Origin of the sequence: Halococcus sediminicola, assembly GCF_000755245.1 — an archaeon.
GTDB lineage: Archaea > Halobacteriota > Halobacteria > Halobacteriales > Halococcaceae > Halococcus > Halococcus sediminicola.
In genome coordinates this window covers 1-54,257 of sequence record NZ_BBMP01000027.1, presented here as the reverse complement: position 1 = coordinate 54,257, position 54,257 = coordinate 1, and the positions used below count along the sequence as shown (strand labels likewise).

General features: G+C 54.6%; 62 protein-coding genes, 2 other RNA genes and 5 pseudogenes (1 of these 69 running past the window's edge). 32 read left to right on the top strand and 37 right to left on the bottom strand.

What is annotated here, in order from left to right:
• From ACP97_RS18485 to ACP97_RS18470, 4 genes are all read left to right on the top strand, one after another.
• Positions 1–109, top strand: the 3' portion of a protein-coding gene (locus tag ACP97_RS18485) for an ABC transporter permease subunit (protein WP_049999317.1). The gene continues 695 nt to the left of window position 1, outside the view; only the last 109 of its 804 coding nucleotides appear in the window; the start codon falls outside the window, past its left edge; its stop codon occupies positions 107–109.
• Positions 110–525: 416 nt separating this feature from the next.
• Positions 526–1,440 (top strand): glycosyltransferase family 2 protein, encoded by a 915-nt coding sequence (locus ACP97_RS18480; protein ID WP_049999316.1) that lies wholly within the window; start codon positions 526–528, stop codon positions 1,438–1,440.
• 147 nt (positions 1,441–1,587) lie between these two features.
• Positions 1,588–2,046, top strand: coding sequence for a LysE family translocator (locus ACP97_RS18475; RefSeq protein WP_237561244.1), 459 nt, complete (start codon positions 1,588–1,590; stop codon positions 2,044–2,046).
• A 443-nt stretch (positions 2,047–2,489) separates the two neighbouring features.
• The gene (locus ACP97_RS18470) at positions 2,490–3,215 is read left to right on the top strand and encodes a methyltransferase domain-containing protein (protein WP_049999315.1); all 726 of its coding nucleotides are present in this window, start codon (positions 2,490–2,492) and stop codon (positions 3,213–3,215) included.
• A 302-nt stretch (positions 3,216–3,517) separates the two neighbouring features.
• On the opposite strand, the gene ACP97_RS18465 is transcribed toward ACP97_RS18470, so the two are convergent.
• The gene (locus tag ACP97_RS18465) at positions 3,518–4,057 is read right to left on the bottom strand and encodes an alpha/beta fold hydrolase (RefSeq protein ID WP_049999314.1); all 540 of its coding nucleotides are present in this window, start codon (positions 4,055–4,057) and stop codon (positions 3,518–3,520) included.
• A gap of 251 nt (positions 4,058–4,308) precedes the next feature.
• Here ACP97_RS18465 and ACP97_RS18460 point away from each other — a divergent pair, with 251 nt between their 5' ends.
• Positions 4,309–4,866 carry a dihydrofolate reductase family protein gene (locus ACP97_RS18460; protein WP_049999313.1) on the top strand — a complete coding sequence of 186 codons (558 nt, stop codon included), beginning with the start codon at positions 4,309–4,311 and terminating at the stop codon, positions 4,864–4,866.
• 352 nt (positions 4,867–5,218) lie between these two features.
• Positions 5,219–5,686: a MaoC family dehydratase gene (locus tag ACP97_RS18455; protein WP_049999312.1), complete on the top strand. Its 468-nt coding sequence runs from the start codon at positions 5,219–5,221 to the stop codon at positions 5,684–5,686.
• 204 nt (positions 5,687–5,890) lie between these two features.
• On the opposite strand, the gene ACP97_RS18450 is transcribed toward ACP97_RS18455, so the two are convergent.
• The 4 genes from ACP97_RS18450 to ACP97_RS18435 form a co-directional block, all read right to left on the bottom strand.
• Positions 5,891–6,271, bottom strand: a complete 381-nt coding sequence (locus ACP97_RS18450) for an iron chaperone (RefSeq protein WP_079977726.1) — start codon at positions 6,269–6,271, stop codon at positions 5,891–5,893.
• Between the two features lie 2 nt (positions 6,272–6,273).
• Positions 6,274–6,762 carry an SRPBCC domain-containing protein gene (locus ACP97_RS18445; RefSeq protein WP_079977722.1) on the bottom strand — a complete coding sequence of 163 codons (489 nt, stop codon included), beginning with the start codon at positions 6,760–6,762 and terminating at the stop codon, positions 6,274–6,276.
• Positions 6,759–7,097: an ArsR/SmtB family transcription factor gene (locus ACP97_RS18440; protein ID WP_049999309.1), complete on the bottom strand. Its 339-nt coding sequence runs from the start codon at positions 7,095–7,097 to the stop codon at positions 6,759–6,761. Before ACP97_RS18440 ends, ACP97_RS18445 begins: the two co-directional genes overlap by 4 nt.
• Positions 7,098–7,531: 434 nt before the next feature.
• Positions 7,532–8,167 carry a helix-turn-helix domain-containing protein gene (locus tag ACP97_RS18435; RefSeq protein ID WP_049999308.1) on the bottom strand — a complete coding sequence of 212 codons (636 nt, stop codon included), beginning with the start codon at positions 8,165–8,167 and terminating at the stop codon, positions 7,532–7,534.
• 93 nt (positions 8,168–8,260) lie between these two features.
• Here ACP97_RS18435 and ACP97_RS18430 point away from each other — a divergent pair, with 93 nt between their 5' ends.
• Positions 8,261–9,082, top strand: coding sequence for an SDR family NAD(P)-dependent oxidoreductase (locus tag ACP97_RS18430; RefSeq protein WP_049999307.1), 822 nt, complete (start codon positions 8,261–8,263; stop codon positions 9,080–9,082).
• 745 nt (positions 9,083–9,827) lie between these two features.
• Here the strand turns inward: ACP97_RS18430 and ACP97_RS18425 are convergent.
• Positions 9,828–10,103, bottom strand: a pseudogene (locus tag ACP97_RS18425) (ISH3 family transposase); the annotation flags it as partial.
• Between the two features lie 171 nt (positions 10,104–10,274).
• Positions 10,275–10,778, bottom strand: a complete 504-nt coding sequence (locus ACP97_RS18420; RefSeq protein WP_049999306.1) for a DUF2938 domain-containing protein — start codon at positions 10,776–10,778, stop codon at positions 10,275–10,277.
• Positions 10,779–11,244: 466 nt separating this feature from the next.
• Between ACP97_RS18420 and ACP97_RS21160 the strand changes: the two genes are divergently transcribed.
• Complete coding sequence (locus ACP97_RS21160; RefSeq protein WP_336884760.1) at positions 11,245–11,463, top strand: hypothetical protein; 219 nt, start codon at positions 11,245–11,247, stop codon at positions 11,461–11,463.
• Positions 11,464–11,690: 227 nt separating this feature from the next.
• Here the strand turns inward: ACP97_RS21160 and ACP97_RS18410 are convergent, their stop codons facing one another.
• The 3 genes from ACP97_RS18410 to ACP97_RS18400 all read right to left on the bottom strand — a co-directional run bounded on the left by ACP97_RS18410 (position 11,691) and on the right by ACP97_RS18400 (position 12,575).
• On the bottom strand, positions 11,691–11,945 hold the full coding sequence (locus ACP97_RS18410) for a type II toxin-antitoxin system HicA family toxin (RefSeq protein WP_049999304.1): 255 nt from the start codon (positions 11,943–11,945) through the stop codon (positions 11,691–11,693).
• 67 nt (positions 11,946–12,012) lie between these two features.
• Positions 12,013–12,297: a type II toxin-antitoxin system HicB family antitoxin gene (locus ACP97_RS18405; RefSeq protein ID WP_049999303.1), complete on the bottom strand. Its 285-nt coding sequence runs from the start codon at positions 12,295–12,297 to the stop codon at positions 12,013–12,015.
• Complete coding sequence (locus ACP97_RS18400; protein WP_049999302.1) at positions 12,294–12,575, bottom strand: helix-turn-helix domain-containing protein; 282 nt, start codon at positions 12,573–12,575, stop codon at positions 12,294–12,296. Before ACP97_RS18400 ends, ACP97_RS18405 begins: the two co-directional genes overlap by 4 nt.
• A 162-nt stretch (positions 12,576–12,737) precedes the next feature.
• Here ACP97_RS18400 and ACP97_RS21155 point away from each other — a divergent pair.
• The 3 genes and pseudogenes from ACP97_RS21155 to ACP97_RS18390 form a co-directional block, all read left to right on the top strand.
• Positions 12,738–12,986, top strand: a pseudogene (locus ACP97_RS21155) (hypothetical protein); the annotation flags it as partial.
• Positions 12,987–13,040: 54 nt separating this feature from the next.
• Entirely contained in the window at positions 13,041–13,421 is a 381-nt protein-coding gene (locus tag ACP97_RS20955; RefSeq protein ID WP_336884762.1) for a transposase, read from the top strand.
• 10 nt (positions 13,422–13,431) lie between these two features.
• Positions 13,432–13,932: a transposase gene (locus tag ACP97_RS18390; RefSeq protein ID WP_079977721.1), complete on the top strand. Its 501-nt coding sequence runs from the start codon at positions 13,432–13,434 to the stop codon at positions 13,930–13,932.
• A gap of 148 nt (positions 13,933–14,080) precedes the next feature.
• On the opposite strand, the gene ACP97_RS19460 is transcribed toward ACP97_RS18390, so the two are convergent.
• On the bottom strand, positions 14,081–15,169 hold the full coding sequence (locus tag ACP97_RS19460) for an iron transporter (RefSeq protein ID WP_079977720.1): 1,089 nt from the start codon (positions 15,167–15,169) through the stop codon (positions 14,081–14,083).
• A gap of 108 nt (positions 15,170–15,277) precedes the next feature.
• Between ACP97_RS19460 and ACP97_RS18385 the strand changes: the two genes are divergently transcribed.
• Positions 15,278–15,817, top strand: coding sequence for a DUF2243 domain-containing protein (locus tag ACP97_RS18385; RefSeq protein ID WP_049999299.1), 540 nt, complete (start codon positions 15,278–15,280; stop codon positions 15,815–15,817).
• A gap of 510 nt (positions 15,818–16,327) precedes the next feature.
• On the opposite strand, the gene ACP97_RS18380 is transcribed toward ACP97_RS18385, so the two are convergent.
• The 3 genes from ACP97_RS18380 to ACP97_RS18370 all read right to left on the bottom strand — a co-directional run bounded on the left by ACP97_RS18380 (position 16,328) and on the right by ACP97_RS18370 (position 17,465).
• A complete protein-coding gene (locus ACP97_RS18380; RefSeq protein ID WP_237561243.1) occupies positions 16,328–16,642 on the bottom strand; it encodes a hypothetical protein in 315 nt (104 codons plus the stop codon).
• Positions 16,643–16,903: an AbrB/MazE/SpoVT family DNA-binding domain-containing protein gene (locus ACP97_RS18375; protein ID WP_049999298.1), complete on the bottom strand. Its 261-nt coding sequence runs from the start codon at positions 16,901–16,903 to the stop codon at positions 16,643–16,645.
• A gap of 334 nt (positions 16,904–17,237) precedes the next feature.
• A complete protein-coding gene (locus tag ACP97_RS18370; RefSeq protein ID WP_202593664.1) occupies positions 17,238–17,465 on the bottom strand; it encodes a hypothetical protein in 228 nt (75 codons plus the stop codon).
• 550 nt (positions 17,466–18,015) lie between these two features.
• On the opposite strand from ACP97_RS18370, the gene ACP97_RS18365 reads away from it, so the two are divergent.
• Both ACP97_RS18365 and ACP97_RS21335 read left to right on the top strand, forming a co-directional pair.
• Positions 18,016–18,780 (top strand): SDR family NAD(P)-dependent oxidoreductase, encoded by a 765-nt coding sequence (locus ACP97_RS18365; RefSeq protein ID WP_079977719.1) that lies wholly within the window; start codon positions 18,016–18,018, stop codon positions 18,778–18,780.
• Between the two features lie 123 nt (positions 18,781–18,903).
• Positions 18,904–19,822 (top strand): annotated as a pseudogene (locus ACP97_RS21335) (glycosyltransferase).
• 211 nt (positions 19,823–20,033) lie between these two features.
• On the opposite strand, the gene ACP97_RS18355 reads toward ACP97_RS21335, so the two are convergent.
• The 3 genes from ACP97_RS18355 to ACP97_RS18345 all read right to left on the bottom strand — a co-directional run bounded on the left by ACP97_RS18355 (position 20,034) and on the right by ACP97_RS18345 (position 21,708).
• Entirely contained in the window at positions 20,034–20,396 is a 363-nt protein-coding gene (locus ACP97_RS18355; protein ID WP_202593663.1) for a DoxX family protein, read from the bottom strand.
• A gap of 3 nt (positions 20,397–20,399) precedes the next feature.
• On the bottom strand, positions 20,400–20,999 hold the full coding sequence (locus ACP97_RS18350; RefSeq protein WP_049999297.1) for a carboxymuconolactone decarboxylase family protein: 600 nt from the start codon (positions 20,997–20,999) through the stop codon (positions 20,400–20,402).
• A gap of 184 nt (positions 21,000–21,183) precedes the next feature.
• On the bottom strand, positions 21,184–21,708 hold the full coding sequence (locus ACP97_RS18345) for a helix-turn-helix domain-containing protein (RefSeq protein ID WP_154020075.1): 525 nt from the start codon (positions 21,706–21,708) through the stop codon (positions 21,184–21,186).
• A 414-nt stretch (positions 21,709–22,122) separates the two neighbouring features.
• Between ACP97_RS18345 and ACP97_RS18340 the strand changes: the two genes are divergently transcribed.
• Entirely contained in the window at positions 22,123–22,911 is a 789-nt protein-coding gene (locus ACP97_RS18340; protein ID WP_049999295.1) for a sulfite exporter TauE/SafE family protein, read from the top strand.
• A 186-nt stretch (positions 22,912–23,097) separates the two neighbouring features.
• Here the strand turns inward: ACP97_RS18340 and ACP97_RS20140 are convergent, their stop codons facing one another.
• The 3 genes from ACP97_RS20140 to ACP97_RS20130 form a co-directional block, all read right to left on the bottom strand.
• The gene (locus ACP97_RS20140) at positions 23,098–23,256 is read right to left on the bottom strand and encodes a hypothetical protein (RefSeq protein ID WP_154020074.1); all 159 of its coding nucleotides are present in this window, start codon (positions 23,254–23,256) and stop codon (positions 23,098–23,100) included.
• Positions 23,257–23,702: 446 nt separating this feature from the next.
• A complete protein-coding gene (locus ACP97_RS20135) occupies positions 23,703–23,867 on the bottom strand; it encodes a hypothetical protein (protein ID WP_154020073.1) in 165 nt (54 codons plus the stop codon).
• Between the two features lie 189 nt (positions 23,868–24,056).
• Complete coding sequence (locus ACP97_RS20130) at positions 24,057–24,233, bottom strand: hypothetical protein (protein WP_154020072.1); 177 nt, start codon at positions 24,231–24,233, stop codon at positions 24,057–24,059.
• A 1,265-nt stretch (positions 24,234–25,498) separates the two neighbouring features.
• Between ACP97_RS20130 and ACP97_RS18330 the strand changes: the two genes are divergently transcribed.
• The gene (locus ACP97_RS18330) at positions 25,499–25,687 is read left to right on the top strand and encodes a hypothetical protein (RefSeq protein ID WP_154020071.1); all 189 of its coding nucleotides are present in this window, start codon (positions 25,499–25,501) and stop codon (positions 25,685–25,687) included.
• Between the two features lie 36 nt (positions 25,688–25,723).
• Here ACP97_RS18330 and ACP97_RS21465 read toward each other — a convergent pair whose 3' ends face one another.
• The 4 genes from ACP97_RS21465 to ACP97_RS18320 all read right to left on the bottom strand — a co-directional run bounded on the left by ACP97_RS21465 (position 25,724) and on the right by ACP97_RS18320 (position 27,903).
• Entirely contained in the window at positions 25,724–25,873 is a 150-nt protein-coding gene (locus ACP97_RS21465) for a DUF7129 domain-containing putative zinc-binding protein (RefSeq protein WP_449404927.1), read from the bottom strand.
• A gap of 256 nt (positions 25,874–26,129) precedes the next feature.
• Positions 26,130–26,846 (bottom strand): helix-turn-helix domain-containing protein, encoded by a 717-nt coding sequence (locus ACP97_RS18325; RefSeq protein ID WP_049999293.1) that lies wholly within the window; start codon positions 26,844–26,846, stop codon positions 26,130–26,132.
• Positions 26,839–27,009: a DUF7563 family protein gene (locus ACP97_RS21460; RefSeq protein WP_449404926.1), complete on the bottom strand. Its 171-nt coding sequence runs from the start codon at positions 27,007–27,009 to the stop codon at positions 26,839–26,841. The genes ACP97_RS18325 and ACP97_RS21460 overlap by 8 nt, the downstream gene beginning before the upstream one ends.
• Positions 27,010–27,234: 225 nt before the next feature.
• Positions 27,235–27,903: a helix-turn-helix domain-containing protein gene (locus tag ACP97_RS18320; RefSeq protein ID WP_049999292.1), complete on the bottom strand. Its 669-nt coding sequence runs from the start codon at positions 27,901–27,903 to the stop codon at positions 27,235–27,237.
• Positions 27,904–28,254: 351 nt separating this feature from the next.
• Here ACP97_RS18320 and ACP97_RS21330 point away from each other — a divergent pair, with 351 nt between their 5' ends.
• On the top strand, positions 28,255–28,341 hold the full coding sequence (locus ACP97_RS21330; RefSeq protein ID WP_154020077.1) for a helix-turn-helix domain-containing protein: 87 nt from the start codon (positions 28,255–28,257) through the stop codon (positions 28,339–28,341).
• 315 nt (positions 28,342–28,656) lie between these two features.
• Positions 28,657–28,917 (top strand): hypothetical protein, encoded by a 261-nt coding sequence (locus tag ACP97_RS18310; RefSeq protein ID WP_049999290.1) that lies wholly within the window; start codon positions 28,657–28,659, stop codon positions 28,915–28,917.
• A gap of 24 nt (positions 28,918–28,941) precedes the next feature.
• On the opposite strand, the gene ACP97_RS18305 is transcribed toward ACP97_RS18310, so the two are convergent.
• Entirely contained in the window at positions 28,942–29,610 is a 669-nt protein-coding gene (locus tag ACP97_RS18305; protein WP_049999289.1) for a helix-turn-helix domain-containing protein, read from the bottom strand.
• Positions 29,611–29,926: 316 nt separating this feature from the next.
• Here ACP97_RS18305 and ACP97_RS18300 point away from each other — a divergent pair, with 316 nt between their 5' ends.
• The 3 genes from ACP97_RS18300 (at position 29,927) to ACP97_RS18290 (ending at position 31,416) form a co-directional block, all read left to right on the top strand.
• The gene (locus ACP97_RS18300) at positions 29,927–30,391 is read left to right on the top strand and encodes a CBS domain-containing protein (RefSeq protein ID WP_202593662.1); all 465 of its coding nucleotides are present in this window, start codon (positions 29,927–29,929) and stop codon (positions 30,389–30,391) included.
• A gap of 94 nt (positions 30,392–30,485) precedes the next feature.
• A complete protein-coding gene (locus ACP97_RS18295) occupies positions 30,486–30,761 on the top strand; it encodes a hypothetical protein (RefSeq protein ID WP_049999287.1) in 276 nt (91 codons plus the stop codon).
• A gap of 178 nt (positions 30,762–30,939) precedes the next feature.
• Positions 30,940–31,416, top strand: coding sequence for a DUF2267 domain-containing protein (locus ACP97_RS18290; RefSeq protein ID WP_202593661.1), 477 nt, complete (start codon positions 30,940–30,942; stop codon positions 31,414–31,416).
• 209 nt (positions 31,417–31,625) lie between these two features.
• Here the strand turns inward: ACP97_RS18290 and ACP97_RS18285 are convergent, their stop codons facing one another.
• Positions 31,626–32,120: a thiamine-binding protein gene (locus ACP97_RS18285; RefSeq protein WP_049999285.1), complete on the bottom strand. Its 495-nt coding sequence runs from the start codon at positions 32,118–32,120 to the stop codon at positions 31,626–31,628.
• Positions 32,121–32,287: 167 nt separating this feature from the next.
• On the opposite strand from ACP97_RS18285, the gene ACP97_RS20120 reads away from it, so the two are divergent.
• Positions 32,288–32,530, top strand: coding sequence for a PRC-barrel domain containing protein (locus ACP97_RS20120; RefSeq protein WP_154020070.1), 243 nt, complete (start codon positions 32,288–32,290; stop codon positions 32,528–32,530).
• Between the two features lie 116 nt (positions 32,531–32,646).
• On the opposite strand, the gene ACP97_RS18280 is transcribed toward ACP97_RS20120, so the two are convergent.
• The 3 genes from ACP97_RS18280 to ACP97_RS18270 all read right to left on the bottom strand — a co-directional run bounded on the left by ACP97_RS18280 (position 32,647) and on the right by ACP97_RS18270 (position 35,423).
• Positions 32,647–33,972 carry a DUF389 domain-containing protein gene (locus ACP97_RS18280; RefSeq protein ID WP_079977718.1) on the bottom strand — a complete coding sequence of 442 codons (1,326 nt, stop codon included), beginning with the start codon at positions 33,970–33,972 and terminating at the stop codon, positions 32,647–32,649.
• A gap of 203 nt (positions 33,973–34,175) precedes the next feature.
• Positions 34,176–35,060 carry a GNAT family N-acetyltransferase gene (locus tag ACP97_RS18275; RefSeq protein ID WP_161782645.1) on the bottom strand — a complete coding sequence of 295 codons (885 nt, stop codon included), beginning with the start codon at positions 35,058–35,060 and terminating at the stop codon, positions 34,176–34,178.
• Between the two features lie 81 nt (positions 35,061–35,141).
• A complete protein-coding gene (locus tag ACP97_RS18270; RefSeq protein WP_049999283.1) occupies positions 35,142–35,423 on the bottom strand; it encodes a DUF7553 family protein in 282 nt (93 codons plus the stop codon).
• 113 nt (positions 35,424–35,536) lie between these two features.
• Between ACP97_RS18270 and ACP97_RS18265 the strand changes: the two genes are divergently transcribed.
• The gene (locus ACP97_RS18265; RefSeq protein ID WP_049999282.1) at positions 35,537–35,890 is read left to right on the top strand and encodes a hypothetical protein; all 354 of its coding nucleotides are present in this window, start codon (positions 35,537–35,539) and stop codon (positions 35,888–35,890) included.
• A gap of 50 nt (positions 35,891–35,940) precedes the next feature.
• Here ACP97_RS18265 and ACP97_RS18260 read toward each other — a convergent pair whose 3' ends face one another.
• The 5 genes and pseudogenes from ACP97_RS18260 to ACP97_RS18240 form a co-directional block, all read right to left on the bottom strand.
• Positions 35,941–36,228: a GYD domain-containing protein gene (locus tag ACP97_RS18260; RefSeq protein WP_049999281.1), complete on the bottom strand. Its 288-nt coding sequence runs from the start codon at positions 36,226–36,228 to the stop codon at positions 35,941–35,943.
• 294 nt (positions 36,229–36,522) lie between these two features.
• Positions 36,523–36,972 carry an OsmC family protein gene (locus ACP97_RS18255; protein ID WP_049999280.1) on the bottom strand — a complete coding sequence of 150 codons (450 nt, stop codon included), beginning with the start codon at positions 36,970–36,972 and terminating at the stop codon, positions 36,523–36,525.
• 227 nt (positions 36,973–37,199) lie between these two features.
• Positions 37,200–37,604 (bottom strand): annotated as a pseudogene (locus ACP97_RS21325) (pyridoxamine 5'-phosphate oxidase family protein).
• Between the two features lie 450 nt (positions 37,605–38,054).
• A complete protein-coding gene (locus tag ACP97_RS18245) occupies positions 38,055–38,429 on the bottom strand; it encodes a DUF7475 family protein (protein WP_049999279.1) in 375 nt (124 codons plus the stop codon).
• A gap of 179 nt (positions 38,430–38,608) precedes the next feature.
• Positions 38,609–40,879, bottom strand: coding sequence for a catalase (locus ACP97_RS18240; protein WP_049999278.1), 2,271 nt, complete (start codon positions 40,877–40,879; stop codon positions 38,609–38,611).
• 663 nt (positions 40,880–41,542) lie between these two features.
• Between ACP97_RS18240 and ACP97_RS18235 the strand changes: the two genes are divergently transcribed.
• The 7 genes and pseudogenes from ACP97_RS18235 (at position 41,543) to ACP97_RS18210 (ending at position 47,825) form a co-directional block, all read left to right on the top strand.
• A complete protein-coding gene (locus ACP97_RS18235) occupies positions 41,543–42,064 on the top strand; it encodes an MBL fold metallo-hydrolase (protein ID WP_237561242.1) in 522 nt (173 codons plus the stop codon).
• Positions 42,065–42,119: 55 nt separating this feature from the next.
• Positions 42,120–42,554 (top strand): universal stress protein, encoded by a 435-nt coding sequence (locus tag ACP97_RS19455; RefSeq protein ID WP_079977717.1) that lies wholly within the window; start codon positions 42,120–42,122, stop codon positions 42,552–42,554.
• A gap of 340 nt (positions 42,555–42,894) precedes the next feature.
• Positions 42,895–43,198, top strand: an RNA gene (gene ffs / locus ACP97_RS19450) — signal recognition particle sRNA.
• 138 nt (positions 43,199–43,336) lie between these two features.
• The gene (locus ACP97_RS19445; protein ID WP_079977716.1) at positions 43,337–44,896 is read left to right on the top strand and encodes a formate/nitrite transporter family protein; all 1,560 of its coding nucleotides are present in this window, start codon (positions 43,337–43,339) and stop codon (positions 44,894–44,896) included.
• Positions 44,897–45,007: 111 nt separating this feature from the next.
• Positions 45,008–45,861 (top strand): annotated as a pseudogene (locus ACP97_RS19440) (IS1595 family transposase).
• A 185-nt stretch (positions 45,862–46,046) separates the two neighbouring features.
• A complete protein-coding gene (locus ACP97_RS19435; protein ID WP_079977715.1) occupies positions 46,047–46,460 on the top strand; it encodes a hypothetical protein in 414 nt (137 codons plus the stop codon).
• Positions 46,461–46,655: 195 nt separating this feature from the next.
• Positions 46,656–47,825 carry an ISH3 family transposase gene (locus tag ACP97_RS18210; RefSeq protein ID WP_049999275.1) on the top strand — a complete coding sequence of 390 codons (1,170 nt, stop codon included), beginning with the start codon at positions 46,656–46,658 and terminating at the stop codon, positions 47,823–47,825.
• 428 nt (positions 47,826–48,253) lie between these two features.
• On the opposite strand, the gene ACP97_RS18205 is transcribed toward ACP97_RS18210, so the two are convergent.
• The 3 genes from ACP97_RS18205 to ACP97_RS20595 all read right to left on the bottom strand — a co-directional run bounded on the left by ACP97_RS18205 (position 48,254) and on the right by ACP97_RS20595 (position 50,282).
• Entirely contained in the window at positions 48,254–49,081 is an 828-nt protein-coding gene (locus ACP97_RS18205; protein ID WP_049999274.1) for a DUF7260 family protein, read from the bottom strand.
• A gap of 264 nt (positions 49,082–49,345) precedes the next feature.
• Positions 49,346–49,658: signal recognition particle sRNA (ffs, locus tag ACP97_RS19430), an RNA gene on the bottom strand.
• A gap of 279 nt (positions 49,659–49,937) precedes the next feature.
• Positions 49,938–50,282: a hypothetical protein gene (locus ACP97_RS20595; RefSeq protein WP_237561240.1), complete on the bottom strand. Its 345-nt coding sequence runs from the start codon at positions 50,280–50,282 to the stop codon at positions 49,938–49,940.
• Positions 50,283–50,968: 686 nt separating this feature from the next.
• Between ACP97_RS20595 and ACP97_RS18195 the strand changes: the two genes are divergently transcribed.
• Both ACP97_RS18195 and ACP97_RS18190 read left to right on the top strand, forming a co-directional pair.
• Positions 50,969–52,099, top strand: coding sequence for a thiamine pyrophosphate-dependent dehydrogenase E1 component subunit alpha (locus tag ACP97_RS18195; RefSeq protein ID WP_049999273.1), 1,131 nt, complete (start codon positions 50,969–50,971; stop codon positions 52,097–52,099).
• The gene (locus ACP97_RS18190) at positions 52,092–53,117 is read left to right on the top strand and encodes an alpha-ketoacid dehydrogenase subunit beta (protein ID WP_049999272.1); all 1,026 of its coding nucleotides are present in this window, start codon (positions 52,092–52,094) and stop codon (positions 53,115–53,117) included. Before ACP97_RS18195 ends, ACP97_RS18190 begins: the two co-directional genes overlap by 8 nt.
• Positions 53,118–54,257: the final 1,140 nt, after the last annotated feature.

The window sequence follows — 54,257 nt, the reverse complement described above, 5'->3', positions numbered from 1 at the left end:
CATGCTCGAAGGGACCTACGACTTCACGAGTGCGGGAATTCTGCTCGCTGCCACACTCGTATTGATAGCCGTGAGCCAGGTCCGTTTCACGCGGATGGACATTCAGTAAACTGGATACTGCTAGGTTGAACCATTCCGTTCGAGTGCTTCGACTGAGGCCCGATTCTCCAACGCTTGGTGACTTTGGTGACAAACCTGCATCGGATACGGCCACGACTATTCTCAGTACCTCTCTGTCACCAACCCCTCCGCCTAACGCAACCGATTGCTTTCCATATTCCCACCACAGCTACATTCCCTGCTGAATACACTCTCTGAGTCGGTCAGGCAAGAGCTAACAGGATACAGCAGTTCTGAACGACGATACGGACGACACAGCCCGTATTCATCAATCTGCCCCCCGTCGAACGCCTCTCAGAGTATGAAATTTCCACGAGTAGGCTGAAGACGGCGATTGTTCGTCCTAAACGTACTGGAACGACAGGAATCGATTCATTTTTCGAGTCACCGACAGAAGTCACCGCCATGTCTGACCGGTCACCGATGAGTGTCCTTCTGCCGACGACGAGGTGGACCGACGCATGCGGGGAGCTGGCCGCCCAACTCGGAGATAGCGACGAGCTGTTGGTCATCCACGATAGCGGGGACGACCCCGTCACCGGTCAGGAAAATCACTACGAAGGCGTCCAGCTCGTCGCCGCAGGGGAGCCGGAGGGCTGTTCGGGAAAGGCCAACGCCATCGTCACCGGGATGGAGGCCGCGCGCCACGACCGCCTCGTCTGGACTGACGACGATTTCCACCACCCTCCGGACTGGCTGGCGACCCTCAGCGCGGACTATGAGCAGCGTGGCCCGGTGTCAGAGGTACCGTATTTCGTCGGACAAGACCCTCTGTCGGTGCTGCTCGAACCACTGTACGCCTCAGCAGGCTCACTGGGCCTCTACCTCGGCAACCAGATATGGGGTGGCGCGGTCATGTTCGACCGCGGCGACATCGACGAGACAGCGTTTCTTGATGAACTGCGGCGGACCGTCAGCGACGACGGACTCCTCATGGAGTACCTTGAGGTGACGACGGTCGGCCGGACACACATCGTTCCCATTGGTGGGACCATTCACGAGGCGATTGAGCGGCCAGTCCGGTGGACGAAGATTCTTCGGTGGCATTTCCCCGGCACCGTCACCGGGATCTGTCTCGTTTTGGTGCTCGCACTCGTGGCTGCAATCTTGGCCCCGCTCCCTATGGTGGTGGCCTTGACGATGTTGCACTTCGCCGTCAACGAAGTCCTGGGCGTCCGTCGGTGGACGGCTGCGCTCGCCTACCCGGCACTGTTCGCGTTCGTGCCTCTCGTCCCGTACGCGCTGGTCCGCCGGACGTTCGTCTGGGGCGGCCGGCGATATCGCTGGCGCGGGAAGTTCGACGTTTCGGTTGTCAAGTAGCGTCCCCACAGCACCCAGGTGATGAACTACCACCCCAAGTCACTAGACGGCCCCCTCTTCGTGAGCGAGCGCGACAGTGGGGAGCGAATGTAACGTCGGGAGACAGACAAACGATATGTTTATGCCAGTGATAGGTAAGCCTGTCGTATGTTTGACCTCAGTGTACTGATCGCATTCATTCCTGCTGCATTGGGTCTCATCGTCGCTCCTGGGCCGGACAGCATTTACACGCTGACCCGAGCCATCAGCGACGGACGAGCCGCAGGCATCACCGCCGCGCTTAGATCATCAAGCGGCAGTATCGTTCACACGGCTGGTGCTGTTCTGGGACTGTCGGCCATCTTCAGGACATCAGCGCTCGCGTTCACCGCAGTAAAATTCGTTGGCGCAGGCTACCTCGTGTACTTGGGCATTCAAACGATTCTGAATCGTGAAGAATTCGAGATCACACATGAGACGACCGAGTATACCCCGGCAGAGTCATACCGCCACGCGCTCATGATCAACGTCCTTAATCCGAAGGTTGCCATCTTCTTTCTGGCGTTTCTTCCGCAGTTTGTTCAATCGAATGGGAACGTTCCGCTCCAAATTTCGCTTTCAGAGTGATTTTCGCAACGCTCGGGTTTCTGTATCAGGCCGCACTCGCCGTCTTTTCCAGTAAGACTCGGCGAGTAATTGCCGAGCGCGAACTCGTTCGGAGTGCTCTCCGATACGCAAGTGGGAGTGTCCTTGTTGGGTTTGGGATCAGACTGGCGCTCGAAGAGCGCGCGAGTGGCTGACCCCTCTGAATCGGTCAGGCGAGAGTTGGCAGAGATACGGCAGTTCTGAACGACAGTGCTGACTACAGAGCGCGTATCTTGCACGCCACGCTCATCCTTATCCTGCCAGTGCCGCGGTAGTGGAGGTGGTGCAGCAGCGAGTGACAGAGCATCCACCCGATTCTGTTTCGCTCACGTCCATTCTTCCTCAATACGATTCGCTAGGTCTTCGCGCTCGCTATCGATTCTCATGGCGGTTTTATTACAAGTGAGGCTGTGTCACATGATGTGATGAAATCCGATGCATTCGGTCGTGCTATTCACGACTATCAGCGCGGCAAAATGGATGAACCACTTATTCAACGGGATGGTAAAGAAGCCCGTGAGCACCCAGTTGAGGAAAACTACTTTGGCGAACTCGATCCTACTGCCGGTAAGCGTGGTGGGTGGCGCGTGTCGTGGCTCGATGGCCCATTACTAGATATGGGTGCAGGTGCGGGGCGTGATACGGTCTACTTTCAGGATCACTTCGAAACAGTCGCCATCGAGGTGAGTGAGCACCTTGTCGAGACGATGCGTGAGCGTGGTGTCAATGACGCTCGTTATGCCGATATGTTCGCGCTCCGCAAGACGTTCGAACGCGACCGATTCCAGTCGGCGCTCGCAATTGGAACCCAGCTAGGTCTCGCGGGGTCAATGCAAGGTCTTCGCCAGTTTCTCGGCGATCTCGCGTTCGTGACGACATCCGACGCAACTGCCGTGCTTGACGGCTTTGATCCTGAAGAGGAGGAATCCGCCAATATGCTCGGGTACCGAGCCGATCCGACAACTGGACTCGCCTACCGGGTGATGCACTTCGAATATGAGTGCGATGTTGATAAGACGCTTTTATTCCGGCTATTCAGTCCAGACAGGGTGCAAGAGGCTGTGGTGGGTACCGAGTGGGATGTTGCTAAGATTAGTCGACCTACCAACACATACAGACCTCACTATCAGGTAGCGCTGTCGAAGTCGTAACGGTTCAATTCACCCTGTAGTAGCCACTTGAGTGCTGACAGCGGTTGCCTCCACTGCTAAGAAGGCAAGAGATAGCGATAGAGACCAGATGCGAGATATAGCCTCTACATCTTGCACGGGCGTTCTGCCAGAAACCCAGTAAGTAGCTCAGTTACTGCTGTATACAGAGCGCGTATCTTACACATCGGTAGGTCAAGTCGAGGTGTCTCACCACGTTCTGCTTATTACTACTTCGGCGGTTGAACCGATACCGCCGAAGTAGCATGAGTAAACCGGCTGTTATCTCTCTATGAGTTCTTTCTTCACAGTCTTTTGATGTCCTGGGCAACTTCAGACAAATCGTTGTTGAACTGATGTCCGCGGCCATCAAATTCGCGAAACGTTGCCTGCGGGAGTTTTTCAGCGTACAGCGCGAGGTGGGCAAACGGTACTATTTCGTCGTCGCGGCCGTGGTAAAAGAATACAGGCAATTCACTCGGGAGCTTTGACGCAACGTTTTTCTCCAGTTCGTATTCACTGACTTGCCAACCTTCGGGACCCCAGTACGGCAGTGCGATAAGGAATATACCGCCAATAGACGTTTCTGTCTTCTCTTCGGAAAGACATTTCAACAGAATCGAACCGCCCAGAGAGTGTCCAAGGAGAATCACCTCGCCATCCAGCACAGCGAGTTCCTTTCCGATCTGATTTTTCCATGCCTCGTATCCAGAATGATCTTCATTTGGCATCTGTGGGTACTGCACCTCGTATGCAGTCCCTAATCCATCCCGCAGCTCTGCTGCCAATTTTTTGTCTTCTTCGTACCCACCGGCACCATGAATAAACAGCACTTGTTGTTTCATAGAATCTACTCTCGATAGGTGTCTATTCCATCTATCGAGTTATAGAAGCGCTAAGCGGCGAAAGTGGACTAGCCACTCCCTGCGATGTTTAGTCAATCACTGTCAGCTTGGGATTCTGGCTACTCTGCATCAACCGCCGAAGTAGTATTATACACTTAGACATAAAGATACACATTCATCAGTGGTCAGTAATTTCACGAACGATTAATTGAATACGTCCTCGCTCATGGTAGCTTTCGTGGTGAAATCACATGGGTAACGTAATCGTCTCGGAGTTCGTGTCGGTGGACGGCGTCATGGAAGACCCGGTTTGGACGTTCGAGTTCGACCGCGGAGACGACGGAGACGCGTTCAAACTCGACGAAGTGATGGCAAGCGACGCGCTGTTGCTGGGGCGAGTGACCTACGAGGGGTTCGCGGAGGCGTGGCCGGGCCAGACGGACGAAACGGGGTTCGCCGATAAGTTCAACAGTATGACCAAGTACGTCGTCTCGACGACCCTCGAGGAACCCCTCGAATGGAACAACTCGACGCTCATCGATGAAAACGTCGCGGACGAGGTCTCTACCCTGAAGCAGGAGCTGGACGGCGACATTCTGGTCAACGGCAGCGCACAGCTCGTCCAAACACTGATGGAACACGATCTGGTCGACGAGTACCGGCTCATGACTTTCCCCGTCATCTTAGGGAACGGGAAGCGCCTCTTCGAAGATCCGAGCGATACGACAGCGCTACAACTCGTGGATACGAAAACGGTCGGTTCGGACGTCCTCATCCTCACTTACCAGCCAGAGAGACAAGAAAACTAATCAGCAATCTCCCTCTTTCTACAGCGAATCAGCACTTGCTCTGTCAGTAGCCACTCCTTACTGAATACAGCCTCTCTATGCAGCACGCCGCTTCTGCCAGAAACTCGGCAGTTCGTGCAAACGTTGCTGCATAGACAGCGTGTATTTTGCAATTTCCGGCATTCAATGGCGAGATCTACTGTATGAAATCAAAATGGCGTTCTATCCGTTGGGAAACCTATAAAATCATGCGAGAGTCGCTTTTTATAGGCTTCCACAATTGTGCTCATCTCGTCTTTGCTGCAGCGAGGGCTACAAACGGTAAAATATCACGGTAGATGTATTGATGTAGATATGTGGTATAGAACAATTGATGGCACCAAGTGACCCCCCTTACTACTTCGAAGACTTCGACGTGGGAGAGACGTTTGAGTTCGGCAGCTACACAGTAACGGAAGAGGAGATTATTGAGTTCGCAGAACGGTATGATCCGCAACCATTCCATGTTGATGAGAGTGCAGCACAGGATTCTATCTTTGGGGAACTCATTGCAAGTGGATGGCATACAGCAGCGGTTTGCCAGCGGATGCTTGTCGATGGGATTATCACAGACATGGCTAGTGCGGGCGGGCGCGGCGTCAATGAACTCCGGTGGCACAAACCGGTCAGACCAGGAGACACGCTGTCCCTCCAGATGGAAATCATTGATAAACACTCTTCAGAGGGTGGTTCTGGGGTGGGACATATCCATGCGAAGCTTACCGGCTTCAACCAGAACGACGAGTCCGTCATCTCTTGGATACTCCTGGGGATGATTGAACGACAGAGGTCAACTCAATAGCTAAAAAACAAGAGATAGCAACAGAGGCCAGGTTCGAGATACACCCTCTGCGCCCCGCGCCACTCGGCAGCAACTCGGCAGTTCGGAAAACGCTGCTGAATACAAGCGCGAATGCATCACTAATCCGTATTCAAGCTAAAGAACAACTACGCCCGTTCCCGTAATGAGTTGCGAGCACTGCCCCCTCAAACCGTGAAGCCTCGATTACTGCGCCTTTTTGGCCTCTTCTGCTTTCGCTTCCAGAAGTTGCTGTATCTCCGTGGTCGGCACCGCTTGGTCGTATTTGATTTGGATGGTCTCTTTTCCGGTTTTGTAGCCTTTCTCTTCGAGCATTTTGCGGTCTTCACTCTGAAGTGCGTCTGCACCAATGCCAACGGTAGCGTGGTTCTTGAATGCGGTAAACCCAACGTGAGTTCCGTGAAATTCATAGAACGGAATGTTGTATTTTATTCCTTCCTCTGCCTCTGGAACAGTCGATTTGATTATTTCGCGGAATTCTTCAAGTGTCGGACGGGCCTCCCTCGCGGAATTAGCGATGTACGAATCAACGTCCTTTGGTTTTGATGATTCATCGTTACTTGGCATGGTCATTCCTCCACCTGATCGGCGAGTTTTTCGAGGGTACCTTCCCAGGCCTCCGCGACCCCGTATTCATCGGCAATATCCTCGGGGATGCCTTCTAAGCGGAGGGTCACCTTGGTCCCATCAGGAACTGTATCCAAGGTGACCGTGACAGTACTACGGTCATTATCTTCTTCTGATTCTTCGGTCCAAACTATCTTCTCGCCGCGTTTCAGCTCCTGGTAGGTGCCTTCGAACGTATGAGAGTATTGTTCCATCCCTTCTTCTCCAATGTTCTCGATTCTGAAGGACCCGCCTTCTTCGGATTCGACCTCCTGGACATCAGCGCGGAACCCTTCCGGAGGCGCCCACACCGCCATGTCGCCAGGAGTGAGAAATGCCTCGTAAACTCGTTCGGGTGACGCTTTGATCACGCGACTTGCGGTAATGCTTCGCTCTTCGTTTCTCATGTTCTCTTTCGCTGGCGAATTCCCTTCGTGGGGGTTGTCTGTCATTGGTTTTCGTTCTCCAGATGGTCGGCCAGTGCCGCTAACCGGTCTTCCCAGAAAACGCGGTACTGAGTCAACCACCCGAACGCCGCAGAAAGCGGTACGGCATCAAGGTGGCAGCGGCGAACAAGACCATCCTTCTCGACGTTGAGTAACCCAGCGTCCTCTAGCACGCGCAGGTGCTTGGATACAGCCGGCAGGGAAACGTCGTGAGGTTCGGCCAAGTTGCCCACACTCTCTGGACCGTCGGTCAACTGTTCGAGGATTGCCCGCCGTATCGGGTGAGAGAGCGCCTGGAAGACCGCGTCGAGCTTTAGGTCGTCTGGCTCCTGTTCAACCATCCGGTTGAGTATATGTGGCCCTACTATTTAACCCTATAGTTAAATAGTCCTCCAAAGCACAGCAAGACGGGCGTGATAATCAAATCGCAAAGGGGCGACCGTGTTTATCCATCGGAAATCTACAAAGAATGGTCTTGATGAATACAGCCTCTGTATCTTGCACGGCATTTCTGACAGCGGTCGGAGAGCACACAAAACAGAGTATGGATTCCATTGCTAATCCCAATATATCATTCTGCAGCGTGCAACGCAACGTGACTGGCAACCGAGCTCGACCTCTCATGAGGGGCGATTGGGGGATGTCTTCGGTGAATAGAGGAGAAGATTATTCAGATCATGATGTGTGAAGGTCAACTTCGGCCGATAATCTGGGAAGAAATACGCTTGAATAGTAGGCATCATCTGCGGTAGCTCGCCAAGAGAGCACGTCCAAGCTAAGGAGTCGCTTCAGCGACGAATGCCTTGACGATCCTGTTTTCGGCCCGTTGAAGCAATTTACTTGCCGATGATTTATTGATGTCAAATACATCTGCTAACTCGGCGAGCGTGCAGCGTCGAGAAGGCTCGTAGTACCCGCGTTCGACTGCTTCGGTGATGACCTGCCACTGGCGCTCCGTAAGGACCTCACTCGGATCATACGAGTGAGTCAGCGATACAATCTCATACGGAATCTCAACTACTGATAATCTATCCAAATACTCCGACAGCCGCTCCTGTGAAGCCGTCAACTGGGCAGAATACCACCCGTTTTGAAGGCTGACGGGATACTGTGGAACAGTTCCAGACGCTAACAGTACGCTGTACGACTCCGTCATCCGGCTCTTAAACTGAAATACCACCATCTGATCATCCTCATGGAGCACTTCGAACGAGGTCATCTCCGATACTTCTTCAAGATAGCTCACGAGTGTCTTGCTGTCCAGCGTCCGTACTTCGACAATTCCGAGCAAGCCTTCATCCATTGGAATCGTCGCTGATACGTTGAACGTCGTCTCTGGAAGTGTGGTTGAGAGATCGGCCAACCAGTCCTCCGCTGCCGCCGCGTTAAGCTTCAGTCGTAGATGAGCCATCTCGTGCTGGTATCTGCTTCGGTAGTATTTAAACACGGAAACCGGTTTCTGGATGAGGCTACGATAGTTCCCCGACTATCACAAGTACCCAAAATGAAACCGCAAGACGAAACTCGTGACCATCTTAATCGAGAGACTACAACGAGTTCCCCATCCAGTCTCGAAGGAACCACTGCAATCGTAACGGGGGCCTCAAGTGGAATCGGGGAAATAATCGCCGAGCGATTCGCCGCTGATGGAGCCAACGTCGTGATCTGCTCTCGCGACCAGAAGAACGTCGATGCCGTCGCCAAGCGAATCGAGGAATCAGGCGGCACAGCACTCGCTGTCGAATGTGACGTGACCGACCGCGAAGCGGTGGAGGCCCTCGTCACCGCAACTGTTGAAGAATTCGGTACCGTAGATGTGCTGGTAAACAATGCCGGCACGAGGTTCATGACCGACTTCGATGTCATCTCAGAAGACGAGTGGAAGACGGTCATCGATGTCAATCTCCACGGAACGTATCACTGTACACAGGCCGCTGGCAAGTACCTCAAGGAGGGCGGTGGAACAGTAATCAATATCGGTCTCTCTAGCGCCGCAAGTCAGCGGGGAACGCCGCATCTGAGCCACTACAGCGCCGCAAAGGCAGCCGTAATCAATCTCACGACGACGCTCGCTTACGAGTGGGCGGGCGACGATGTCCGGGTTAACTGCATCGCACCAGGATTCGTCGCGACGCCAGCTATCGAATCGGGATTGGGAATCTCCGCGGCCGATATCGACCGTAACGACGTCGAACGCTGGATCGCTCTCCCAATAGAGATCGCCGATATCGCACAGCTTCTCGCCAGTCCCGCCTCGTCGCACATCGTCGGGGAGACAATCACCGTGGATGGTGTTCCTCGAATAGAGGAAATGCCCGAACGCTGACCGTTCATCGACGTGCTTTGTCGGTGTTTGGTTTCCTCCGTTGACTGACGTATTTTCGAACCGCTACCTTGAGCCCAGCTTGTTCTGTACACAGATTTTCACAATACTGACTCTGTTGAAACCCGCAGTAACTGATAGGAATGGTATGCTGGCACTGTCTAGTTACTTGACTTCGCACGTTGTGAATCCGACAGATTAGCGATAAGCGAGTGATTCTGCCGTGAGAGTAATGCGGCTGAAGTGTGTTCTTACCGGTAGAGAAGGGCGTCACAGGACACGCCAGGGCCAGCATCCACGTCTGGTGGTTCCTGCCTGAGGGCAGGACGCGCACCTTCCATGCAAGCCAAGTGAACCGCTACCATGTCCTGAGACGCCCAATTCTCCGTACGCAGGCGATCCGCTTAGCGGCATCGCTCCTCTGAGTTTGCTGTCAGTCAGCAAACGTGCGAAGTCAAGTAACTAGACAGCGCCCAACGAAGGACACTATAAGTCCGTATAAGAGGTGTTTACATCGTTGCTTGCAAGAAGTCTGACGGCCGAAAAGTAACCGTCCAGGCTCTGTAATGAAGTCTCAGTACCTCACAAAGCTCGCCAGCTGACTGGTTTTGAGATGTGAGATCGGTACCGAGCAACTGCTAAGGAAAGCGGTTCGACACCGAGAGTATCGTGCCTGTCGCAGTCGGCGGCGGAACGCCGCCGACGCGACGGTGTTGCCACTCGCCGGGCGGGCTTCCCGGTCGGTGGATTAGCGTCTGAAGCGGTCGTCTGGTGGCTTGTTTGCGGGGACGGCGCGATGCACCGCGAGCGCCGTCTCCACTGCTCGACGTACCATTCCGAGGAACTCGTCGAATCGCCACGGCCAGAGGCGTCGCGCGCCTCGGCGCGGCGACGCCACGTACTCCCAGTGCAGATACCGCCACGCATTCTGGAGAAGGAAGCTGATCAGCACGTACAGAAAACGCACCGCTGGATTCTGTGTCGTCGTATTCGCAATGCTTCGTTCGGAAAAATGGTAGGTCGATATCGATCTCCTCGTCAAGGGTGTTGACGAGGAAGTTAAGCACCTGCTCTTCTGTGAGTTCGTTGGCTGCTTGGTCCGGTCGCATCAACCGACCAAGCAGCCCGTTTACCTAACCCGCTTTGTGAGGTACTGAGTCTAGCCGCTATTGCTAGAAATATACGATCATCGAGGCTACGGTTGGATCAGTAGCGCCGATAGCAAGGCGGAACTATACAGACCGATACCATAGACTGTGTGGGCGGCAATGCTTTTTAGGCGAGCAACGTTCGGATTCGGGGTTTTCGAAGCGGCGATGCCAATACCCATTCCTGGCTGCATTATGAGGAAGGGGGCGACCAAAGTGGCGAGACCGACAATCAATGCTGGTAGCAAGGTTGGATGACGTGCCCAGTCCAGCCCCCATATCGCTAGTAAGATACCTGCCCAAGTAATACCGATTACATAGTGAGCGCTCCATCCGATAATGCGCTCGCCAGGAATAGGAGAGGACTCTCTAATGTTGTTGTGCATGAAGCTCCCGTGTGAGAAGTGACCAAACCAACGGCCAACCATTCTGTTATCTAGTGATGAAATTCCAAAAGCATGTTTTAGAAACAAAGCCCAGATGTCCATTATGACAGTGGCACCGACTCCTATCAAAGCTACACGTATAACGAGTTCTAATTCTTCGTTCATTTGTATTATGTTTTTCTCTAAGACAGAAATAGTCGGATGATCTGAAGCTCACGGGAGGTTGGTACATCCGGTTCAAAGGCAAATGTGGACACCACTAGTCCGCTCGCATCAGTGTATCGACCCTTGCCATCTTCAATCCGCCATATTACGGCACCTTGAAGTGTTCCCTCCTGTGCGCTCGGCTCCATTTAACAGTCTGACTTTGGTCGTGGTCTCATAGCTTATCCTGCCTGCACCGAGGCGATTTCCGAGCCACCGAGAGCAATTAAGATGGATTCAAACCCAATCTGTGATGCTGTGAGCCACAAACTATACTTCCTAGCTCTTCCCTTCAAATCACATCATGAAACTCAGTCATCAAGTGATCCTGGGTGGGTACATTCGTCGGATCACATCGTCTCAATTTGAGGGTGGTACGCTGACAACCGTGCTCGCAACAACTGATCTCGATTTGCGAGGGTCGGAGGTGGCAACGCCGCCGGTAGTGCTGAATGTACGAACAGTCTTTGCCGAGATCGACATCACCGTGCCTGACGACTGGCAGATCAATACCAAAATAACAGCCCCACTAGCGGAATTCAAGGACCTCCGGAGGACTCGTCCGACACCCAACGAAGCGCAGAATGAGTCAGACCTCACCCTCACTGGGTTTACAACGTTAGCTGAGGTCACACTCAGAAACTGATCAGCGAGAACATCTCGATTATCCCTGTCAACAATCACTTGGTCGCTGACAGGGGCATCTTGGTAGGTAAGAGGGCACGATCAAGCTACGCAGGACTGTCGATTACAGCTCGCCCGCGAGTTCCGCCTGCGTGATGATGAGTGTCGCGTTCTCCTCGGTCCACTCCTCGCCGCGTTCGTCGGCTATCTCGTCGATGACCGCCTGCTCGGCGGCCGTGTGGTCGTCGGTTATCGGTTGCGGTCAATCCACCGGCAGAACTCATCGAAGTCGTTCATCCCAGCGTCATCGCCGATAGAACGGAGCGTCCCCGTCGGCACTCGGTCATGGAGCGGGACGCTCACCGTTCGGTCGGGCGTATCGTGGTCCGCCGGCGCGCTCCATTTCAGAATCGCGTGGTCGCCGGTCGTCCGTACCCAGTCGAAGTTCCCGCTGTTGGCAAGCACTTTTGCGACCTCGAAGCCGCTGAAATCCCGTGTAACCATTCGTACTCTCACCAACTCTCCGCCGGGGAGTAGTTCTGGCGAGAGCGCGTGCGTGCGCGGGTGCGCTTCATTTGAGCACGTCGGGGAGCTCGCCCTCGCCCTCACCGCGACGGCGGTTCTCCTCTGGGTCGATTCCGACCTCTCGAAGTTCCTCGTCGGTCGGCGGACGGCCACCATCACCCTCGACGGCGTCGATAACTTCATCGAGCGCGTCGAGCGCGTCATGACGGGTATCGCCGATAGCAGTCAGCCCGCGGCTATCATCGTGAGCGGTCCATCGTCCGTCCTCCTCCTCGGTGAGCGTTATCCGCTGGCGGTCACCGTTGGGTCGTCGGTCAGTCTCGGCGCTCATGCTGTCACCTCTTGGTCCTGTCCATCGTCTGGCTCGCTACTGGCGGGCCACCAGACAACGACTGCGCCGCGGACATTACGGCGCTCAACATCGCCACGGTCGGCTAACTCAGTGAGTTTCAGGCGCGCCGCCTCGGGGCTACAATCGAGCGCGTCGGCGACGTCCCCGGTCGCCATGAACGGGTCGTCGGCGTCGGCGAGCACGGCGAGCACGCGCTCGGGCGTCACCGTCTCGACGTACCGCCCCTGCTGGTTGCGCTTCCTCTCCGGTCGAGTCATGCCTCTCCTACACTGACGGCGGTGATAAGCCTATTGGGGTGGTCCCAAAGGGAACCTTCATCTCCTTTGGGAGTATAGCAATAGGCAGAAACAGACGGCGTCCTCGGGTGTGTTCTTCGGAGAACGCGCCGGGTGCTTGTAACATCCGACGCCGGCTGTCTCATGAACGCAACAGCCATGTCGACCCAAACGACGACAGCAGAAAGTGGTATTGGTCAACGAACAATCGAGAGCGGGCGGTTCGTGCGCGCGACGACCGAGCGCATGAACGTCCAGTTCGCCGCGCCGGGTATCGCCGACGTCAGCCACGACGGCGAGACCTACCGCGTCGAGCTTGAGTCCGGCGCGTGCGAGTGCCGTGACTACGAGTTTCGAGGCGAGCGACTCGTCTGCAAACACGCCATTCGCGCGTGTCTCGCCGTTCTGTTCGACGGCGAGCAGCGGTCGACCGCTCTCGTTGCGGAGGTGGCCCGGCATGCCCGTGAGCACGGGTGCGCTCACGGCGTTCGCGGGTGCGCCGGCCCGACGGCCATCGGGTCGCGTGGCTATCCGTGCCCCGACTGCGTCCGGGCGATCGATATCGAGTACAGGGTCGAAGACCGTATCGAAAAGCACAGCGAGGACGTTCAACTCAAGCGCTCGATCTTAGACGAGACGTACAACCGCTGGACACAGGTTGAACGAACGAATGATGCGGTCAAGAACTGCGGCCTCGGGCCTGTTCGTGCTCGAGGCCGCGTCCATGCACGGGCGCAGGTATTCCTCGCGTTGTGTCTCCGAGTGGTCGTCATAATCACCAACGACGAACGAGGAGACAACCCGGGCCGCGAAATTCTCACGGCATGAGACGGATTCTATGACACGCTCCTACGGATACGGCTGCTGTCTAGTGACCGCCGCCCATAACATTCCAGTCGCAGCCACGTTCACACCCGCGAAGAAGGTCGATCAGGAGACGGGCATGCGCGTCACCAGTGACGCGCTCGCCGTCAAGAAACCGATCTGGATGCTGGGTGATGCGGAATTCGATATGCTCGACTGGCACGACCGCCTGCTGGAGCAGGGGTCGTGCCGGTTGTCCCGTACAACCAACGCTACTGATCCGCCCGATATCGAATACCGTGTTGAGGATACGATTGCAGTTACAGAGGAGCGATTAGAGGAGGCCTACCGGAAGCGGTCGCGGATCGAGACAGCGATTGGTGTCTGCAAGGACCTCGGCCTCGGACCCGTGGGGTCCCGAGGCCGAGTCAGAGTCGAATCTCACGTCTTCTTGGCGTTGTGTCTTCGGCTCGCTGTTGCACTCACGAATCACGAACGAGACAACGATATCGCCAGTCCAACCATCACCCTATGAGAACCATTCTGCGCCACCGCCTGAGGTGTGAACTACTGAGACTGTACCTAGCGAGATCGTTCTTCGTGAACGCCCAATTGAAATGAGTCAATAGCATCTGTTTCCAATACGAAATGATTGTCCAGTTATCTAATCTTAAGTGACATCCTTAAACAACAAATCTCTCTGGCTGCATATTGAAGAAGGCTGTTTCATAACCTTCGTGACGAGCAATTTGGGGAGGAGCATCGATCGTGATTTCTATCGTGTCCTCAGATTTAATTTCTTTTATATTCCTCCCGTAGTGGTAACTGAGATTTGGGGATACCGTCGTCGAAAGTGATTCGTTGAATAATACGTTGCCGTCCCGTATGCCTTGAGCGGTGAGGGACATGCCAGGTAGTACATACCGATTGTAGGGTGTTCGAGCCGATACTGCGAGATATGTACTCTCACCTTTGCCCTGTTTGTTTTCTAAAAGCGAAACGACGAATGCCGCATCTCCCGTAGTAAAGTCATGTACAACTTTACCAGGTAAGTTCTGCCATTTCGGGGCATATGTGATCGGCACGTGATTCATTTTCGTTGGGTTGGCTGCTCCTGGTTGGATTGATTTTGATTTCGGGCCTGTGGAGGCGATCTCGCTTAATTTTCGTGTTCTGTATACAAATTCGAAATCGAAACGCCGTTTGTTACCAAAATTGGGTTTGTGGGGTGCGGTTGCATTCTTTTGTGGCGGTGTAACATCTACAGTAATCGAGTATTGGCCCTCCCCAGAAAGTGGAATGTTATCGCCTGCATGAAAACCCATATTTTGCGAAAGCATTGGCCAGAGAGTGACCGTCTCTTTGGCTTCGCCATCTCTGCTAATATGTACAGTAGGGTTAGTGTCTGAGAGAGGGGTTCCTGTTCGCACATACCAGACAGCAACCATCAGATGAATTGAGTCGGTCTTTTTAACGCTCACTTTTTCCCGCTCGTTTCCTGTTACGGTCCAAAAACGATGAGGAGAACTGTACAGAAGAGCGCATTTGTATTTGGGTCGAGTAGTTGTTTCACCTTTTTTTCCTGGGCGGCTTACGCCAATTGACTTCATCCCCTGTATATGTGAAGGGTAATACACTGTATCAGGACGGTTTTCCGGCAGAGGCGGTTCACAGGCGACTGGTGTACCTGAGGCACCAATGTAACCAGCAGAAATGGCCGCTCCTGCTGTGAGGGTTCCTAATCCAGCGTGCAGAAATGTACGTCGTTTCATGATCTGATCGTCCGAATTACTAGTATGATTAGTAGCCAATGAGTTAATCCGATTGCTTGTACATGCAGACTTGGTGTTTAATTCTGTCACGGAATACCTTTGAGTGGGATGAAACGCGAAAGCAACACCGTAAGTCAACAGCAATCAATTGGAGGGGTGACGCGGCGAGCACTCCTTGCAGCGGGTATACTTGGATTCGGTTTCAGTGGGTTGATCGATGTGCTTGTGCTTCATCTCGTTTTCCAATGGCATCATCTACTTTCCGGGATCTATCCAATGTATACACTGGAGGGACTACAGACGAACATCGTGGCCGATGGAGTGTTCTCTATTGCTATGCTGGTTATTATGTGTATTGGTGGTGGGCTTCTCTGGCAGTCCGAGCGCCGTCACACACATCAGTTGGCTGTACGTCCTTTAGCTGGCGCGGGAATCATCGGATTAGGGGGTTTTGATTTGTATGATGCAATCGTTGACCATGCCATTCTGGGTATTCATCAGCCTTTCTCAGGTGCAGGACGACCATTGGGAATCGGAGGACAGTATAACATACACTGGACAGTGGTCAGCCTTCTGTTCATCGGTGCTGGTTATTATATATACAGGACCGCATCGAGACCTCAGAAAGAAAAACCGGGTGAGGCCTGAGTGATGATCGAGTTCACTTTCCTGCTGACCCATGTAACGAGCGTTTTGCGTCCGATCGTACCCCTATCTTGTTATGCAAAATCTACACCAGTGCCACATTGGCTAGTACTGATCGTGATTGTTCTCGGACTTGGAGCGATCATTTACGGAGGCGTAATAGCCAGCGATCGGTGTATTGAATACGTAAACGGACTTATTAGCTGAATGTCTTTGAGCGATTGAGTGTCGCTGTCTTCCAAATCCCAATTACATAATCGACGCGTAGAAGTTGAAACCAGTACTCTCAATGCATGGAGCGGTCTGGAACTGGGTTCGACGACTAATAACGGACGTGACCTACTAGTGCAGCCGAACGTACACGTGGCCATCTTCGATGAGTGGGGTGAAAAACGGTTTGCGATCCGTTGTGTCGCTGATATCAGTTCCAAACGGTCTCGTAGCCAGCGCCGCGGATAACACCGTCTGTAGTGATGATCGCGTCCGTGTCCTGTGATCGGTGACTACTGACGGTCAGGGCGTCGTGGATGCTGAACTCGTCCACCACCTGCGCGTACTCAACCAGTTCCGCGTCGTTGACTGGTGCAACAGCGATAGGTCCGTTTCCAACCAGCGCCTCTCGAGCATCCTCTGGCGTTCCTGTAAGGGTAATGCCTCGGATGTCTTGTCGCGGGAAACCGAGTACAGCACTTCAGCGAGCGCCGTGCTCGGTGCCTGGATGACCGTTTTCGCGGCTTCGGCTTCGGCGAAGATCTGGTCAGCCTTTCCTGGGAGCGCATCAACGAGGTAGACAAGGAGGGAGACGGCGTCGGCAGTGTACGTCGACATTCAGGCTTCCTCGTAGTTGTGATCTCGGCGCTTGCGGACGCGGTGCTCCAACTCCTCGGCAATTTCCTCACGCTTCCCCTCGGAGGTATCGTTGGGCACGAGCATCCCACGCCCACTGGTGCGAGTACGCTTTTTTACGACGATACCCTCATCTGTATCCGCCCAGACGACCTCGTCACCGGGCTCTAAGTCGTATTTTTCGCGAAGGTTCTTTGGGATCGTTGTCTGTCCCTTCTCCGTGACACGTGTAGATTTGCCCATACTCAGTAATACTCGTTGTATTACCTTAATCTTACGGGAGTAGGAATCGGCCTATTGGGTCTAAACTCGGCTAGGTCGATTCGTCATGTATAGCCCTGTATGAAATTTAGGATGTCAATTGATTCTAGCACCCATCGTGCATGAAGAAACCATCTGCCTGACTTCAGCTAAGCAATGGACAGAGTGATAATAACGATTCCCTGAAATCCGTTTTGGTAACTCAAGAGTTATTTTGCCACGCTGTCGCTAAAGTTTGGCGGATGGTTTTCTCATGCACAGATATGGTTGAAAACATCTCCGATTCTAAATTACACAGATGCCTGTGTATGACGAATCAAACTAGCCAACCTCTGATCAGATACGACGACTCGCGCCGATCCTGCATGAGCATCCGTGTCAGATCGTCCGCCGCATACCGCGTGTAGGAGAAGAATCCGGCATCGTCGCCGGTGACCGAGAATTCTAACACTTCCTCCAACTCCGACAGCACTTGACAGAACGCCTCGACATTGCCGCGGCCCTTGGCGAACATCGCGACGGTATCGTTGTCGAGGAGTTCCATGCGGTGGATGCCCGGTACTCCAGGCTGAGCTCGTTGACCCGCCGGTCGAGCCGGTTGAGCCCCCATCGTCGGGATAGGCCACGACCGTGACGTAGCGCATGCGCCAACGATGGGGTGTCGCTGCAAAAGTCGTACATATAAGCGTCCATGGATCGCCGGCAGCGCGCTCATCGTCCCCGAGCGAGGAGGGTTAACTGATGGATCTCGTAAAGACAATCGCAGAGACATTGGGCTTCGGTCCCAACGCCGGGATCAGGCGAGCGAATCCTCTCGGCACTCATCGGCGGGCTGCCGATCGTGAACATCATCCTCGTGGGGACGTCGAACATTCAACAGATGGTCAAACTTATCCCTGCCGTTTCGATATCCGTCATTGGTCTCCGTTCTTCAATCGCTCCTGCCGTCGTGAAGACGAGACTCCTGTAGGTTGCTTCAGTCGATATACTGATTGATTTCAGAATTGTGTGAACCGCTACAGACAGCAGACGTATCCAGTACGTGGATACCAGCGATCGTTTTATCCCATCGCCGATCGGGTACTACCAAGAGCATGACTACGTCGAACGACGAGAAGGTCATCGTCCTTACTGGCGCGAACAAGGGAATCGGTTACCACATGTTGACAGCCTTGACCGAAGAAGATCTTCGGATTGCCGCACTCGATATTACTGGCGACAACGTTCGTGACGTTCGAGACGATTATCCCAGCCAAGTTCGATACTACAAGTGCGATGTCGCTGACACCGATGACGTGGACACGACGGTGAGCAAAATCATCGACCAGTGGGGTCGAATCGATATCCTCGTCAACAATGCAGGGGTCGCCCGAGTCGCTTCATTTCAGGAGCGCTCACCGGCTGACACGCGTCGTGAGTTCGAGGTCAACTTCTTCGGCTATCAGCGACTGATTCGGGCGGTCCTCCCGCACATGCTGGAGCAGGGGACCGGTATTATCCACAACATGGGTTCTGGAACAGCGGACACCGGGCACCCTGGTCTGTCCGGGTATTCCGCGACCAAAGGTGCAATCAAGGCATTCGTCCGCTCACTTCAGCTCGAACTCCGACATACCGATGTCTCCTGCACGTTGATGATTCCGCCATCCACAAACACGCAGATGACCGCCGATATCGAGTACCCAGAATGGATGACGGTCGAAGCCGAAGAGATCGGCCGCAAACTGGTCACCAAGATCCATTCGACCCAGCCGGTGATCACGCCCGATAGGACAACGAGAATCGGTCTATCGCTTACCCGACGGTTTCCGTCCCTCTGGCGAAGAATGACGGCAGGGGTCATCAGAAACTCAGAATAATGACACAAGCGATCTGGTACCGAACTCCTGTGGACGCGCAAGAGACACACCCTAAACCCGTTAATCATAAGCGTCCATGGATCGCCGGGAGTGCGCTCATCACCCCCGGAAGGGGTAACTGCCATGTCTGACCGGCCGCCGACGAGCGTCCTCCTGCCGACGACGAGGTGGACAGACGCATGCGCGGAGCTGGCCGCCCAACTCGGGGACAGCGACGAGCTGTTGCTCATCCACGACCGTGAAGACGACCCCATCGCCGGGTGGGAAGATCACCCCGAAGGTGTTCGGATCGTCGACGCTGGTGAGCCGGAGGGTTGTTCGGGGAAGGCCAACGCCATCGTCGCCGGGATGGAGGCCGCGCGCCACGACCGCCTCGTCTGGACGGACGACGACTTCCACCATCCCCCGGACTGGCTGGCGACCTTCAGCGCGGATTATGCGGATCACGGGCCGGTGTCGGAGGTGCCGTACTTCGTCGGGCAGGACTCCCTGTCGGTGGTTCTCGAACCGCTGTACGCCTCGGCTGGCTCGCTGGGTCTCTACCTCGGTAATCAGATATGGGGCGGTGCGGTCATGTTCGAGCGAGACGACATCGACGAGGCCGCGTTTCTCGATGACCTTCGGCGGACCATCAGCGACGACGGACTCCTCATGGAGTACCTCCAAGTAACGACAGTCGGCCGGACGCGCATCGTCCCCATTGGGGGGGGGGACCATCCGCGAGGCGATCGAGCGCCCAGTCCGATGGACGCAGATTCTCCGGTGGCATTTCCCCGGTACCGTCGCCGGGATAAGTCTCGTCTCGTTACTCGTCCTTACCGGTGCGGTCCTGACCCCGCTCTATACGGCGGCAGTCCTGACGGTGCTGCACCTCGCAGTCAACGAGGTGCTAGGCGTCCGCCGGTGGACGGCCATGCTGGCCTATCCGGCGGTATTCGTGTTCGTGCCCCTCATTTTGTACGCGCTTGCCCGCCGAACGTTCGTCTGGAGCGGTCGGCGATACCGCTGGCGCGGGAAGTTCGACGTGACGGTTGTCGAGTAGCGACCCGTACGAGGGCAACCCATTTCCCGTCGCCGCGTGCCGTCAGCCCTCCGGCAGGGACGTTCCTCTCCTGACTGAGGTCGAGCAGCTACTTCTCTCATGCGCAGTACGTGTTGAGTCATGCCAATAATACAAACTTCACAGACGCCTGTGCATGAGAAATCCACCTGCCTGACTTCAGACGTCATTGACGACCTCTTCTAGGGGCGGTTCACGAGACCACGTCCAATATCAGTGTGGCCACGGCCAGCAGAAGGTACACGTGCTGCCCACTGACTGAGTAATCGCCAGCGCGCAAGTGGACGATGGCGGCACCGACAAAGTACACAACGAGGCCGACTGCGGCGGCCGTCCCAACCGATGGTATTGGTACGCCGATGCCGATCAGTAGACCGAGTGCGCCCGTCGCTTTCAGGATGCCCAGCATGGGCAGCCACGATTCCTCCACGTCTACCTTGGCCATGGATTCGAGGATGGCCTCAGGTGGGCGAAAGAAGCCTGCCGCCGAGATACCGACAGCGACGATAGTCAGAATACTGGCACCGATGTAGGCGGAGGACATGGTGAGTGCCATGATTTATTCCTGTACGTTTTGCACGGGCGTTCGTTCATCATGGTCCATCCCTGTCTCCGACTGAGCGATCGCGCACAAACCATCGGATTCGATTTCGAGCGGAATATTAACGAGGTTCGTGTAGTTTTGGAATGCATTCACCCACGTAATTTCGACGATCTCCCGATCGGTGAAATGCTTGCGGAGCTCTTCGAACGTGGCGTCGGAGACGTTCTTGTGGCGCGTGACTTCCTCCGCATACGCTAGCGCCGCGCGCTCCCGACCAGAAAAGAGCGGGCTCGTCTGATACTCTACGAGCGCGTTCATCTTCTCTATCCCGAGGTTCTCGCGGACTGCCTCCGACTGCGCAAGATCCACACAAAAGCCGCATCCGTTGATCTCCGAGGTGAGCGTCCCCACCATGAGCTTGAGTTCAGGTTCAAGCTGAATCCCATTCGCATGGAACTTCTGGAACTTGCGGTTAAGTCCTAGAGACCCCGGAATGCGCGCGGTCACGACCTTCAACGGGGTCATTACCTTGCCGAACTTCCGTCGCATCATCCAGTAGACTACCCGCATTTTGAGTCCACCGGGCTTCTCTATCGGCTCTAGTCTCGCACCCATATATCCACGTACGGGAGCACGGGTGATGGATGTTCACTGCAACATGTTCCATTCACCAGCCAGTTACATAAGCTACGAGCGGGGAACCGTGTTCCGAGCCGGTCGCTTCGGGGGAATGAACAGCGTAACCAGACCCTGGCGTCCTCTGTTGTGAGCTGTGGTTGGTCCCTGTTCAACCATCGATCTACTCGATTGGCTCTGCGAAGAACTTCTTGATGATCTTCTCTTCGGCGTTGTGGAGCACCCTACTCACCGTCGATTTGCCAACATCAAGTCCGGCCGCAAGATCGGTGAGCGAACACTCGCGTGGGCTGTCGTAGTAGCCGCGCTGGAGGGCTTCGATCATGAATCGGCGTTGGCGGTCGGTCAATAGATCGGTCGGCTGGGTCGATTGTGTGACTGAGACGACCTCATACGTGAAGCCAGCGTCCTCGAACTCGGCTTTGAGCCTCGATAGCCGCTCGTGTGAGGTCGTCAGGTCAAACGTTATCCATCCATCTCGGAGGGTGAGCGGAAATTGCACGAGGTTTCCGGAGGCCAAGACTGCGTGAATTGGTGGTGGAATGACCGGCATCTCATACTGGAGCAGAACGGACTGTTCGCCGGTGTGGAGCACGTCATAGGTGAGCGGAGCTTCATCGAAATAGCGAAGGACGGCCTGCTGATTCTCCGTTGGTGCCTCAAACGCGACGAAGAGTTCATCATCCATGGGGAAGGCAGCGAGTATCCGGAACTCCTGGTCAGGATGATCGGTTGAAAACTCGAACACGCCCCCCCGGGAGTTTGAACTTCAATCGGATGTGGGGCATCTACCTCTCCTTTCGATTCCCGGCCACTTCTACTTTGACACGACCATGATCTTCTGGATGTCACTGAACATGTGTTACTCCCAGACCACATTCTCGTGGATTTGGGTATCGATATCCGATTTCATCACTGCCGTGCTAGGGGACTGTGACAGGGGCTGTTCTGATTCACCGCACTTCTCGTTCCTTCTGAAGTCAGGTAGGTAGATTGCTCATGCACGACTTGGTTCGAAATCTACACCGATAGTCTAAATTTTGCAGATGGCTGTGCATGACGAATCTAGCTAGCCGACCTCTGATGTGTCGGTAGTATCTGTATGGCAAACGGGGTAGTAGGGCTTGCACTCGGCGCAAGCGCTCTCGGTCTCGTTCACGGACTTGCACCGGGTCACGGCTGGGCAATCGCCGCGAGTTACGCACTCGACAAGCCGAACAAGTGGTTTTACGGTGCCGCATCGAGTCTCATCCTCGGTGTCGGTCACCTGATCAGCAGCATCGCGATGGTGCTTGTCTACTTCTTTGCGCTCTCGTATTTCGATCTGACGCAGATCAGCTGGATGCACTACATAGCAGGCACGATGCTGATCGCGCTCGGAATCTGGCAGTATTTCAACGGCCACGAACACAGCGCCGAGGAACACGACCACGATCCCGACGAGGATATTCAGTACCAAGACGACCACAATCACGGCCGTTCTCACGACCACAGCCATGCACACACCACCGACGAAAGCACAGGCAAGTTCGCTCGGCTCCGTCAGGCGCTTCCGTTCGTAGGTGATCCCGACCATTCACACTCGCACAGCCCTCCCGAGGAGACGGATCGAGGGCTGTACGGAATGGCTGCGCTTGCATTCGCACTCGGATTTGCTCACAACGAGGAATTCGACATCATCGCGATTTGTACGGGGTCGACGTACTGCCTCGAACTCATGCTCCTCTACGCGACCTCCGTCATCATCTCACTCGTCGGGATCACGCTCGTACTCGTGGCCGGTTACGAGCGCTATGAAGACCGACTCGAACGCTATACCGAATATCTGCCGACGATCACGGCAGTGATCCTCGTCGGCATGGGGATTGGGTTCATCGCAGGCATGTTCTAACCCCGAATCAATCGAGCAGAATCGAAGAAAGAATATCACGGGTCTAAAGAAATCCGAACCCGAGATCATTAATCTGAACTTCGACAGTGGTTGTGCCTGACAAATCGATCTAGCCGATAGCTGCTGCTATGACACGCTCGACAGAAAGCAACAGCAACTATGGTCTGCGCTGCTCTCTGTGGCCGTTCACTCCTCGTCGACCAGTTCGCCATCCGGATGGAATTCCGCCCCGCATGCACGGCACCTGTAGACAGGTTGTGTTGACTGGATCTGTTCGATGTTCTCTGCGTCACAGGATGGACAGACCATGTCGGATGGGTCCTCGCCAACGGTAGTATCACTCATGTTTTTGCCTATCAGATGGATAGGGGGCAACCATTATCGGCTTTTTGGCTCCTCAGACACTCCGCGGCTTCCGCTGCTTTCGCTCAGTGTACACCGGCCGGCTCTCGATTACGCCAGACACCACTCTATATTCCGTCATTCTCTTCGCCAATCGTCGCCCTTTAGTGGTAGTTGCACCCTGAGCATTCTAACAGATCATTACATACTGCTACCTTGAACGGAACCGGTGAGCCGGGTGCTTTCGTGGCGCTCACACTCTATTTTGCGTCCGGCCCACTCATATCTACTTGGATCCGCTTTACTCAACATCTATTGACTTGAGGCGGCACACGACCGTCTGATCCACCGAATCTCCAGTGGTGATTATTGAGGAAATCGCGTCCAAGTGGAATCCCTCTCTCAGCGGGGACCGCCGGCGGTAATCGAGAGCGTCGAGTAGAGGACAGTCACTCGACGTTGACAGGGCCGCTGCTCGGGTCGAACGTTGCGTCACAATCGTGACACCGATAATCGAGGCCGTCGCCTGCCCCGATTTCGGTATCTATAGACCCACAGAAAGGACAGACCATTTCGTTGTCCTCATCCACGACGTCGCTCGGCGGGTCGCTCATCGGAACTTCTCCGCCTCGGCGTCTGCCGGCCACCGATTCAGTTTGAATTCCTCGGTGCAGTCTTGACACTGATAGACAGGTCCGTGTGGGCCAATTCGGACGAGATTCTCCGAGCCGCAGGTCGGACACGTGACTGTTCTCTCGTCTACGGGTGTGTTGGAGATGTCACTCATGATTCTCGGGGAGGGGTTATTCCAATGGCCTATCCTCTTTTGCGAATTCGTTGTTACAATCCCGACACTGGTATTGGAGTCCGCGTGCGGCGATTTGGACGGTGTTCAGTGACTCGCAGGTTGGACATGGAATGGCGTGTTCGTCCATGTAGGCCTCGGGGCTATCGCCGGTTGCGTCGGGTCTATCACTCATGGGTTTCACCGGCATTACTGTTCGTCGCGTGTGCGGGTAAATCTCATGGCCGTTACTCGAACGCCCACCCGCCACCCGTCCCGGTGAACTCAGCGTTACAGTCGAGACAGCGGTACTCGGTCTGCATGGTGCGTCGGAACGACATTCTCGGATGCACAGTCAGGACAGTCGGGAAGGGCCTCATTCGGCAGAGAACGGTCACTCGTAGGGATTCTCCCTCTCAGGTGCGCGAATCAAGGAGCCGCACAATCAAATGCCTTCACGCGAAACAACCGTCGAATTCCGACTCCATAGCTCAGAACCATGCCACGCTCGTCACGGTAGAGGTCAATCGTGCAGTCACGATTCACCAGCCCCCACCTAACATAAGCAGCTTACATGTGCAGCCTCAACGCCCGTGTTGTAGTATAGCAAACAGAGGGATGGCCTGTCGGCTCATAACATCGATGTCGGTGGCACCGACAGGCACGAAGCGTCGAATAGATCCAGAGACGAACCACCTCGCTACACCACCGGGAGCCATTCAACTACTGGCAGCGGTTCGGCGGGTCACCATCCCCGCTTGAACCGCTCGGTGACAGCTATTACTTAGACGCGGTTAACTCGATTCCTGCTGCTTGAGATAGATTGCGAACCCGATCATTGTCGGCGGCCACAAGCCGATGAACATCCCTCGCTGCTGGTTGTCTCGGACATAGTACTCGTACACAGTGCGAGCGCGACGGAACCGAGAGCACTAAACGCGAGATATGGTGCGCCCGAGTCTTCCGGCATCATCTCTGATTCGGACATGTATACACATGATGGATTGCTCTCCACTTATTCGTCCACCTTGCTATGACCAGCAATGAAATCTCTGAAGTTGACTAACGACGAATCCTATCGCAGTTGAGATCCCGAGCAGACAAACAGCAACGCGTGCCGGCCAGCATGCTTAATCAATTCGAGCACCTCTAGTAGTGTGTGACCCGCCACGAAGATCAACCCACCCCACATGAGAGTGATGAGATATTCATCTGCCTGAACTGTGGGTACGAAAGTCAAAACGAGACTGAGACATGTCCGGAATGTGGCGGCGAATTGGCAGCGAAACACTGACTGTCTGAACAACGCTTTTAGATCTGTGGGTTTCTGTACACTCCCTACACAGGCTCTGCAGCGTCCATGTGTGCCGTGCATTGTTCGATAGCAGTATCGAGTTCCACCCCGAGAGTATGTATCTCTTCTCGGATCCCGTGGCGTTCAAAGGGAGTTGTGGCTGCGTCATGGTGCTGAATCAGCTCATCGAGAGCGCAGAGGTGCTCGACAACTGTAGCGAGGTCAGAGCGATGAAAGACGTGTTCACACGGTTGCAGTGTGATCGTACTGCCCGTCTCCTCTATCGCATCAGGAGCCTTCTGGCAGTGGGGGCAGACGAACTCTACAACACTGAGACTGAACTGGTCCTCGGATGACGCCTGACCACTGAATGGGTCGGCCATGATCCTGAACTACTCACCCGATAGCCAGCTTTTTGCTGGGACACTTATATTTTCCATGCCGCCTCCGCACTGCCGGCAACTGTCGATACGAGCCTCGTCTCTAGTGCTATAAGCCCGGTACTCGCACTTCAGACACTCATAGAGACCTCTTCTACCCATATTTGACTGTGTACCTTGCTAATACTCTGACTTTGCCCGGCGAATGCAACCCCTCTATTAGTCTGGTTTGTTGAACACTACTGCGAGATCACCGGCGAGAAACATCAGCGAGAAATCCACACCTACTCTCAGCACTGAGAACACAGTCCACCTTCGAGATATGCTGTCAGCATTGAATCACCGCAGTTACGACATTCTTCGATCGTCTCGTCTACGTTCTCGGGTTTTGGTCTGGACATGCTTGCAATTCTGTACCTTACGGGTGTTTTTCCTCGTCGAGGGCGAACTCGGTTTTGACTAGTTGATGGTACGCACGCCGGAAGCGTTCGGAGAGTGCTTGATGAGAAATGCCAAGCTCGTCCGCGATATCGTTTGCTGTAGCATCTCGCGGGACGTTATAGTAGCCCTGATTGAATGCTACCACAAGTGCCTCACGCTGCTCGGTGGTCAGTTCCAAGCAGTCCGACCGCTCACTATTGACTGTTGAGATGCTCCGGCAATCAGCCCCACAGTCGAAATTTTCCATAACATCGTGTGCTCTGGCAATCCCCTCCCGGTCGGGAGCCAGCAGGTGGAGTCTCCACTCACCACCCCGTCCCTGCACAGTCACAATCGAAACATCCGCGGCAACGAGCTGCTGGATGAGCTGGCGCGGGTGTCCCGTCCACGTTACCCGATACCGCCAGCTATCGACACAACCGCCGAAATACTCAACCGTCGCGATGTCCGACTCCGACCGCAGCGCGGCGTCGACCTCACGCTCGTCCTCATCGGTTTGCACCACTAACAGTGCGTGATCATCGGGGTTGGCGACCGTAGCTTCACATTTCACGCAAGCGTCGGGAACACGCTCAAACAGGTCCGCAAGCGCGAAGCCCTTGGCTGGAAGTACGAACCGCGCAGTGCTTGCGTTGGTGCTCGCTGAAGGAGCCTGTGGCGTCGGCGTGCTCACCGGCTGAATGGATTCAGGCATTGGTACTGGTCTGGCGGGATGCTTGAGCCTCGCGAACCTTCGCCCCGTCACGAAGTTTGTCCTCACAGTTCGGGCAGACGCGCACTTTCCCCATCCCTGTCGGCGCGAATACTCGAACGTACTGTTCTGTGACGAACCCCCCACAGTTCCCACATTCGGACATTGCACTCCAGTACAAAATCGGCTATCGAATGAGAACTCGCGTTTCTCGTGTGCAGTATTTATGTCCACGAAAGGAGGAGGGGATCGCATAATCCCGTTCTAATGTACCCCATTTATGCCTGTTCGGGAGAAGAGTAAGACGAGTTAATCTTCGATCTCTTACTGTCCGCACACGGTCGCACCCAGTAGGGGCATCAGGTCCGAGTATCCCGCTCACTGGCGGCGATTACTGCTCACCGAAGTCGGTGAGAAGATTGGTGAAAACAGTTTGTTCAGCACGCTGAAGCCGTCGTGAGAACGCCTGTCGGCTAATATCCATCTTCTCGGCGAGTTCTGTCGCCGTGGTTTGTCGGGGAACCTCGAAATACCCCTGTTCGAGTGCGAGTTCGATGGCTTCGCGTTGTTTTTCAGTGACACCAACGAGCGCACGGTCGTGTCTGCCGCCACCAGCATCAGGATTGTGTATCATACGCCGCATATCAAGATTGATGCCGTGGTCGGAACAGGCGTGCTGGAATGCCGTGAATCCGGCTTGATCGAATGCGCGGAGACGGAAGGACCACTTCTCTCCGTGGTTGGTACTCGCCTCCTCAACGATGATGTCCAAATCGCAGAGCGCGTTGAGAAAGCCATCGACATCATCGGTCCAGTCGATACGATAGAGGGCAGCATCAACCCGGCCATCGAGATATACGAGATCAGCGACGGCAGGATGTTCGCGGACACTCTGTTCAAATGTCTCTCTATCACCGCCGCGTTCCTTCCAGAAGTAGGGAATGAATTGACCGCCAACAGGCACGAATTGGGTGAGTTCGATGCGGGTTTCGGTTCCCGCAAGCGCCTGCCCAAATTCTATGTCGCCGGTGTCAACACTGAAACTGGCAATGAGAGTCATTGTTTGACCTTGATCGTGGTTTTGTGGATCAACCCTGTCGCACACATGTTTCGGACTACTCTGTTAAATCTCTAGGGTATTTAACCATCTCAGCCCACAGAAATCCGTGTCGGGATTAGGTCGAAACCTCCGACGTTTCAAAATATCTTGTTGCAGCCCTGTATGTTCGCAAATTTCGATTGTTGGGCTAAAATTGAATACCATATATTCGACTCATCGAGGCGAGCAAGAATTGTCGATGTATAGAGGCCGTACTGTGCGTCCTGCGTGTCGTTCTTGCCCGTCGGTAATCGTAGCTGAAATCACTGAGGTGAGCAAACCTACGCTGACGAACACCTCGTTGAAGCTCTCGTGCTCGTGCTTGAACGCGGCTACTTCGAGGAACCCCACGAAATCTCCGGGACTGAATTCGGAGAAGAAATAGATATTAGCCGGTAGGCGTTCCTCCGCCGCCTTCAGTGCTTCCAACAAAGCGTTTTCACCAATCTGCCCGCCGACCCGAAACGTAGTAGCTCGTGTCGGCAGCCCACGATGTGGGGCGACTGTCTCAATGCTCATTGACGCAATCGAATACCCGGCCATTGGCAGGCACTACTGTTTATCCGCATGGAACCCGACACTGTAAGTAAGGGCCAGCCCAGAGAGATGCAGAACCAAGTTCCCGCTGCTCCGAAACCTCCACAGTAGCGGGGAATCGTACGACATAGGGTAGCTTCTTCCCACTTCACAGGGTCACCCGAACGGAGAACAATCATGAGTGAACTGGCCGCTGCAATCCACGATACGAAAGCCGGTACCGAAGACTGCACTACTGCCATGCGGGATGCGCTCCAGCAGCGCTTCGGATTCCCTATCGAACTCGGTAGACTCGCGTACATCCCACCGAACGATTCGGTTCGTGTCACCGTCTACCCGGAGCACAATAAGATCGAAACTGCACATCAGTTGAGTCGAAGCGACGACGACCTCCAACTCGCCGAGATTCAGGGAAGTCTTACTTTCGAATTCGAGTGATACCGACGAGAAAGATACGACTTGTCACCTCTCGCTGTCGTCTCGGTCAGACCCGACAAGAACCGCGTCTTCGACCAGCGTGTCGTATGCACGCCGTAGCCGCTCGGAGAGCGCTTGGTGCGAGATATCGAGTTCCTCAGCGAGTTCGTTCATATCGATTTCGCGTGGGACTTTGAAATATCCCAACTCACTCGCCACCCGCAGTGCCTCGTATTGGTTATCCGTCAGTCCGTATCGGCCGGCCGGTTCACCTTCCATCTCGCGGATCATCTCGATGTCGAAGGTGAGTCCCTCCTCCCGACAGAATTCGACGGTCTTCGAGACCGCCTCGCGTATCGGATACAGTACCCGCAGCGTCCACCAGCCGTCCTTGCCGTACGCATCCATGATCGTCGCCTCGGAGTTCGTCAGCATCTGAATCACGACTGCGACGTCTTCAGTCCACTCCATCCGGTAGAGTAATTCGTCGTCGAACTCCGCGAGTAACGAGAGATCGCGCACACTCGAATCGGTAGCGAACGCGTCCGTGATAGCTTCAGTGTCAGATCCGCGTATCCACACTAGCGGCATCACCACGCCTTCGGCGCTCTCGACTACTCGTTCGACCTCGTATTCGACGTTCTCAAGTGATGACGACGCATCGTACAGCGCGAACTCCTCGGCCGGAATCGTTCCCCGAACGATGGATGCCATGAGTATACAGGCGTTCATTATGCCAACGGATAACGCCGAGGGTCTCCCTTTTCCACCCATCCCATAGCGCTGTCTGTGCAGGGCAACGATCAGTCCGCGACCCAACGGACGATCCGGCGTATGCCGGTCCTATAGCAACTGTAGAGGGCTTGTTACCGACCAGTACGCGCGGTTTGAGACACCGACCGCGACAGCACCGCCACAGAATTCCTTCACAGACCGGGTGACGAACGCCAGACATCGTGCAGTCTCTCTTCGTTGTACGAACGCTTGCTTACCGGAGTCCCGACGTAATACGCTGGCGAGTTCAGGCAGCATGTTTAGCGAGAGGGGGATAAGAGATACGCTTGTAGCCATGACCGTTGGACAAATCGCACATGACGCTGTAACGACAACTGCGGACGAATCGGTGATCGACGCTGCCGAGACCATGGACACCGAGGGCATCGGCGCGCTAGTTGTTGAGGAAAGCAGCACAGTTAAGGGAGTCGTCACCGACCGCGAAATCGCGCTGGCGGTCGCAGAACACGAGGGCGACCTCTCGGGTGTCACTGTTGAAGATGTACTGACTGAGGGAACGCACACGCTCTCTGAAGACGATGAGAGCATTGAAGCAGCGAGAACAATGGCTGAGGAGGGAGTCCGACGGGTTCCCGTTGTCGATGAGTCGGACTCACTGGTCGGACTCGTTTCGCTCGATGATGTGGTTGCCCTGACCGGCGAACAATTGGGCGACGCAGCCACCGTCATCGAAAAGCAATCACCCGGCTACGAACCGTAGTATTAGCCGAAGCGGAATCGATTTCCAGTGATAACCGGCACGATACGACGACAGCGGTACCCACACAGCGAACCGAATGGTAGGTAATTCAATCATGGCCGAAACATCCGAGATCAACGCTGTTGAAACAGAAGATGACTACATTCACGTCCAATTTAGAGACCCAGATCAATTCGATGAGATTCGAACGCCGGACTGGGCAGAGAACGCAGCCCAATCGGTCTCAGAAGGATCTAAAGTCCGCACGGGGAAATTGGAAGACAGCGACGATTGGCTAGTTGAGACCGTTCTGCTTGCGAAAAGCGTCGGTGAGGACAAAGCCAAAGAGCAGGCGGCAGAGATCGTTGAAAAGATTGAATCTGAATCGTGAGCGTCGCCAGTAGCATCGCTACTAAGCCTCTTCATGGCTTTTGACACCGAGCTGAGCGAACGACACTGTGATCGGGCTTTCGATCTTCAGCTGAACCACTACACGGAGAGAGTATTACTGGAGCGTAGCCTCGGATCTTGCTCTGAGCGCTTATGACTTGAACTGTGCTGGAATGAAATTGCCGATCGACAGTATGCTTATGCATCATTCGCCACAACGGTTTGCCATGGACCACGATACTTTCATTGGCAAAGTACAGAACCGTGCGGAATTGCCCTCACGGGGTGCGGCACTCGGTGCGAGCCGAGCGACGCTTCAAACGCTCGGCGACCGGATTCAAGAAGGAGAAGCAACGAACCTTGCGGCCCAACTCTCCGATGAACTCGGGCGCTTCCTTGAAGAACACGCCAAGACGACTGAATCGTTCAGCTTCGACGAGTTCATCGAGCGCGTCGCCGACCGTGACGAGAACTTCGGAGAAAGCGACGATGGCAATGACCTCTCGGCGGCAACGTTTCATGCCCGAGTTGTGGTTGACGTGCTTGAAGACGCGGTCAGTGGGGGACAGCTGGATGATCTTCGCAATCAACTGCCCGATGAATACGGCCAGTTATTTGAGCTAGCGGATGCGGAAGAACATCCTGGCCAAGAATAGTGCTACTAAGCGGCGATACTAACTCGGTTCTGTCCGAGGTCACGCATCCATAGGCTTCGTCCGACCGCTCTACGTGGATGTTGCTGCAGCTACTACATTCAATCTGACTTGTCTGAAGAGAGGCAATTCCTCATGTACAGTGTGGTTGGAATCGACTGATGATCCAAGTTTCACATGGTACTATTCACAATGAATTAACCTAGCCGAGTTCAGGTATCATCGTATTTCTCACTGAGAGACTCATTCTCTGTTTCGTCGACTTCGTCGGTCTTGTAGTCACCGCCTTTCATATTGATATCGTCTTCTTTCGCTTCGCTTTCGACGTCTTCGGGCGCATGGCCGCTCATGTCAACAGTGTCCCGTTCCTCAATAGGTTCCGTTGTGTTGTCCATTTCTTCCCTATCTGCAGCATTATCGGCAAGAGCATCTTCGACGGTAGCAACCCGTTCGGCGGCATCTCGGTCACGATTTCGTTCGTGATCGATTTCGATTTTTGTAGTCACTCTGTCTGCTTCGATAGCTTGGTGGGCGGCCTGCACAGCAGCGAAAAACTCGCTAATATCAGTCGCTTCGATGATCGTCCCTAATGGATTGACTTCATACTCTACATCGTAGTTATCGAGTGTTCTGATGGCTGTAGCGATCTCTTCAGTTGAACCCTCGTCCTGGACAGGCATGGTACTGAGGGTTGCAACGATTGACATAACTGAACATTAACGGCGCAACAGTCTTAATCGTTGACTTTGCACTCATAAGCACTCTCAATGTGAGCCGAGTTATTACGCAACATACCACGAGAATTCAATAGAAAGTTGCTGTCGGAATCACGCAAGCCGAACTACTATCCGAAAACACCACTTCAGCGGCATTGATGCGCACGGACTTTACTCAAGAGGACGAGGGAAAACCAGTTCATGATGATGTGTACGAACACATTGGAAAGATTGTAAAAGTGGAAGATGGCACTGGATACGTAGATTTAGATCCCAGCGTTGGCGAAGAGGTCAAATCTGCGCTCGGCTTCAGTAACTCCAGAGAGGATGTGTATCCTATTCATGACGAAATGGTGCAGTCAACAGCCGGAGAAGTAGTCCGACTGCGTGGCGACCTCTAATGTGTTGTTCCAATAGAAAGCAGTCAGACACTCAACTTAGTCCGCAGCTTTGACCAGGGGGTTGATTATCAAGTATTCCTCTTATAGGACATGTAGAGAACACTATCTATGTTGGCTTAGGAGCGAACGGAATCCTCAGATGTCGGTCTGAGGCGTGCTGTTACGTTAGATTCTGGAGTTGCTTCTGGCTTCCCGGTAGACTGAAATTGAACGTGGACGGTTACGTTCCGGCTAGTCGCGTCCGCGATTCGGTTGGTTAGTCGATCCGGCAACTCAGGATAGGAACCATTCGGCGGTTGTGTAACAGTTACCGTGACGTTTGGCGATCCATGGAGCCAGAGCGGTCCACCGTACTGATAGCGAAGCGAGACGAGACTGAGATTCGTATATGCTGGTTCATTGAGTGTGTCTGCGGTCTCCTGAGCGACAGTCCGTTGGAACGTCGTCTGTTCGACAACCGTGTAACCGGCGACAGCAGCCCCGAGAACGATTATTGCGACAGTTACTGCGGCCGCTCGCGAGAGATCACGATCAGTCAACAGCGCTGCATTGAGGCCCCGCGAGCGATACAGTACGTGAAGGGTCGCGTACATTCCGATATCAACCGCTGCCATGGTTCCGATCAGGAGGCCCGCACTTCCTATCGCAACGCGCGGTGCACCGTAGGCAGCCCCAATACCGGCAGCAGCGGCAGCAGGCACAAGCGCGGCAGCAATCAATACCCCGATGAGGGATTTCGTTCCTTTCGTGGTCAGCCCTACTGCAGCAGCGATGCCAGCAGCGAACCCGACAAGCACCGACAGAGGAGTCGGTGCCATGCGGAGACCGATCAACTCGATTGAACTGATGGCAACTGGTGCGGGGACCAATCCACTGATTTGGAGACCCAGAGCCGTCACGAACGCACCGACGATGGCTGCAACGACCCCGAGGGCCTGCATGCGAATACTGTCGGCAAACATCACGCGGTCGCCAGCAATCGCGCCTACTGCAGCAGTGAGTACCGGCCCGACCAGCGGCGCGATTACCATTGACCCGACTACAATTGCTGGCGAATCAACCAACAAACCGATTGCGGCAATCGCGGCGCTCAGAAAGACCATCACGCCAAACGATCCGGGGTCCGAACCGAAATCACGAGCTTTCGACCGTAACTCGGGCAGTCGGAGCGGGTCGTAGTCGTTTGCATAGCGATCCTGTAGCTCCTCCATATGCGGGGTCGCCGTATTGATGGCGTTGAGCACGACGATATAATCGTCATCGAGACCCGCTTCTCGGGTCGCATCGAGCACTTCACCGAGAGCATCTGTCGGGACCGGAGCTTCGACAATCGATTCGTCGTCTTCAGTTGGAACAGTAACGAAATCGATGTCTCGCTCGTTGAGCGCGTCGAAGACTGCTTCTCGGTTTTCTTCTGCAACGCGCAATCGGATAGTGTTCATGTGAACTCAGTAGGCTGAGTTGTCATCGATGACTTTCGGGTCAGAAATATCGGCTGTATCGGTGGCAGCACTGAGGAATTCGGTTTCGTGCATAATTGCGCTATTGGTACTGCCATCTTGGATAAGTCATTAGTATCGCCGTTTGATTCAGTATTCGGCTTTAAACAGCAGGCTACCAATCACTGGGTAGCATAAAGGTTTCACTAAACCAATAGTATTCGGCAGGTTGCTCGCTCTATTTGTAATCTATAGATACGAATCGTCGTAGGCTTCATCCGAGCGCTCTGCACGGACATTGCTGCAGTCGATACTTCGATCCGACCCACATTGTCCATCGCTGTATCCAATGACCCACAGTTAGCGCAGTAGTAGCCGAACTGATCGGTATGATCTTCGTCAATGTAGGCGACGAAAAATGATCCTTCAGTGCCTGAATCCTCCTCAATAAGGCTGATATACGCCTGCTTGCTATCATCGGCTGTTGCAGTCGTAACACCGTTTGTCGTTTCCGTATTCGGAAGGTTGGTATCAGAGTTGCCCTCCGAATCGGACTCGCTCGCTGTTTCGGTTTCCGTCAGATGCTCAGCGTAGACATGCTCTACGATCGGTTCGCCCGCGAACTCTACTTGTCGGTCGTCAGTATACTTGAACCCGAACTGCTCGAAAAACTGGGGGCCCTCCCTGTTGGCTTCAAGCGTGGTTGCTGTGATGCGTTCGGCACCCTGTTTGCGAAGTCTCCCAACTGCAGTTTCGAATAGCTCGGTACCAATTCCCCCTCCACGATGCTCCGGGTCCACGAACAACCATCGAACTTCGCCGCTACCTCCATCCACGTCGAATTCTCCCTCAAAGATGCCCCCAACCGTGGTTTTTGTCCCGTTGACGGTGCTTTCCGCGACAAGTGTGACTGAATCCGATGCTTCGAATGTTTCTGCAAGCCGTTCCACGTCGAAATCGACTTTGAGGAGTGCTTCGATCTGTTGAGGGCTGAGCGCGTACGAGGCGGTCAGCGTGCTCTCGATAAGCTCGCGTATCCGTTCGACATCAGCGGTTTCCGGTTCACGTAGTTCCAGCAGACTTTTCGTCATCGATTGCAGTAAAAGGCAGAGAACCATTACAATCCGCGAATTTTTCTACACCTTCAACTTACAAAACGGTCTGAGGTGGATCTATGATGTCCCAAACCCGTCCGCAGCAGCATCGAGATGGTCAAGCGCGTTCTCAATGTGAGAGACGATTGCTTGAACGTCGGTTTCCGCGCTGAGACCAGCGAGTTTCTCTTCGAGTTCGGCCACACGGTCAGGGTCCGCCTCTGCCTCGGTTATCTTGTCACCCTCGGCGAGTTCCATCAGTCCTTCGTCGATGGAGTTGATATGGCGCTGTACTTCGCCGTCCGCCGCATCGCTAGCACGCTGGAGTTCCTCGCGCGCTGCATCTACGTCGATTACCATTGAATTCTCACACGGGTGGAAACCGGATAGCTATGATGGCCCCGAATAGTAACTCTCGATGACTGGTAGAGTCAAGCGAGTAATGTTAAACCCTGGCACCCGAACGAGCAGGTATGTCAGACAATGAGATGCCGACCGGATGGCAAAAAGCCGATCAACCAGACGACGAGCTGACGCGATATAACCCCCAGCCTGTCACAGAGTATGAACACACAGAGACGAACATCGCTATACAACTCATACCATCCGATCAGCAGACCGGGAGCACAAGCGGGGAGAGCTACCGCATCAATTTGCGTTCCGACCCGGAAGATACCGCTGGTGATATCGAGCTGCTCACGAATGCCGCCGATCATGAGGCGGCGCTTGGCGTCGCTCGCAAGTTCATGAATACGTACAACGATCAGTGCGTTGAAGGAGACACACGCCTCGATACCATCGTGCAGGAGTTCTCCAAATCCGACTAACCATAGGCACTCACGTAAAGACCCGCTATCGCTGCTCTTCCCGTATGAGTTTAGATATCGTCAACGAGTTCGCCGATGCGTTCGACTGGGAGTGTTCGCATCGTTTCCGTATCGAGACCATGCCGTTCGATAGTCTGTGAAACTTGAAAGGCAACCTCGCCACTCTCAACCTCAAAGGCGAGGTGGAAATCATAGCCGCCGAGAACCGCATATGTTTGCAAGATTTCGCCACCGAGACGCTCGATGTCTTCTCGAATCGTGCCCCAAATCGCTACCAGTTCTTGGGAATTCTGAAATTCGTCTTCATTCACGTTGATTTGGGCGATATAGGTCGGCATACACAGTATTTGGGGCTGTAATCAGAAAAGTTCCGTCCTAAGCTGGTCATTGCTATTACTCGTTGACAATACTCACTCCTCGGCAAACTGTTCAGTCATCTGATTTCGTAGGAAATTCATTCCAAATATTTCTCAGTTTGCTGGATGCGGTTCAGAGAGCGACGAATCCGAGGATGAGATCTCGCCCGATGTGGTCGTCTAATTTGCCCTGGCGAATCACTGCCAAAGGTAGAAACGTCTGTGGAATGCAACGAAATTGTTGTATTCTCTGATACAGACGATGATGAGTTAGAGTTAGACAGGTTCGACAGAGAGTGCGACCGATGTTTCGTTTTTGATGTTGTCGGAGACTGGACAGCGCGTTTCGACGCGCTCGGCCCACGTCTCAATGGTATCCGCATCTGCATCCGCATCGACTTCCATCGTCACCTTAATATCCTGCAACCCAGTACGACCGTCTTCCTCACCCGCGAATGCCGCCTCGTTGAACTCGCCTTCGATAGCGAGCTCAATGTCGTTAATCTCGATATCCATCTCGCTGGCGATTTGCTGGCCGGTCACATTGAGACATCCCGCTTGTGCCGCCAGCAGATATTCGAGAGGATTGGGGCCTTCGTTCGAACCACCCATCCCTTCGGGTTCGTCGACTGTCAGTTCGAAATCACGAACCGCAACAATCGTTTTCGTTGGACTCTCTCGGCGCGCTTCGACGTCAATGTTCATGGTGCTCTCGGATTGGCTCATGCCACCACTGGTAATAGCTCACATCGTAAATATCTCAGAGTGGCATATTCAAGCAGAACCTAGTCCTCATCAATAGAAAGCGGTTCATCTGTAGAGTGAAACACTCTCTCGCACGAACGGTCGTTTCGGAGTTAACCTTCAGTATCTGGGACCAGAGACAGCCGAAAGACATCGGCGGATTGGTTTCAAACGCGACGAAACGGCGACGAGAATCGCGATAAGGTTTCTCAGTCACCACCGTGTGGAATCACTTCGGTCGGACGTATCTTGAGGAGCACTCGTGCGGTTTGGATTTCTGGTTGGTACTCATCGAAATCGGTGTACCGTCTTGCAAGTTCATCAATGTGAGCACGGGCACCGTCCTCGGTTATCTCGTCAACCTGCCCGTGGACAGTTAATGCTCAGTACCTGTCGTCAGGATCGGTCATACCCACACCAACGTTTGGATTCTGCTGAATGTGCTGTTCCTTACGCCGACCACGCTCGGTATTCACCAGTATGCGGTCGGCATCAGCGTCATAATCGATCCAGACCGGCGTCACGTGTGGGATGCCACCGGACGTGAGCGTCGCCACATACGCAATCGTTGGCTTTTCGAACAGGTTGCGGAACTCGGTAGGAATCGATCCCATGGGATGCTCGTTCATTTTGTAACCACTTGATGTTACTCCCCCCTCCCCGATTCTACTGGGTTCAAACAACTACCGCTCTTGCCAACTGATGTGTGATGGGGTATATGAATTTGCTAACACGAAGTTGGTGTCGAACTGGTTTTTTGCAGACGTAGGCCATGTTGTACATGCTATTAGCGTGTCATAGAACTCTTCACACGCCTCAGTAACAGTCCGAAAACCGATGTTTGAGAAGCAGCTAGTATTGCTGCCATTCAGAGCCAGCAGTAGCAGGCCTCTCAGCCGACTCCTGAAGCCCATGCCAACCGTTCTATGACATCCTGTGCTATGCCTGCTGCGCGTGCAAATCGGCAGTCCTGCTTGCTTTACTCTATAGGAACTAAACGGTTTGTAGTGCAATACTGGTCTGAAGATTAGTCAGACAGTAGGCGTTCATTGAGTGGGGTTTGATCAACTCCTTTCACGATATTGCTGGTACAAGACAACGAGTGTACCGATGAGGACTAGTTGCACGATTTTGTCAAAAGTACCAATAACAGAGAAGATGTCTGGCCAATTGAGGACAATGTATGCAACAACCTGAATTCCAGTAAAAACGACACCGCCCAAATACAACAGCGTCCGGCTGACGCCAAGCCAGAAAAGGACAATTGCACCGAAAAATCCGACTCCAGCCAGAAGAAACCAGATCGCTATTGGTTCTCCCCAATCCTCAACGCCCTCATAGAGGTGGATAACTCCCGTAATAACGACCAGTGCGATGGCAACGTAGTCGAGGGTTCTCATTGAAGGCCTACTGAATCGTGAGTCCGCTCTTGTCGCCATGGTTTAGTCTATCTTTCTAAGAATCAATAAATATTCCTCTCAGTGGGATGTGCTAAACCACTATAAGTCGATGTATCTCACCGTTTATTGAGTGTCTGATATTGTTCTCCCTTCAGCCATACGCGGGCGAGAGGACGCTTCTCCCATACCAATAGGACAAAATCGACTGCTTGGAGTGACTACGCAGGAATCTCCTTCTCGTCACGATCCCAGTGGCGGTGTTCCGCGATGGCATCGCTGAAGGTGTCTACGAACGCGTCCAGATCGTTGCTATCGTGGCTCGTCACAATACCGTCCTCCGAAACGATATCTTCATCATCCGAAACATCGACGTCCGACAGGCCCACTTCGTCGAACATCTCAATACTATCACCAAGCGCAGCGATTGGTTTCTTGTGCTTGAACGCTTCCATCACGAAGTGTTTGGCATTGCCCTGCTCTTTCAGGGTATCGACGCTCTCGCTGCCGCCTGGAACGAAGACCGCATCGTACTCGATGGAATCGGTCGTGACGTGACTCTCGTCGGCCATTACTTTCTCGCCATTTTCACCTGTTTTCTCGCCGAGTACCTTCGAGACGACCGTGACCTGTGCGTCCTGCGTTTCGAGTCCCGACGTTATCTCTTCGACGTGTTCGTCGTCGAAACCATCCTCGACAAGGACGGCAATCTGGCGCGATTCGATAGTGTCTTTGACAGTGTTCTCTTGGCTCAGCGCGGGTGAGGTCTTGTCGTGGTCTTGGTGGTGTGGCCCGGGTTCGTCGGGCGGTTCGACCCCTATCCCTTCGGCCGCTCGCACGGCAAACTCGTGATCAACATTGTTGAAGATCTCGTACACAATGCGTTCGCGGACTTCTTTACTCTCAACGCTGCCCAACTCGAAGTGGGTTGCGTCGATGATGTGCTCTTTCTCCACGTCTGACATGCTGTTCCAGAACAGCTTTGCCTGACTGAAGTGGTTCCGGAAGCTCTCGCTTCGCTCGCGGACTTTCTTCCCCTCAACCTTTTCAGCGTGATGTGTGTAGGCTCCCTCTTCTTCAGTGGCTTCTCTCGGATAATCACTCTCCAGCGAGTTTGGGGAGTACGAGGTCTTTCCTTTGTTCACCGTTTGGCGCATGAATCCGGCGCGTTGGTTATTGTGGCGTTTTGCGAGAGGCCGATTGATTGGGAGCTCGTCCCAGTTTGCGCCGCCAAAGCGGTTCAACTGTGTATCCTGGTAGGAGAACATCCGGCCCTGTAGCAGGGGGTCGTTCGTGAAGTCGATACCTGGGACGACGTTGCCGGGGTGGAACGCCACCTGTTCGGTTTCGGCGAAGAAGTTGTCGACGGTTTCGTTGAGAACCATCTTCCCGATGCGCCGGACGGGTACGTCCTCTTCGGGGATGATCTTTGTCGGGTCGAGCAGATCGAAGTCGAACTGGTCGGCATCCTCTTCCTCGACGATCTGCACCCCGAGTTCCCACTCGGGATAGTTTCCGCTCTTGATTGCATTTCCGAGGGCGTTGCGGTTGTAATCGGACGCTTTCCCCCACAGTTTCGCCGTCTCATCCCATAGTAACGAATGGGTACCGTATTTGGGAAGCCAGTGGAACTTCACGAACCGCGACTTGCCCTCGTCGTTGACAAAGCGGAACGTGTGGACGCCGAAGCCTTGCATCATACGATAGGCGCGAGGCAGGGCGCGATCCGAGAGCACCCACATCAGCATATGGGTGATTTCAGGCGTGAGTGAGGCGAAATCCCAGAACGTGTCATGGGCCGTCGCCGCCTGTGGTGTCTCGTCGTCAGGTTCAGGCTTGACCGCGTGGACCAGATCGGGGAACTTGATCGCGTCGTGGATGAAGAAGATCGGCATATTGTTCCCCACGAGGTCGTAGTTCCCCTCTTTCGTGTAGAATTTGGTAGCAAAGCCACGAACGTCTCGTACAGTGTCACTCGATCCTCTCGATCCCACAACCGTCGAAAACCGGGTGAAGACGGGCGTTTTCTGATCAGGATCGGTGAGGAACTCCGCTTTCGTGAGCTCCGAGACGTCGTCATATTCCCCGAGATCCGGGTCCTCGTAGGGTTGGTAATAGCCATGCGCACCCGTTCCGCGAGCGTGGACTACGCGTTCGGGGATAGACTCGTGGTCGAACTGGGTCATCTTCTCCCTGAAATGGAAGTCCTCCATCAGGGTCGGCCCACGCTCGCCGGCTTTGAGCGAGTCGTCCGTATGGTTGACGCGCACCCCTTGGTCGGTCGTCAGGTGTTCGCCAGCGTGGTCCTCGCGTACTTCGTCGATCTGTTCCTGTTTACTTCCCTCGTCGAGATGATCACGGGCCTCATCGGTGGTTCCATGTAGATCCTCGTTCTCTGCTATCTCTCCGGCGTCCTCGGCATTTTCTTTATGTTTAGTGGTTTCTTCGCCGATTCCCTCGCCATCAGTGGTGTCGCTCCCGTTGTTTGACATCAATTACCACGGACAAGTAGTAGATGCATAAAGATACACCGGACATTTGCAAGGGGAGTTAAGTTTCAAGCTATGCAAAGCTGGTTGAGGCCTCCGATAGAGATCTCATGTTTTCATTCTATATTGATAGCTAAAGACTCAGAGCGGATAGTAGTGAATGTCAGAAAACTATCAGTAGCGGCTCAATCTTCTAAGAATGGTTCGCTTTCGTCACTCAAGTTGTCGTTGAGTCTAACTAGCGACAAATGAAGACCGTGTTTACAGTGGTCCCTCCGCATCCATATGTTTCGCTGCTTGGAGCATCATTCCTTTCCATGTCAGTCCGTTTCGCTCCTTGATTTCTTTGAGTCGTTCGTACTGATCGTCATCCACGGTAAATCGGATCTCCATGCGGGGTATTGACGGACACACTAACATGGGCATTACTACATGAATATCTCCTTAATTGCGTGCTCAGGCATTATCATTAGGTGAAACAAGAGACACAATACTGTGTATGGCTCGACCGGAACTGTACGCGCTGAACGCCGCGGATTGGGACTACGAGTACAGCGCGATGATGCGCAATCAAAAGCTGGGTGAGACGTATCCTTCACTCACCCCGTTCTACGTGATTGATATCCCGAAGAGACGATATTGATCGATACCGGCACTAGCTACGAGATGCTCGAAAACCCTGAGAAGTACGGTCCATATGGGGCGGGTTATATCGACAAGTTCGCCGCCGACGAAATCGAGATGAGCGAGGACCAAAAGGCAATCAATCAGATTACCGATCTTGGCTACGACCCTGCTGACCCTATCCAACAGAATCTCTACATCGAAGGAGATTTCGGCGTGTTCCACTCCCCGGAATACAGCGTGACTGCGATCAGCGGAAACTACGACGTCTTCGGTGACGGCACAATCGAGTGCATCCCGACGCCGGGTCACTCTCCAGGCCATCAAGCAGTGAAAGTCGAATTAGAGGATACAGGCACAGTCATCCTCGCGGCCGATCTCGCGTTTATCCAAGAAGCCTACGAGAAAGAACTCCAACCGGCGTTCGCATGGGATACCGAACACGCGATCCGTTCAAACCGAAAAATCCGGAATTTGGAACGAAAAGAGAATGCCGAGGTCTACCTCGCCCACGATCGCAAGCATTTCGAAGAACTCCCAAACCCGCCTGAAAGTCTCGTCTAACCGCAAATTGGTGTAGCAGAATGCATTTACGAATACGCGTTATAATATTGTGAATATGGATCAACATATTCTTGTCCCGATTGATGGCTCTGAGCAAGCAAGTAATGCCTTGAAATATACGTTAACTCACCATTCGGGGGAAGAAATCATAATTTTTCACGTCATCAATCCAACAGATATGACACCCTACGTGGGAATGGATGGAGGTAGAGTAGCCAATTATAAGGAGGTTCACTCACAGAGACAGGAGCAAGCTGAACAACTGTTGGCTGAGGCGAAAGAGCAAGCCGACGAGAACGATGTTCCCGTCTCTACCGAATTCCAAACTGGAGATACAAACCGCGCTATCGTTGAATTCGCTGAGAAACACGAGATTGACCATATCATCATTGGAAGTCACGGTCGCTCCGGTGTGAGCCGTATCCTTCTTGGAAGTGTTGCAGAAAAAGTTGCTCGTCGCTCACCAGTTCCAGTCACCATTGTGCGATAATATTCTGAATTTGACAAGATATCGACGTTCTTTCACTGATATTCAGGTATTTCCTGCCCGCTAATCTCAATGTTTTATATATTAAGAAAATATTCGGTTCAACTACAATTGTATTCCTGAAAATGATGTGTCAATAGCACTCATTCTGTAAGTGTGTCTTTGAGATTGGGCCTGCCGAATATCGCTCAAGCTATCATAAAAAAGACCAGCAGCGTTCTACTGGTGCTGTTTGTACAATAGGTGTCTGATACTGGGGGTTCGCTACCACGGAATGTTGACTGACACAAACACCAATCAGAACGTCCCTGCAAAAGGTGTTTGTGTGCGAAGCGGCTACTTTAGGTTGACTAGGCTGGGTAGTTAGGCCCTGCTCGCTTCCCGCACTACGGTCTTCAGCGGGGGCTGAACCGAGTGTGTCCGGACAAATCGGCGCGGGCCCCGCAAGCCAACTGAGAAGTCTCATCCGTCGGGGGCGACGGTTCGCGGTCGGTCGTCTGCAGGGACGACCGGCCGCGATTGATCGGCGGCAGTCCGTCAAGCGCGGAAGCGAGCAGCGGACTGCCGGACGGCCGTTGCTCGACGGGTCGCGGGATGGAGGAGGCACGCAGGTCTCCCCGTGCCGGAACGTCGGGCGATGTGGACTAGCCACCATGCAAACATATCCGAGAGTAGTTTGCGTACTGCTGAGCGAACGTCATGATAAGGATGAAATAGTGCCCAAACAACTTCGGGAAGGACGAAGCGTTCGATTGTCACCCGTGTAATATTCATAATACAATACCATGAACCAACCATACTCAGATTCATCCGCTGCGGGACACCGCCCTGACGGATTGATTCGCGAGCGTGACCACGTCCGCGGCCCAGATGACGCTCGCCTCACACTCGTCCTATACGGCGACTTCGGCTCTTCTGAGTGTGGCGAGATCTATACCGTGATTGAAGAAGTACGCGAACAGTTGGGGTCGCAGCTCCAGTATGTGTATCGGCATTTCCCGCTAACCGAACTGCATCCGAACGCGAAGCACGCTGCCGAGGCGGCCGAGGCTGCTGCCACACAGGAGAGGTTCTGGGAAATGTATGACCGCCTCTACGAGCACCAGGGAGCAATTGGCGAGACAGATCTGACCGAACACGCAAAAGCGCTTGAGCTTGATACTGAACAGTTCGCAGCAGACCTTGACGATCATCGGCACGAAGAACGTGTCAGAGAGGACTTCCAAGAAGGGCTCGATAGAGGAGTGAATCGCGCACCAGCGTTATTCATCAATGGCGAACGGTACGAGGGGCAACACACGGTTGAGGCACTCCACCGAGCACTCACGGAGTCGGATCAACTCTCCGATACACCCGCGAAAATGACTAATAGCGGCGATCGCACTCCTTCCCAAGACGACCTTCGCGAGACGTTGGATCAATCTGAGCGAGGTGCGCCGGCGGCGGGATCGGCGGTTCGCGATCGGTTCTCGGCGGACGAGATCTTCCAACGGATCGTGGCGACCGCTCACGATGAATTCAGCCAGAACAACCGTCTTTTATTTTTGAGTGGGCTCGCGGCCGGGTTCGCGATGAGCCTCTCGTTTGTTGGCACGGCCTCGCTGACCGCATTGATCTCCGGCGATGGGGGATCCGCCTCGGCGGCGGGGTACCTCCTGTACCCGCTCGGGTTCGTCTTCGTAGTGTTAGGAAGCTACCAGTTGTTCACCGAGAACACGATTACGCCGGTGACACTTGTAATGACCCGAGTTGCATCTGTTCCAGCACTCCTCCGTGTGTGGGGTATCGTATTCACCGCGAATGTCCTCGGGGTGGCGTTGAGTGCGTACGTGTTGGCCAACACGGGCGTCTTTTCGCCGTCGGCAGCGAGCGTCGCTGGAGAGATTGGACGTCACTTCTTCGAGCTGTCGTGGTGGGATATCTTCTGGAAAGCCGTATTTGCGGGCGTGCTCATTGCCGGAATGGTATGGTTGATCCACGCTGCACGGGATACGGCTGCTCGGGTACTGGTGATCTTTATACTCACCTACGCTGTGGGGGCCGCGGAGCTGTCTCACTCCATTGTTGGATCAGCGGAGACGTTGTACGTGGTGTTTAGCGGTGAGGAGTCGTTGTGGGCATTTTTCACTCACTACCTTGCACCCGCGACGCTCGGCAATACCGTCGGTGGCGTCCTACTGGTCGCGCTATTGAACTACAGCCAGACGCGCAACCGGCGACTCCAAAACCGCGACCAGCGCGGACTTACACTTGACTGGTCAGATTGGTTATTCGGCAACCACATTGGTCAGCCAATCACGCCCTCGTTCCCGGATTCCGAGGATGACCCCAGTAAGCCCGATTAACTGCAGTCTCAGCTTTGCAGGTGGAAGCTTGTATTTGAGAGCGTGAATGAAAATTCGCACATCTCGATAAGTAATAACTTCTACTAAGACGAAGAATAAATGCTGCCGGTAATGGACAGTATGTTGGTTTCGGTCTTCTTGCCGGTCGGGAAGACTGCTACGAGCGGCTCCGTCGCGCCAAATCGGGCGCGACGGTATCCTGCGTCCATTGCGAAAGCGGCGAGGTCAGTAAGGAAGGACCACTGGGAAGGACGCCCAGCAGTACTACTGCAACACCTGCGAGACGTACTTCAACGATCTCACCGGGACCTGTTCGAACACCACAAGTTCCCTATCGGGGAGCTATTCTACATGCTTAAGGAGATACGATATGTGCCGACCGCACAGATCGCTCGGGACCTTGACCGAGACTACGAAGCCATCCTCAACTTCGTCCACGAGATTCAAGACCGCTGCAACGACATCGCTGACTTCACGCTCAACGACGTCTGTGAAGTCGACAAAATCTACGTTACTGCGGGCAAGAAAGGCATAGAGCAAGAAAGCCCGCGCGAACGCGGGCTTTCAAAAAAGGATATGGAACCTTTCAACGAGACAAACCACCGGTCGTGACACTTGTCCGTCGGAGCGACGGCCAAGTTCGGTTTCTGGTTCGGGAGAATCTCCAGAGTGTCGACGAAAACATCGCCGAATGCGGCAACAGGAACGTAATTCTATGTACCGACGACTACAGAATCTACAACGAAATCGACGATTTCGACGCGATTGACGGCCATTTAGCCGTCAATCAGTCTGAGACATACATGATCGGCGATATACACATGAACATGTGCGAGAACCGCCACGGCTTCGTGCGGCAGTGGCTCGAGAGGTTTCGAGACGTCTCAAAACACCATCTTCAGCGCTACCTTGACTTTCTCGATCTTCAGTTGAATGCTGCTAAAGACTGGTTCAGAAACTGCTGAGTGATGATTCACCGAGATGATTGTTAGAACAAATACAGTTGATTATCAACTCGACACTCCGGAATTCGTAATAATTTCACCAATTATGCGTATATAATAGCTATTCAACACAGCAAACACTGGTAATCTCATGCTTGTCCTCTTCTCGTAGTGAAGAGTTTTGTCAACGGCCACTAACCACCAGTATGGATGATGAACCGGATGCGGACCTGAACACCACCGAACGAGAGGCGCTCCACGACCTTCAGCTTGGTATCGAACATTTCCATCGAGGCTACGGGCACCTGCTCGCGTTCCACCATGCGGTCGGTCGGGGGATGAATCGATTCGAGGACGCTCGCGAGAAATTCCGTGAAACTGGCCACGAGGGCCCAGTGGATGCACTCCGCGACGATCTCCTCCCAGCCGGTGTGTTCGACGAGCGCTGGAGCTATGAACTCGTCGAGACGTTCGCCGACGGGTTTCTTGCCGCAGCGGTTGAGTTCGAATCGGACGTGCGCAAGGAGTTGGCCGACGGACGCCGCCACGTCACCGAACGTCACCAGCGACGCGCACGGCGCGAGCGCAGCGAGGATCACCCGACAGATCAAGACAAGTAGACCGACAGGTGATCAGGTGGCCGATGCCGCCACCAAGCGGAAGAGGAGCTTTTGCACAATTGGCTTCTTCCGCTTCAACGCTGTCGTTCTACATGAACCTCGTGATCTCCCACCTCTTCGGCCATGCAGTCGCTGATGCCGAGAAACTCAGTACTTCACAAAGCGGGTTAGGTGAACGGGCTGCTTGGTCGGTTGATGCAGCCGGACCAAGCAGCCAATGAACTCACCGAAGAGCAGGTGCTTAACTTTCTCGTCAATGCCCTCGACGAGGAGATCGATATCGAACTCGGCGAGAACGCCGATATCGACTCTGAAGACATCTGGGACGTCCTCGTCGGCGCAACAGCCGACGAGGACTCGGTCAGCCACCTCTGCGAGATTTCAGAGGAATCACCCCACGGCAACACGATTCTTCACCACCTCCGGACGAAGTTCGAGCTCGGAGAGCTCGAACGAGTCGGCAAGACGCTCATCCAACAGGATATCCTCGAACTGCTTCCAGATCGGCCGGTGGAGGTCGGCGACGACCTCCACCTCCGTCCGTACTACGGCGAGGAGTACGACTCCGAGGAGGAACTCTACAAATCACTCGCTAAAGCCGGAACAACGTCGTTCCACGGCTATGCCACACTCTACGCGCGGGTGCGCAACAAACGCTACGCGCTGGCGGTGCGCCGTCTGACCGACGGCGACACCGCCAGCTCGATCCTCGCGGAACTGCTCGGCGTACTCGAAGGCCTTGACCTCAAGGTCGAGGCCGTCTACCTCGATCGGGAATTCTACGATACGTACTGTTTGACGCTGCTCGCTGCCCATAACTACGCTTTCGTCATGCCGATCGTGAAGTGGGGTGAAGCGATCCAGACCGAACTGAGCCAGGGCTGGAGCCGCGTGATCGACCACGATCTCCGAGGGAAAATCGACGGTCACACGTGGACCGTCGATTTCCCGGTCTACATCGACTGCACCTACCAGCGAGGAAAGTACGACGAGGAAGGTGTGGCGCGTCACGGCTACGCCGTCGACGCGCCGTTCATCGAGACGCCACACCAGGCTCGGAAGTACTACAGCCGACGCTTCGGGATCGAATCGACCTACCGTCTTTCTGAACGAAGCATCGCGTCGACAACGACACAGAATCCGGCGGTGCGGTTCCTATACGTGCTGATCAGCTTCCTTCTCCAGAATGCGTGGCGGTATCTCCACTGGGAGTACGTGGCGTCGCCGCGCCGAGGCGCGCGACGCCTCTGGCCGTGGCGATTCGACGAGTTCCTTGGGATGATACGGCGAGCAGCGGAGACGGCGCTCACCGTGCGTCGCGCCGTCCCCGCAAATAAGCCACCAGACGACCGCTTCAGACGCTAATCCACCGACCGGGAACGCCCGCTTGGCGAGTGGCAACACCGTCGCGTCGGCGGCGGAACGCCGCCGACTGCGACAGGTACGATGCTCTCGGTGTCGAACCACTCTCCTCAGCAGTTGCTCGGTACCGATTTCTCCACCCAATTCACGTCTCAGAAGCAGTCAACTGACGTGCTTTGTGAGGTACTGAAACTAGCTGTCCCATACGAAGAACACCCCGCAACCCGTCCTGTCGCCTAAGCACGGATAGGCGACGTTTATACTATCGAATACCGAGGTTGATGAAAGATATAATAATTCGAGATGTTTCACGGTGATTTTGCAAATTTCGCTGTTCTCGGACCGATTGCAAGGAATTGTGCTAATTTTGCTTAATCAAAATTAAAAGCGAGGACCGGTGTGATTTCGATAGCATCAGATGCTCTCGCAGTTCAGATAGCTGAAGAGTGAGTGGAAGCATTCGTTTCTGAAGCGAGTGCGTGATCAATGTTCTGACGTGCGGTACGGAGTGTTTCGGTGAGGCTGGCGATATCCGTCAATACGGGATAGGTCACCGGCAGCGATCGATATAGATATTCCGTGAATTCGAGGTCGATGTGATGAGTACTGGGGACGCGCTGTTTGTGGAGGGTGGTCTGACGGTCAGCAGCCAATCGGTCGCATTCGCGTTCTCGTGCGTGGAGATCTTTTCGGACAGTAGCAAGCTCTTCGTCTGGCCACGTCTGGAACGAGTGTGTGGAAAGTACGTCATCGAGATCAGCACCTAACTCGGTGAGAGCTTCATCGGCACTCTGGAGGGCGTTATACTCGTTCTCGAGACCCTGGAGTAATGCGTGGCGACTCTCGCGCGCTTGGTTACTGACTTCGATGAGTCGGTCGCGGAGTTGTGGCGTGAGTTGGTCACTGTTGAGTGCTGCAGCAGCGGTTTCGGATCCAAACTCTTCGGCAATGCTCTCATCGAACGAATCACCGTACTCTTCAGGGTAATGCTCGACTCCCATGACCGTCTTCCGATACAGCTCGCGCACACGTGCGAGTTGATCTGATTCCGAGTGCAATGATCGGGTCTGCTCACGTACTGTCTGGACAGGTGTGGAGCAATCTAATCTCGTATTCGAATCGATGCTCTCCACCGAGAAATCCGAGAGTCGGTCGATAAAGCTCGTAAACGCTCTACGTTCGCTCACCGTACGATCCCGATCAGTCACGACGATGTCTATTGCAGACCGGACATGGGTCGGAACGAAACGTGTAGTCATTGGTTACCGAACGAGACGCGTGCACATAGGTCTATTCGCCACCAATCACCGTTTCGATATAAGCAGAAAAGAGGTGTCAATTGCCACGGGGAGGAAGACTGTAGGTTCGCTCATCCGCTCCGGTTGAGTGTCAAACGAACTCGCCGACGAGAATTTGGCAGGGTGCGTGCGGGTGTCGTAGTTGGGGGATTCCGACAGAGACATCTTGACAACAGGGTGTGGTCGTGCCGATCACGCTCTCCTTCGAATGTAGAAAAGTAGTGATAGGGGACTCCCGGGGTTGCCCGACGTTCCAGTGCGGGGAAACCCGCGTGCCTCCTCCACCCCGCGACCCGTCGAGCGACGGCTGTCCGGCGGTCCGCTGCTCGCTTCCGCGCCTGACGGACTACCGCCGATCAATCGCGGTCGGTCGTCCCTGCAGACGAGTGACCGCGAACCGCCGCCCCCGACGGACGAGGCTTCGACGTTGGCTTGCGGGGCCCGCGCCGGTCTGTCCGGACGCACCTGGGGTTCAGCCCCCGCTGAAGACCGTAGTGCGGGTAACGAGCAGGGCCTAACTGCCCGGCCTAGTCCGATTCATAATCGGCGCTTCGAACAGAAGCATCTTTTGGGCGTTCCGATTGGCATTCGTCTCATAGAGGCCGTCGAAGGAACTTACCGTCGATGGTCACCCTCGATGGCCAAGATAGACGGTAGAGGGTGTCATAGAACTCTTGTCACACCGTGATGATCGTGCTGTCTGGATTGTCTCCACGCTCGTAGTTGGTGATAGCGACGACAAGCCACAGACACAGCGCGAGAAAGACCTGCCGCTTGCCAGTGTTTTCGTGTCGTGCCTTGTGTAACATTTGGCCTTTCACAGACATCTATATATTACATAAGGCATCAGAGGCGACGCTGAAGACGGCATTGTTAAATCGAGTTCTCCAGCTGTTCGACAGGGGCAGTTATCTAGAGCTTGATGACCGCGCAAGTGATTGTAGTAGTGTGTAGGCGGCCAGTGCTCCGCGCTGAACTGACCGCCGTTCCACGTTTCGTGGAAGCGGCCGATGCGCATCGTATACGTCTGAAATAGCTTCTTGATGATGCTGCGCTCGGAGTAGTCAAGGTGGCCGGTGAGATTGGTCTTGGCAAGCGCCGTTAGGTAGGCCATGCCGTCGACGAGGAACACCGCGTCTCCGACGCGGAGTTGCTCTTTCAACTCGCGGAGAAACGTCGTTGCCGGGTCTTGCCGCGACGCTGAGAAGTCGTGCGTAGAGCACGGCTTTCGAATCAACGTCAATAGTGGCGTAGAGCCACACTTTTTCCTCCTCAGCGAGCTGGATCTATTTCTCGTCGACCGCGATACGATTCGGTTCGGCGGTGAATTCTTGCTCACACGCGTCTGTGTAGCGTGAAACCAATAATGGACAGCCTGTCGGGTTCGGCTGATGCCGAACCACTCTAGGAGCGAATCTCCGCCAGCGACCTCGAGACAGCGTGGAGAGCGCACGCCAGCTGTATCGGGCCGGCTGGCGTGCGTGGTTCGTCCAAAAACGCTACGTGAGAGGATTCCGTGTCAGCGAACAGGAGTTCCTCAAGCATGACTACCAGCCTCAAAGAACTCCGTCCATTGTAGCGCTCGATTTAATAGTGCCTCCCCGCCGGTTGTATCCTAAATAGGATACACGTATTGTCTATAGATACGCTGCTCTGTTTCAGAAATCACCACAACGTAGCTGGCTTCACTGGTTTTCCGATTGAATGGGGTGCTTGAGCGACTACACAGTATAGGGCAGATATTAGTGGCTTGAATTGGCCGGGATGGTGTTTTAATCGATACGGTGAGTCAATGGCGTGTCAGACGCCGAGAAATCAATTCCGTCGAATTCAAACAAAACTTCAGATATGGTAGAATGGACCGAACACGAGCCACCGGAAGGGAAGTATCAACGCCTCGATGCGGACGGACAGCTCGACGGCGATTCTCCAGCGTTCGACGACGAACTGCTGGCGATGTACCGAACGATGGTCGCCACCCGGACGCTGGAGGACAAGATGTTGAACATGCAGCGCAGCGGCGAGGCGAGCCTCGTCGCGCGCTCGCGCGGCGAGGAAGCGACGCCATTAGGGTGTGCTGCCGCGCTCGAACCCGACGACTGGATCTTCTACACCTACCGGCAGAACCCGGCCCTGCTCTACTGGGAGTACCCGATGGCCGAGATCGTCGCCGGCGACATGGGTGCCGAACCCGAGACAGTCGCCGAACATCTCGACACCGACGAGCCGGAGGTCAATTTCTCGCCGGATTACACTCCAGTGGGAGTCAATACGACCAACGCGGTCGGGATGGCGATGGCTGATAAACTCAACGACCACGAGACGGTGACGATGGCATTCATCGGCGATGGCTCCACCAGCGAGGGCTCGTTCCACGACGCGATGAACTTCGCAGGGGTGTTCGAACCCCCAGTAGTGATAATCTGTCAGAACAACCAGTGGGCCATCTCCGAGCCTTCACACCGGCAAACAGGAGCCGAAACGTTCGCCAAGAAGGGCGAGGCCTACGGGGTTCCCCACGAGCGCGTCGATGGCAACGACATCTTCGCCGTGCGCGAGAAAGCCGAAGAGGCCGTCGAGCGCGCCCGCAACGGCGAGGGACCGACGTTCATCGAGTGTGTCACCTACCGGATGGAGGAGCACAACACCTCGGACAACCCCGATGTCTATCGTGACCCCAACGAGCAGCGTGACGAATGGGAAGAGAAGGACCCCCTCGACCGCTACGAGACCTACCTCCGGGAAGAGGGTGTGCTCAACAACGATCTCGCCGAGGAGATCGAGGGCGAGGTCAACGAACAGGTTTCGGCAGCCGTCGATGCGGCCCGCGACGTACCCGATTCCGGGCCCGAACGGATATTCGACCACCAAATTCACGGCGAGCCGTGGAATCACGCCCACCAGCGTGCGGAGTTAGAACGCGAGCAGAACGGCCAGAATCCCTTTACCGACTTCGACGGGGAGGGGTTCGATGAGTGAAGTCTATCCGAGCCCAGCGTCCGAGCGCGACACGAGCGACGAGACTGAGAACATCGATCTCGTGACTGCCGTCAACCACACCCTCCATCAGGAGATGGCACGAGACGATGGGGTCAGAATCATGGGCTACGATATTGGTCCTATCGGTGGCGTCTATCGCGCGACTGAGGGATTGCTGGACGAATACGGCGACGAGCGCGTCATCGACACACCCCTGTCCGAGAACGGCATCATCGGGACCGCCGTGGGTATGGCGATGGCCGGCGAGCGCGTGGTCCCCGAAATCCAGTTCATGGGCTTTTCGTACCCCGCGTTCGGCCAGATCATGTACGCGCTCGTGAAGATGTACGACCGCACGGGCGGCGATATCGAGGTTCCTCTTACCGTTCGGATGGCCTACGGTGGTGGCGTGAAGGCGCTCGAATACCATCAGGAATCGACTGAGACGTACTATCTCCACACGCCCGGCGTGCGGGTGGTCTGTCCAAGCACACCCTATCAGGCAAAGGGGCTGCTCGCGGCGAGCATCCGCCATGACGACCCCGTGATCTTCATGGAGCCGAAGAAAATCTATCGCGGCGGCGAACAATCGGTGCCAACCGATGACTACACCCTGCCGCTGGACGAGGCGCGGCTGGTCCGCGAGGGAGAGGATGTGACGGTGCTGACATGGGGGGCGATGGTGCGTCATGCGGTCGCGGCGAGCGAAGCGGTGGATGCGAGCGTCGAGGTGGTGGACATCCGCTCGCTCTCGCCGCTGGACGTCGAGACGATACTGGAGTCCGTGAAGAAAACAGGGAGATGCGTCGTGGTTCATGAGGCACGGCGAAGCCTCGGGTTGGGTGCGGAGCTGTCAGCGCTGGTCAACGAGTACGCTCTCGATCGGCTGAAAGCACCCGTCAAGCGCGCGACGGGCTACGACGTGCACTTCCCGAGCCACGACATTGAGGACGATTATCTGCCAGACGAGGAGCGCGCCCAACATGCTATCGAGGCGGTGATGAGCTATGAATTCTGAACACACCATTCTGACAGGCGAGCATCGTGTGGCGAACGGTCACGGTCAGTGGGGCGAACAATGAGCTACGAGTTCGAGCTTCCCGACCCCGGCGAGGGGCTGACCGAGGCTGAAATCCAGGAGTGGCATGTTGAGGAGGGTGACGAGGTCGAAGAGGATGACGTGCTCGGTGAGGTCGAGACCGACAAAGCCGTCACCGACATCCCGTCACCGATTTCGGGGACGGTTCAGGAACTCCCAGTCGAGGAGGGGGAGACGGTCGAAGTCGGCACAGTCATCGTCGTTTTCGACACGGGCGAAAAAGAGGAAGAAGCGGACGAGGAAGCCCAAGAGCAAACCGAGGAACAAGCAGAAGAGGAAGCCGACGAGGCCGAGGAAGAAACCGAAGGAGAGGAACCCGAAGAGGAAACTGAAGAGGCCGAAGAAGAAACCGAACCGGCGGAAACCGAGAGTGAGGAACCCGCAACCGGCGACGAGCGGGTCTTCGCCGCACCGAGCACGCGGCGCTACGCACGCGAGGAAGGCATCGACCTCGCGGACGTGGAGGGATCCGGTCCCGACGGGCGGGTGTTGCGCGAGGACATCGACGAGCACGCGGGCGGAGCGGGGACGGAAACGGCCGAAGCCGGAGGCCTCCATCCGAGCGTCGACATCGAACCCACATCGATAGACGAGGACGAGTCCCGGTCGGAGCGCAGGGACCTCTCGGGACTTCGGGGACAGATCGCTGCAAACATGACCCGATCACTGACCGTCACTGCACAGCTCACGTCCGGGTTCGAGGCCGACGCCACCGAACTCGTCGCGCTCAAAGAGCGCCTGAACGAAAAACACGACCAGCATATCACCTACACGCCGATTCTGTTGAAGGCGGTCGTGCCCGCCTTGAAAGAGTTCCCTCTGGTGAACGCAAGCATCGACGATAGCACTCAGGAAATCGTCTCTTATACACATCTGACGCTGCCGACGATATGCAGTGTGTAGATCTTGGTGGGCGGGGTTTCATTAAACAAAATAAAACATAACAATAAGATCAACTGAACAACAAGCAGTACGTAAGCACACGTACAGACTCGTCCTACAGAAGCACACAGCTAGCACTAGCATACACACGCTATGATGCACATGACAGCGTAACTA

Excerpts from the sequence above, each read along its gene's own strand:
- ACP97_RS18480 (WP_049999316.1), top strand. The coding sequence starts at position 526 with ATGTCTGACCGGTCACCGATGAGTGTCCTTCTGCCGACGACGAGGTGG.
- ACP97_RS18475 (WP_237561244.1), top strand. The coding sequence starts at position 1,588 with ATGTTTGACCTCAGTGTACTGATCGCATTCATTCCTGCTGCATTGGGT.
- ACP97_RS18470 (WP_049999315.1), top strand. The coding sequence starts at position 2,490 with ATGAAATCCGATGCATTCGGTCGTGCTATTCACGACTATCAGCGCGGC.
- ACP97_RS18465 (WP_049999314.1), bottom strand. The coding sequence starts at position 4,057 with ATGAAACAACAAGTGCTGTTTATTCATGGTGCCGGTGGGTACGAAGAA.
- ACP97_RS18460 (WP_049999313.1), top strand. The coding sequence starts at position 4,309 with ATGGGTAACGTAATCGTCTCGGAGTTCGTGTCGGTGGACGGCGTCATG.
- ACP97_RS18455 (WP_049999312.1), top strand. The coding sequence starts at position 5,219 with ATGGCACCAAGTGACCCCCCTTACTACTTCGAAGACTTCGACGTGGGA.
- ACP97_RS18450 (WP_079977726.1), bottom strand. The coding sequence starts at position 6,271 with ATGCCAAGTAACGATGAATCATCAAAACCAAAGGACGTTGATTCGTAC.
- ACP97_RS18445 (WP_079977722.1), bottom strand. The coding sequence starts at position 6,762 with ATGACAGACAACCCCCACGAAGGGAATTCGCCAGCGAAAGAGAACATG.
- ACP97_RS18440 (WP_049999309.1), bottom strand. The coding sequence starts at position 7,097 with ATGGTTGAACAGGAGCCAGACGACCTAAAGCTCGACGCGGTCTTCCAG.
- ACP97_RS18435 (WP_049999308.1), bottom strand. The coding sequence starts at position 8,167 with ATGGCTCATCTACGACTGAAGCTTAACGCGGCGGCAGCGGAGGACTGG.
- ACP97_RS18430 (WP_049999307.1), top strand. The coding sequence starts at position 8,261 with ATGAAACCGCAAGACGAAACTCGTGACCATCTTAATCGAGAGACTACA.
- ACP97_RS18420 (WP_049999306.1), bottom strand. The coding sequence starts at position 10,778 with ATGAACGAAGAATTAGAACTCGTTATACGTGTAGCTTTGATAGGAGTC.
- ACP97_RS18410 (WP_049999304.1), bottom strand. The coding sequence starts at position 11,945 with ATGGTTACACGGGATTTCAGCGGCTTCGAGGTCGCAAAAGTGCTTGCC.
- ACP97_RS18405 (WP_049999303.1), bottom strand. The coding sequence starts at position 12,297 with ATGAGCGCCGAGACTGACCGACGACCCAACGGTGACCGCCAGCGGATA.
- ACP97_RS18400 (WP_049999302.1), bottom strand. The coding sequence starts at position 12,575 with ATGACTCGACCGGAGAGGAAGCGCAACCAGCAGGGGCGGTACGTCGAG.
- ACP97_RS18390 (WP_079977721.1), top strand. The coding sequence starts at position 13,432 with ATGACACGCTCCTACGGATACGGCTGCTGTCTAGTGACCGCCGCCCAT.
- ACP97_RS19460 (WP_079977720.1), bottom strand. The coding sequence starts at position 15,169 with ATGAAACGACGTACATTTCTGCACGCTGGATTAGGAACCCTCACAGCA.
- ACP97_RS18385 (WP_049999299.1), top strand. The coding sequence starts at position 15,278 with ATGAAACGCGAAAGCAACACCGTAAGTCAACAGCAATCAATTGGAGGG.
- ACP97_RS18380 (WP_237561243.1), bottom strand. The coding sequence starts at position 16,642 with ATGTCGACGTACACTGCCGACGCCGTCTCCCTCCTTGTCTACCTCGTT.
- ACP97_RS18375 (WP_049999298.1), bottom strand. The coding sequence starts at position 16,903 with ATGGGCAAATCTACACGTGTCACGGAGAAGGGACAGACAACGATCCCA.
- ACP97_RS18370 (WP_202593664.1), bottom strand. The coding sequence starts at position 17,465 with ATGGAACTCCTCGACAACGATACCGTCGCGATGTTCGCCAAGGGCCGC.
- ACP97_RS18365 (WP_079977719.1), top strand. The coding sequence starts at position 18,016 with ATGACTACGTCGAACGACGAGAAGGTCATCGTCCTTACTGGCGCGAAC.
- ACP97_RS18355 (WP_202593663.1), bottom strand. The coding sequence starts at position 20,396 with ATGGCACTCACCATGTCCTCCGCCTACATCGGTGCCAGTATTCTGACT.
- ACP97_RS18350 (WP_049999297.1), bottom strand. The coding sequence starts at position 20,999 with ATGGGTGCGAGACTAGAGCCGATAGAGAAGCCCGGTGGACTCAAAATG.
- ACP97_RS18345 (WP_154020075.1), bottom strand. The coding sequence starts at position 21,708 with ATGGATGATGAACTCTTCGTCGCGTTTGAGGCACCAACGGAGAATCAG.
- ACP97_RS18340 (WP_049999295.1), top strand. The coding sequence starts at position 22,123 with ATGGCAAACGGGGTAGTAGGGCTTGCACTCGGCGCAAGCGCTCTCGGT.
- ACP97_RS20140 (WP_154020074.1), bottom strand. The coding sequence starts at position 23,256 with ATGAGTGATACTACCGTTGGCGAGGACCCATCCGACATGGTCTGTCCA.
- ACP97_RS20135 (WP_154020073.1), bottom strand. The coding sequence starts at position 23,867 with ATGAGCGACCCGCCGAGCGACGTCGTGGATGAGGACAACGAAATGGTC.
- ACP97_RS20130 (WP_154020072.1), bottom strand. The coding sequence starts at position 24,233 with ATGAGTGATAGACCCGACGCAACCGGCGATAGCCCCGAGGCCTACATG.
- ACP97_RS18330 (WP_154020071.1), top strand. The coding sequence starts at position 25,499 with ATGGTGCTGAATCAGCTCATCGAGAGCGCAGAGGTGCTCGACAACTGT.
- ACP97_RS21465 (WP_449404927.1), bottom strand. The coding sequence starts at position 25,873 with ATGGGTAGAAGAGGTCTCTATGAGTGTCTGAAGTGCGAGTACCGGGCT.
- ACP97_RS18325 (WP_049999293.1), bottom strand. The coding sequence starts at position 26,846 with ATGCCTGAATCCATTCAGCCGGTGAGCACGCCGACGCCACAGGCTCCT.
- ACP97_RS21460 (WP_449404926.1), bottom strand. The coding sequence starts at position 27,009 with ATGTCCGAATGTGGGAACTGTGGGGGGTTCGTCACAGAACAGTACGTT.
- ACP97_RS18320 (WP_049999292.1), bottom strand. The coding sequence starts at position 27,903 with ATGACTCTCATTGCCAGTTTCAGTGTTGACACCGGCGACATAGAATTT.
- ACP97_RS18310 (WP_049999290.1), top strand. The coding sequence starts at position 28,657 with ATGAGTGAACTGGCCGCTGCAATCCACGATACGAAAGCCGGTACCGAA.
- ACP97_RS18305 (WP_049999289.1), bottom strand. The coding sequence starts at position 29,610 with ATGGCATCCATCGTTCGGGGAACGATTCCGGCCGAGGAGTTCGCGCTG.
- ACP97_RS18300 (WP_202593662.1), top strand. The coding sequence starts at position 29,927 with ATGTTTAGCGAGAGGGGGATAAGAGATACGCTTGTAGCCATGACCGTT.
- ACP97_RS18295 (WP_049999287.1), top strand. The coding sequence starts at position 30,486 with ATGGCCGAAACATCCGAGATCAACGCTGTTGAAACAGAAGATGACTAC.
- ACP97_RS18285 (WP_049999285.1), bottom strand. The coding sequence starts at position 32,120 with ATGTCAATCGTTGCAACCCTCAGTACCATGCCTGTCCAGGACGAGGGT.
- ACP97_RS20120 (WP_154020070.1), top strand. The coding sequence starts at position 32,288 with ATGCGCACGGACTTTACTCAAGAGGACGAGGGAAAACCAGTTCATGAT.
- ACP97_RS18280 (WP_079977718.1), bottom strand. The coding sequence starts at position 33,972 with ATGAACACTATCCGATTGCGCGTTGCAGAAGAAAACCGAGAAGCAGTC.
- ACP97_RS18275 (WP_161782645.1), bottom strand. The coding sequence starts at position 35,060 with ATGACGAAAAGTCTGCTGGAACTACGTGAACCGGAAACCGCTGATGTC.
- ACP97_RS18270 (WP_049999283.1), bottom strand. The coding sequence starts at position 35,423 with ATGGTAATCGACGTAGATGCAGCGCGCGAGGAACTCCAGCGTGCTAGC.
- ACP97_RS18265 (WP_049999282.1), top strand. The coding sequence starts at position 35,537 with ATGTCAGACAATGAGATGCCGACCGGATGGCAAAAAGCCGATCAACCA.
- ACP97_RS18260 (WP_049999281.1), bottom strand. The coding sequence starts at position 36,228 with ATGCCGACCTATATCGCCCAAATCAACGTGAATGAAGACGAATTTCAG.
- ACP97_RS18255 (WP_049999280.1), bottom strand. The coding sequence starts at position 36,972 with ATGAGCCAATCCGAGAGCACCATGAACATTGACGTCGAAGCGCGCCGA.
- ACP97_RS18245 (WP_049999279.1), bottom strand. The coding sequence starts at position 38,429 with ATGGCGACAAGAGCGGACTCACGATTCAGTAGGCCTTCAATGAGAACC.
- ACP97_RS18240 (WP_049999278.1), bottom strand. The coding sequence starts at position 40,879 with ATGTCAAACAACGGGAGCGACACCACTGATGGCGAGGGAATCGGCGAA.
- ACP97_RS18235 (WP_237561242.1), top strand. The coding sequence starts at position 41,543 with ATGCTCGAAAACCCTGAGAAGTACGGTCCATATGGGGCGGGTTATATC.
- ACP97_RS19455 (WP_079977717.1), top strand. The coding sequence starts at position 42,120 with ATGGATCAACATATTCTTGTCCCGATTGATGGCTCTGAGCAAGCAAGT.
- ACP97_RS19445 (WP_079977716.1), top strand. The coding sequence starts at position 43,337 with ATGAACCAACCATACTCAGATTCATCCGCTGCGGGACACCGCCCTGAC.
- ACP97_RS19435 (WP_079977715.1), top strand. The coding sequence starts at position 46,047 with ATGGATGATGAACCGGATGCGGACCTGAACACCACCGAACGAGAGGCG.
- ACP97_RS18210 (WP_049999275.1), top strand. The coding sequence starts at position 46,656 with ATGCAGCCGGACCAAGCAGCCAATGAACTCACCGAAGAGCAGGTGCTT.
- ACP97_RS18205 (WP_049999274.1), bottom strand. The coding sequence starts at position 49,081 with ATGACTACACGTTTCGTTCCGACCCATGTCCGGTCTGCAATAGACATC.
- ACP97_RS18195 (WP_049999273.1), top strand. The coding sequence starts at position 50,969 with ATGGTAGAATGGACCGAACACGAGCCACCGGAAGGGAAGTATCAACGC.
- ACP97_RS18190 (WP_049999272.1), top strand. The coding sequence starts at position 52,092 with ATGAGTGAAGTCTATCCGAGCCCAGCGTCCGAGCGCGACACGAGCGAC.